Genomic DNA, 57,671 nt, shown 5'->3' on the forward strand with positions numbered 1-57,671 from the left:
ATATTTGTCTAAAATCATGATATCGAACAGGCACGCCAAATGGACGATTGAATTGATAATTTCGTTTTTTAATCTGACCTAATATATCACTCATATAGAAAAAACCACCACGTTCAATATCTCTATCTACTTTTTTTCCTATCAAATCGTTTAAACGATTTGGTTGCAGACCTTGTCCAGGGCTTTTAATTTCAACCATATCTCGAGTGATGATCTCACCTGGTTTAATATGTCTTATTGCAACTAAACTTTTCGCCAAATTTTCACGATTCATTAGTTCACCCTGAGTAATCTCCCTCGGTGTTTTGTCACAACCCAGCCCTTCTTCAACTTGACGTATTTGTTTAACCATTTCCTTGAGTTCATTTGGAAGCAAACTTACTTTGTGGTCAGTACCTTCTAATGTAGTATCAATCGTTAGGTGTTTCTCAATAACCGTTGCACCAAGTGCAATAGAGGCTATTGGAACGCATATTCCACGTTCATGTCCAGAGTAACCAACAAGGGCGCCAGTTATTTCTTTTAATCTTGTTATGTATTTTAGATTTACATCTTTAAATGGGGTTGGGTAGGTTGAGTTACAGTGAAGCAGTACAAAATTCGCACCTAGCTCACCTAAAAATGCTACCGTCTCTTTGATTTCGGTTTCACTTGACATACCTGTAGAACAGAAAAAAGGCTTACCTGTTTTAGCGATTGCTTCTAACAGTTCGAAATTTGTAAAGTCAGCAGAAGCGACTTTATAAGCTGCCATACCATAGCTTTCAAGTGTTTTTAAAGACTCAAGATCCCAAGGGGTACATAAAGGTAAAATACCTTTTGATTTAGCGTAGTCAAATACTTCGATTAGTTCATCATTAGACAATTGGAATTTGGATAACAAATCTAATGTGTATTGAGCGCCTAAATCCGCAGATATATCGTTTTTACCAGAGTCTTTATAAAGGTTTTTCATATTTCGCATTTGAAACTTAACGCAGTCTACTCCAGCAGATATAGCATGATCAACTAACTCTTTCGCCAAATTGATATCACCTTGGTGATTATTGCCTATCTCTGCAATAATGAAACTAGCTGACGCTTCAGAAATTTCTCTATCTTTTACAAAGAACCCACTCTTTTTTTGAAAAGCTAGTTGAACTAAGTGTCCAGCGTCATCAATTAATGGAACACAATCAACTCCATTATCAAAGGTTTTATCGATTATCGCCTTATCAGTACCTACATTAAACTTTTGAACGCTTTCGTTCATGACTGTTTTAGCAAATACATTTAAGTCAAGCTCTTTAGTTTCGGTTAGCCAACGTCGAACATCGCCATCCGAAATACTTCCTAGTAGCTTTCCATGCTCTGAAACAACAAAAATAACGCGGGCTTTATTCTCATTAATTTTCTTTAAAACATCTATGAGATTAGATTCTGAAAAACAAATGTATTGTTGAATTTTTTTAGTTAGTAACATTTTTTACTCTATATTATTTTTTAATTTAAAGATTTCTTCGCACACTTTAAAGTCGACTAAACTATCAATTTCATAACTTTCATCTTCCGGTACTTCAAACATTCCAACCTTCCCGACGAGCCGATTTTTTGATTGTCTTAGTAACTTAGTCTTAGTAATGTAAAAAGAGCCTGTTTCCAAATATTCTTGATCTTCTTCTTTTATATCTTGGCGACGAGGACGATTCATATAATCATATGACGCAGAAGGACTTAACGAATTTTTCCATGTAAAACGATGTGAACGAGAAACCGTTAACAAACTATCATAATTACTTTTTTTAAAAGCTAAGATCGCATTATCAAATTGATTTTCAGACCGAAGAGGGGAAGTTGCTTGCACAAGTATAAATAGCTCAGGTAATTCATTTCTTTCTTCTAAATAATCGCAACAATGCAGCATTGCAGACTCTGTAGTTGCTTTATCTCCTGATATTGAATCTGGCCTTAAAAAAGGCACCTCAGCACCGTACGCTTGAGCCACCTTTGCAATTTCGGGGCAATCAGTAGAAACAACGACACGATCAATCAGCTTTGAAGCTAAAGCCTGTTCAATACTCCACGCGATTAATGGTTTACCAGCTAATAACTTGATGTTTTTTTGAGGCACACCTTTGGACCCCCCCCTAGCAGGGATGAAAGCAATTATTGACATTAGCCAATCCTTAATTTGATTAAACACTCATTAATAATGTGCATATATTAGGTTTGAACATAGTATCTGATAGGTTCATTATAATGACTGCACATATCTTAAACTACGTTCAACACAATCTTTTGAATTTTCATAACTATCAGCCTCGACATAACAACGTAGTTCTGGCGCATTACCTGATGGTCGTAAATGAACAATACGTTGATCTGATAATGTAATTCTTAAACCATCGGTTTCATCAACACTTTTAATTTCAACATTATCAAAGCCTAATAGCGTTAATAAATTTGCAAGATCGCTTTTGCCTTCTGCGATCATCATTTGGCTTTTTTCAGTGGCAAAACTTTGAATACGATCACTGTGCGTAAAACGTTGTGGCAGCGCTTTCACTAATGTAGAGATAACCCCCTCACCTGCCGCTGCGAGTAGCATAATAGCAGGAAGTACGCACTTTGGCGTTGGTCAACAATGGCTTTGAAGTGTTCTTTGAAATTGTCGATGTGCATACTGGACTCCCTTAAAAGATAGTATAAAATCACAGGTAATGAGATCGTCGAATTGATCTTGTTTTATCCAAAAAAAGTTCACGATCTCACCCTGGCCTTTAGACTCACCTCTTGCAGTTATAAGAGCTATATTTATGATTACTCATATTTTTGAAGAATAAAATTAATAATGGATTAACTTTAAACTTTAAACTCCCTGAACCAAATTTCCAAAGCCATCAGAGCTCTGATTTCTCGTGTATTATTGGCACTACCATTGCAATGGTCAGCGTACAAAGTTGATACATATTCTTTATTAAATAGCTCTCGAGCCATGGTTTTTTCAGATAACAACAAATCAAGCACCATCTCTTTCATGTCATGTTTGAGCCATTCAGAAATAGGTACTGTAAACATCTGCTTCTTACGATAAGTTAAATCTGTGCCAATTAGATCTGCGACGGCTTTTTTATAAATATACTTAGTTTCACCTTGCTGTAATTTCAATTCACCCGGCATAGAAAATGCGAGTTCAACCATTCGATAATCTAAAAATGGCGCTCTATTTTCTATCGACACAGCCATTCCCATACGATCGGGTTTGACTAAATTATTTCCCGGTAATAGCAACATAGTATCTATGTAAAGCGCTTGATTTAAGCGATCCATATGTTGGCTTTTGACGAATAAAGGCGCGACATAAGAAGCAGCATTATCTTTCGCAACGTGCTGCTTTAAGTTTTCACTATAAAGTGCCGATTTAGCATCGGGTTTAAATAAAGAAATATTATCTAGATAACGCGTTCTAAACTCACTCTCACTCATGCTTTGCGCATAATCATCTGCAAAAAATGATTTATATTTATCATAACCAGCAAAAAGTTCATCAGCTCCATCACCGGTTAAAACCATTTTTACTTTACGAGAAGCAAGTTCAGCGACACGATACATGGGTAAAAACGAAACATCACCATGGGGTTGATCGCAGTGATAGGTAGCTTTAGGCCATAAGTCAAGTAAATTAGCCTCGACTTTTTCAACCACATGTTCAGTGCCAAAACGAGTTGCCGCGAGTGCCGCAAAAGGCGATTCATCGAATTTTTCATCATGAAAACCGATGGTAAATGTTTTAACTGGTTGACTCATATGTTTACTCATCAAGCCAACAACAGAGCTAGAATCTACACCTCCAGATAAAAAGGCGCCGAACGGAACATCGGCTCTTAAGCGAATGCGCACTGCATCGTCTAATATGTCGTTAAACTCATTAATCCACTGTGTTTCTGTTTTTTGCTGTAATTCAATACTTGCTAGATCCCACCAGCGTACTTCTTCAATGCCTTGGGCTGTTGCTTTAATATAGGTACCAGGCATAACATGTTTAACACCACTGAATAAGGTTGACGGTGGCACGACATAATTAAAGCTCAGAAAAGAGTCTAAAGCATTATGATCTAACTTTTTATCGATGCCTGCGGCCAATATTGATTTGATTTCTGAGCCAAATGTCAGACGCTCATCAACATAATGATAATGTAATGGTTTTTCGCCGACTCGATCGCGAATTAAATAAAGTGCTTTTTGATTGTTATCCCATATCGCAATTGCAAACATTCCATTTAATTTAGAAACAAAATCAATACCGTGTTGTTGATATAAACGCAATAAGACTTCGGTATCACAATGCGTTTGACACTCAAATCTACTGCCTTTAAGCTCATCCGCTAGCTCAACATGATTAAATATTTCACCATTTTGTACCACTACAATTTGTTTGTCGTCAGATACGAATGGTTGCTGACCATGCTCAACGTCTAAAATCGCCAGGCGTTGATTACCTAAAGCAAGTCCAGGTTCGGAAAATACACCTTGGCCATCAGGACCACGGTAATTAATCACATCGCCCATGGTTTGTAATTGTGCAGACGTCAAACTGCGACCTTGTTGGTCAAAATAGCCAAAAATACCACACATAACTAGTTACCGCCTTTTACTACGACTTGCTTTATTGTCATAAAAATAATTTTCAAATCAAACATAACATTATGCTTATCCACATATTCCAAATCTAACGAGTCTCGCTCTTCTACTGTCGCAGCAGAACGTTTTGTCGCTTGAGCTAAACCGGTAATGCCCGGTTTGACCGTATTTCGTTTGTACCACATTTCAGGCGTATAGAGTTCTTGTTGCTGTGCGACATTAGGCCTAGGTCCAACGACACTCATCGAACCTAACAATACATTAAGTAACTGTGGTAGTTCATCAATACTCGTTCGTCTCAACCATCTACCAGCACGGGTGATTCGAGGATCGTTGGTAGAAGTAAAGTAAGGTCCAATTTTATCCGCATCAACGCGCATACTACGAAATTTATACATCGCAAACTCTTTGCCATTTAAGCCAATACGCTTTTGGGTATAAAAAACAGGCCCGAAGTTATCAAAGGCGATAATGATTGCAACAATCAAAAACAGTGGCAAAACACACAGCAGTACAACTAGGGAGGATAATATATCAAAAAGTCTTTTCATTATGCTTTACTCATTACTATGCGATTAATTATATCAACAACTTTAGTCTTATCTGCTAACTGTTCAGTGGCATTTCGCTGTAATAATTGAGTGCGAGTATCGAGAATTTTTTTCACCTCAGTCTCTAGGTTCATCACGCTTTTTAACGCTATTAATGATTCACTTTTGCGGTGAAAAGCGCGCGATAAAATAACACAAGAAGAACCTAAGCGAACATGCTCGGCTAAAATCAATTCTGCAGGTAAATCCCCTTCGCCAATTCGAGCCAAGCCACCAAAACCAAACGGTAAACAGGCTTGTTTCACGATGGTAATCAAGGACTCAAGTAAACCATTTGCTAACGGTTCAAACATGAAGTTAAGCTTTAAATCTAAGTGCAGATCATTTAAACCAATATAAATTTCACTAACCCCTTCAACTTTGACCACCTCAGCTAAACAGGAAGCCGCCGCTGCAGTTTCCACTAACGGTATACATTTTGCGCGACCAGCGATCAAACGACAAAAGGTATTTACTTCATCCGCAGAGTTAAACATCGGCAACATAAGTAAATCTGCACCCGCGCTAATCGCCTGTTCAACCTCAAGCGCAGAGCCGTCATATAAAGGGTTTAAACGGATCAATAACTCATTATCCGCGATGACATTACGGATATTACGCGCGTCTTGCATAGAATGCTTACTGATCAAGGTATCTAAATGGCCTTGTCGTTCAAACTTACCGTTCACTTCTAAATCAACAAATATTCTTGATACGCCCGCATCCACGGCGTGTTTAGCTAAATCTATATCATTTGTAATTAGCATTAAATTAAACATTTACTACCCTTTTTTAAACTTAATTAATTGTCGAATATCTTTACTCATCAAGACACACACAACTAAAAATACAATACAAGAAATACTTGCTATCAACATATCTAACCATACGCTTTGGTGGTCTAATGTAAGTTGAGAGAGTAACAAGTAATAAATCATCGCCGCCGCAACCAACTTAATAAAGTCAGCAATAAACCATCGATTACATAGGTTAACTCTATGTTTAATTATAATGATCAAAAATAATGATAAGCTAAGTAATCCATACGTTAATACCATTAAATCAAATAACTCATCGATATTGCTAACAACACCATAACCCACAGTGAAAAATAAGATCGCCAAGCAAGTTGAACAAAGTAATGCACTTAAGGTATCTTTCCTTGACGCTAACACAGCAATTAATAATGCATTTACACCTTGAAAAGGTAACGTTCGAATAGCACTATAAAAATAAGCAGATATCTTATCAAGTTGCTCAAGACTCAACTGATTCCAGTCATAAATAAGCGTTACAACGGAAGAAGAAAAATGCTGTAAAGGTACAAATACAGCAAAAGAAATAGCAATAACAGAGAGTATTACACGCTTAAGTGTGGTTAAAAAATCACGTTCATTGCCTTCTGCGAATAATCCAGAAAAACGAGGAAAAAACACGATTGCAAACACAGTTAAAACCACGCCCAACGGAAATTCAACCAGCTTAATCGCATAGTTAACCAACGATAATTCCCCTGGCCCACCTTCAGAAGCAATCGCACGAGTAACTACCGGCATTAGAAAAATAATACCGCCGGTTAGCACACCATAAACATAGCGTCTCAGTAAAGTGCCTGAAACTAAGTTATCGTTAAAAATATTGAAACTAAAAGGCATAACCCGAGAATTGATGACTTGACTACCCCATCGTACTAACGCTGCGACACAAACCCCAATAGAAATAACGAACAATATATATTCTGCATCAAACAAGCTCGTTAAATATAAGCTAGCGATTAACACTAAATTAAAGATTAAAGTACCTAATGCTGGGATCAGAAATTTACCATTATAGTGTAAAAATGCGGTAGTGATCCCTGCGGATACGGTCAAAGGGACAGCTATAAAAGTAACAGCAAAGGCGCTACTATATTGTTGGATTGTCGTATTACTTAATCCTGGTGCAAATCCATTCAAAATATCACTTGCAAAGAAATAAGCACATATACTGAATAAGCAAAAAATACCGAGCAATAACATCATCACCTGTTGATAAAGTACTTTAGCAGCGCCTTTATCTAAGCGTTTGAACTCTGGTATTAACGCCATACCAAGCGCACCACCAACCAATAAATTAACTAATATATCAGGGGTTGACAGAAACACGATGATCAAATCTGTTTGCTCGGACGCGCCAAAGTTAGAAGCAATAAAGGTTTCTCGTACAAAACCAGACAAGCGACCAATAAAAAGCCCGACAGAAACAAATAAACTAGATACTAATAAATTACGCATAACACTATTCTTTTCATTATATTATTAAGGGTTTTATTTTTGATTTTCTAACCAAACCAAATCGCATATACCATCTTTAGGCTTAAAACCCGTAGGTGCCGAAAGCAGTACGCCACGAATAGCTTGATTATCGAAATCAAAGCAAGCCGCTTCCAATTTAGCTAATACCACTTCTATTTCAGACCACGAGAGGCATTCTTCGTGGGCGGTCATGATCCGCTGATGACTCGTTTTAGCGACATTATCGCCAATCAATAATTCTTCATACAATTTTTCACCAGGTCGTAGACCTGTCACCGTAATTTCGATATCGCCGTGTTTATTGTTATCATCTTTAATCGAATAACCACTTAGGTGAATCATTTTAGTGGCAAGATCATATATTTTAATTGGCTCGCCCATATCCAGTACAAATACATCGCCACCTTGACCCATCGACCCCGCCTGAATAACTAACTGTGCAGCCTCAGGTATGGTCATAAAATAACGAATAATGTCTTTGTCTGTTAATGTGATAGGACCACCCGCTTGAATTTGTTTTTTGAATAAAGGTACCACAGATCCAGAAGATCCAAGTACATTACCAAATCTAACCATACAAAAACGGGTGTTACTTTGCTCTTTAGCCAGCGCTTGTAATACGAGCTCAGCCATACGTTTACTTGCCCCCATAACATTTGTCGGGCGGACCGCTTTATCGGTCGAAATCAATACAAAATCACTCACTCCAGCACGAATAGCGGCTCGCGCTGTATTTAAAGTCCCAAACACGTTATTACAAACACCTTCACTGACGTTATATTCAACTAGTGGGACATGCTTATATGCAGCGGCATGATAAATTGTCTCTACTCTGAATGCTTGCATAATCGAAACTAATCGTGATTCAAGTTGGACAGACCCCAGTAAAGGATAAAGTTCGACCTCTAAGTTAGCCCGTAATATCGTCTCTCGAAGCTCCTTTTCAATGGAATATAAATTAAATTCAGAGGCATCAAAAACGATTAATTTTGCAGGTTTTTGTAATAGAATTTGGCGGCAAAGCTCAGAACCAATCGAACCACCGGCGCCAGTAACCATTACCACTTTATCTTTAATATTTTCACTCATTAGTGCAGGATCGGCTTGCACGGAATCTCGACCAAGTAAATCAGCTATATCAACTTGTTTTATCTGATCAATCTGATATTCACCATTAACAAGGTCAGCCATGCCAGGCACTGTTAATACTTTAATCTCAAATTTTTCTAGTGCTGTTAATACTTTTTGGCGTTCACCCGATGTCGCACTCGGTATCGCTAATAATATTTTTTCAACATCATAATTATCAATTAACTCATTTAACTCTGATAGCGCGAATACATTTAAACCATTCACCGTTTTTCCATGCAGTTGTTGATTATCATCAATAAAAGCCACAGGTCTAAATTCTTTACTGTATGCGAGAGCCGAGTGCAATTGTCGGCCGGCCCCGCCAACGCCATAAATAATGATCGGAACACCACGTTTAAACGTGGTCAGATCATTAAATAAGTTACGGTATAATAGGCGAGAACCACCGATAATAAGCATTGAATAAGCGATATAAATAAATGGTAGTGAACGTGGTAACATCAAGCCATTAATGTAAAAACCTAACACAAGGAATAACGCAGCGGCCAAGATAGCTTGTACTATAGTGCGGATAAAACCACCACCAATATAGCGAAAAACCACCTTATACATACCAACGCGGACAAAATAACATAATGAGCATAGTGCAATGCCCGTGACCCACAGCCAATATATGGGATCATAAAATTCAGCACTGGCATCAGTACGGGTAAAAAAAGCGGCCCAAAAGCAAAATAATAAACAGCAGAAATCAAATGTTAATTTAATGCTAATTTTTATCGGTTTTGATAAGTCAAATATCCGTAATATACGCTGCACTTGCATGAATTTCCTAGTGAAAATAGGGTCTATGAATGATAATGAATTTGTTAATAACAAATAAATGAATCCTATCAATTAAGCCCTAGTCTAAAACGGGTAATAATAGCATTTTATCTTTAAAAATAGCGGAATAAGTTACCATTATAGTGTTATTTTCTCAACACTCATCAGTAAATATCTCTCAATACGTAGCATAACCAATGCCAACTAGGTTATTTTTTAGCATATATCTAAAGCTGGCTTTTTTCAGTTGTGTGGAATGATGATTGCGACACCTTCAACCATATAGCGTAATGTCTCAGCCAACACAGCTTTAGCAACATAACCACCAGTCGGACTGTATTGCTGAATATCACGACCAGGGGTACCTTACGCTTGATAACCGACAAAAATAACGTCGGCTTTGGCATCGGGTAAAAATTCAGATGGTCTTGATGACTGTCGAGGGTATAAAGCTGATCAAAATTAAATGGGTGGCGGCCGTCCTTGAGTTTGCCTAACGCTTCTTTATCCCAAAGTCCCTTAGAGTCACGGTATTTATTGGTGAAATTAGCGGCCATCGGCGAATCGACGATAATTTCGTGTCTTTCCATAACGTTTGGCTACGTTGGTTGCGGTGTTCATGCCTTTTATCGCCATAGGTGCTTTCTATAATTAAGGTATATGCACGGTAGGGTGAGCGTTTTCACAGTGCGGACATTAGATTCAATGGAGAGTTGGTCTTTATTGTTGTGACCCGCGGCTTCAGTACCTTGGAATAACCCGCAATCAATTAATACTGAGTTATAGTCGTCCATGTACAGTTGATGGCAAGAGCCAGTCACACCATTAACCGCGCCGTGATGTAAAATACGCATTGTTTCCGTCCTTAGAAAGCAAATTAAGCGTTAATTTTAAAGTGATGTTCCAAGGAAGGTAATAGGTCAATTTGCTTATTTAAGTAGGAATTCGCAGACTGCATAACACAGTGCAATGTCACCATCTCGAATAAGCTGTGACCTTGGCCAACGCATATCGAATAAGTTATTGTGGCACTGAATTTCAGTGCCGTATTTTTCAATAAGTTGATGAATCGAAATGCCTTTTTGAAACTGTATTTTATTTCTAGCCATGACCTAAACCTCATCACTACACTTATTTAAGTATAGTTTACGAGGGCTGAGCATTAGTGGTAATCAGCAAAATAAAAGACAACAGTACATGTATGTATGAGTTTTATTCGTTCTTGCTATTGTCTATTCTTATACGTCATTTTTATTGGTGTCAGTTTAATTTCGGACAGACCAAACTTTTCCTTCTGAGTATCAAAAATAAATTTGTAATACGAAAATCTGTTTGGCCTCTTTACGAAATATGTAGAATACTCGGGAGATATAGATACTTTTTCACTAGTACGTTCATCCATCAACTGCCACTCTAATCCATCATAACTTCCATATAGTGACCAAGAAAAACTATTACTGCCAACAAAGTCTCGGTAGGCTATCGAAGAAAAGCTATATGAAGCAATAGGCGTGTCATCAGAACTATATTTTCCATAGTTTTCATCATTTATTAAAATTTCATTCACTATAGAAGGATCAAAAATATTGGTTGAGCTCAATCTATCGTCAGTCAAATAGTTTGATACTCGACCATTAATCAGCACCTTTGTTCCATAAGTCACATCAGGATAACTCAATTGACCTATATATATTTTATATTGAGGTTCTTCTACTTTAGAGGTTATTGATATATTAAGACCAGATAATAACCGTTCATTATTAATAGATAACGATGCTGTAGCATCTTTATTAAAACTAAAAAATTTAGAGATATTAAATACTTCATCATCGGCATATATACCTTTTACATTTACGTCGTACTCAGATTTAGCTGGAAAATAAATTTGGATTGTATCTAATCTAGATATTTCACCATTAAAATCAGCGACAATGCTTGTAGTTAAGGTCCCTTTATTTTTAATCACATTATGGTCTACAACCGCAAGTTCCTCTAAAGGCTTTAAAATTTCAAATTCACCATATCTAATAAATGCAACTACAGACTGGAAGTTGTGTAGAACATAAGCTCTATTAGAAACATTAAAACTCGGCTCTGTTCGATACCCTTTCGAATAAGCAAAGCCGAATTTATCCCTAACGTCGTCATACTCAGAATCATATTTCTTATCCCAGACCAACCAATAGTTACCTTTTTTGTCTATTTGATTGACACCGTCTAATTTTGTTATATCCACTCTTTGCACATTAAAAACAGCCACATAAAAATTCAACAACTGCACGATACGAGGAGAATTCACATAAACGACTTCAACATTATCCTCTTGGTTCGGATTATTATATAAATATCTAAAGAAGAATTCAGTTGCGGGCATTAAATAGCTAGCACTTGTAAGTAATGACCACAGCACAGAGATAAAAATAATAACTAAATATATATATTTTTTGATAATTTTCACATTAACGCCATTTTTTTTCATTATGATATAAATCATACATCGTAATTAAAACTAGAATCATACTAAACATAATTGTCATATTTCTTTCTTGAGGAAAGAAAAAACCAGTAATAAAGAAATACGTGAGAGTTGAAAGTAAATAAACACTTTTTATATTAAAAAATCTTCTCCTACAGACCAAGATGAATAAAATGAACAGAGGCGCCAAATAAAAAAATAGAAAAAGAGAACCACCTAATATGCCTGTAGCTAAAAAAACATCTACAAAAATAGAATGAGATGAATATGTTTCCAATTCTCCACCTAAGTTATTCCCATTCAATTCAACCTTTACACCGCCCATGCCTTGGCCGAGAAAAACATTATCATCTAAACCACTTACAATGGAGCTTAATAGTTCCATTCTTGCAGAATTAGACTCTGCCATTTCTTCTATGCCGACTGCTTCAGTCTTAACTGCACCTTGGTTATTTTTTTCATAGAAAATACTTAAAGAAAACACCAGCATTGATATTAAAAGAACTACGACTTCAAATTTAAATTTAAACTTTTCATCTTTATGTTTAATCCCATCGAACATAATAAGAAAAAAAGCCAAGAATGAAGAACAAGTCATAGCTAAACTAATAGCTCTAGTACTATTAAGATAAAGAGCTAATAATACAACTACAGGGATCAACCAACCATAAACATTTGAAATAGATCTAAAATTATACAGTGTTATAAAAAAACCTAATCCAATAAACATAGATGCAGATGCATGATAAAAATAAGTCCCTTTCACTCTATAGAAATATTCACTATAGTTAACACTCTCTTTTATATATGAATAATCACCAAAGAAATGTTGTGCACAAATAATTATTGATTGTGTTAAAACTGAAAGTGTTATTACTTTCAATATGAAATGGTCACCAAAACCTCTAAGTAAAATAATTAAACAACATAAAAATAAATTCAAATAAACAAGCCAACGGGATACACCATCAAAGATATCAATGTATACATCATCAGAAATCATTGAACCAAATAAAAGCTTGCTGACTAAGATAAAAGTAAACAAGATAAAACCAGAAATAAAAAACTTAAATTTACGATCCGCTAATTTTATAACTATAGATACTAATAATATAAATTGAATTAGCAATATCGTCACCAAGACAACACTCGGTATCAATTCAAAAGAAATACCATTTATGTTAAAAAAAGCAAACGCTAATTGTTTTGGATGGACAAAAAAAACGTATAAAGTATTAATTAAAACAAATAAAAGTAATATGACTTGAGTTGCATTAACTACTTTTAGATGTGAGTTCACACGACTAAATATACAAAAGTTTTGATTAACAATCATTAGACTTAGAAAGAAAATACATGATGTCCAAATAGGAACCATAGGCAATAATGTAAAACCAAATAAAATAAAAAGGAACAGTCTATTTGGAGAGCCTTTATTTAAATAATTATTTAATGTCATCTACACTTCCCATTTTCAAAATCAAATCCACAATTTTATTAGTCGCCATTCCAGCAGTAGGAAGATTTTTTCTTTTAGTCTTCATTTTATTTTTTAACTTATTATCATATATAAAGCTTACTATCGCTTTTTCAATATCTTGCTTATCATTTAGCTTCATAGCTCCAATATCTTCACTGTAGTCAACGAGATGAGAATAAGCTGACATTTCTAAAATAAGTACATCCTTATCTAAAAGAAGGCCTTCCATTGCAACTGTAGAAGTCAATGTGATGATTAGATCTGAAGCTGATATTACACTTTGTAAACTTTCAGAAAAATCACTATTTAATGCGTAGTCAGGCAATTTTTCTTTTGTTATATCAGTGCTTGACGGGTGCAATCTAATAATAAAAGTGATGCCTAAATTTTCACATATTCTACTTAGCAACGCTCTAATTTCTCGAGGTAGATTAGGATTTCCCGGTTCTGGCTGCTCAGCCCAAAAAACAACAAACTCATCTTCAGAGATTTCTTTATTTTTTCTATATTCTTTCCCATTCAAATGAATAAGTGGATCAGCCAAAACATCAAAAGCTGGATTACCCGTTACAAAAACGGAGCTAGATAAACGACCTGCAGATACTAACCTATTTTTAACAGGCTCACTAAATACAGCCAAAACATCACCATTATTATGGTTTTTAAGCCACTCTACCTCCATCAGAGCAAAGAGGTCTACCATACATATACTAGGTATTCCTTTTTTATAGGCAGCCTGAAGCGCTGCTTTTTCCATTCGAGGTGAAGAAGTAGTTACAACAATATCTGGACGTTCAATATCTATTACTCTCTCCATAAATTGGACGGCATTGAATGCATTTAAACCTTTTTTTTCATATTCTTCTAATGCGGCATCTTCCCCAACACTTTTAACCAATTCATTTAAAGATGTTCCTAGATACGCAATCGAGTCTTCAATTGTAATTCCCTTGCCATCTGTATGATGCTTACTGGAGAGGAATTCACCATAGCGTAATATTTTTGGACAACGCATATTCACATAATCGATGACCTTATTATATGATATGCCTTCCCGTTCGAAGTTTCTAATTGATGTAGTTAAAGCTAAAGAAGATACATCAATGCCTTTTTCTAAGAGTTTTTTTACAACTGGGATAACCATTGTGGCATGACCACCACCATAACATACTGTTAAAACTTTCATGTTTTACCTAAAATATACTTGTCATTGTTTGCTTAGCATTCACCCAACTAATAATAGAGAGTTTATCCTGCCTAATCCTAATACTTATTGGGTCATATAATTGCATATCACCAATGCCAAAATCTAATTTTGACTCTATATATTTAAATTTTTGATCAAACTTAAAAACACTTCCTTTCTGTTTATCAATAATATATAAAAAGTCATCACAAACGCATATATCATTTGAAATAATAACTGGACTAGTATTAAAATATTCTATTTTCATTGTATCAAGATTTAGCCGACCTCCTTTATAAGGCTTCGACCAATCAAAAAAATAAATATAACAACCAAAAACTCGAGCTTTATTCAAACTACTTTCAGAAAGATCTAATATTAATAACGAAACTTCCCCGTTATTGAGTAAAAACAACCGACCTTTACTGTCTAGAGCATATGTTTGTTGTTGGTACGTAAATACGATAAGAATTGGCTCATCATGATCTATATGAATAATCTTACATCCTGTATATAAAAAACTGCCTTTAGAATAATATGAGCCAATACTAACTTTCCCATCACTTAACAAATCTAGTTGAGTTGATAAGCCTTTATCATACCTTTTGGTATTTTCTTTATTTTTTATTTCGAGTCCATTGAAACCAGAAAATATAGTCAGTGATTCATTATTTACTTCAATTGAATCCCAAGGACAGCATCCATCTAATAGTTCATCGCTACCTTTAACATCAGTATTGTAATGCTCAAAAACCAAATGATTTGACAGTATATCTCGAATGAAATAATTCAGCCTTTGCAATCTCATTCTAAAACTTCTGGTGTTTTCACCTTTGTTTAGCAGAGATGAATAAATCTCTGAGGCTTTTTCAGCAACACTATGAAGCAAGCTATCATTAATTAATTCATTTTTTAAATTAAGTAAGCACACGAGAATATAATCAATATTATAAAATTCAATTTCCTCTACCGAGGATTTCAAAAATTCATTTAGAGCTAAATTAAAATCAATATCATTAAATATAAAGTCATATTTTTTTTCAAAACTACTAGGTAATATATTGTAATATGAGTGTGGATTCTCATTAGTGTCTAAAAAATCATTTACATTAAAATTGCTGCTTGTTGTCATAAATATATATTGCCTTACAATTAATCAATTAACATCTAATATATTATGTCACGTTTATATGATATTCAATTTTTTAACATCATATCCACCAAATCGACCTGATGATGCAACACCAATAGATTTTATTGCTTTTAAAGGCAGAGTGTTTGAATCAAATGTATAGGTATATTCTTTCCCTGGGATTTGTACATCAAAGTTATCATGATAATATTTACCGTCATGTGTTCTTATGGCTAAGAAAGGCTGAGGGCCAAATAATTGACCACTTTCGACTCTGACCTTTAGCTTATTCAATTCGAGTTCTATTGCTAGAGTCAAGCTCGACACATCGCCAGAATCAGAGATAATATTATTGTGTTCAATTGCAGCAGCCTCAGCCCCTGAAAATTTAATGCAAACATCAGGAAAGTTGCCCCTAATATCTTCAACTAAACTTCTTACATAGTCCACATTTGGTCTGATATCACGATAATCATGATCCGCGAATGCAAGAATAGCAGATCCATTTTCACTCGCTTCCGAAAATGCTGATTCTACATGGTGTTTTTTTAACTCATTAAAGCGTGTACCTACATTTAAGCATCGATAGATAGATCGACGACAATTTCCAGGCACTTGGTAATCATCATGACTAGGATTATAACCAATCCAAGATGAAGATGCTCTTCTCCAATCTCCAAAACGCCCAGCTACCAGATCCAGTTGACCATCGTCTATATCATAATTTTGGTTAGCATAATCAAATGGGATCCATTGTTCTAAAAACATATGAATATCTTGACGTTCAGTATGAAAACCTGGACGGTTTGTTGTCGGAAACCAGTTTTCATCTATAATACGTCTGCACAAAATCTCGAGTAATACGTCAAACGAATTTACATAATTTGTTGCACACTGAAGTGGATTTCGACTGAAGGATAACGGGTGATAATGCCAATTGATTTCATCATTATGATTACCAAGCTCTTTAAGCTTCTGCTTATAAAAACGAAAAATATTACCAAATCCAATATCTTTCCGTCTTGGGTTATCGGTATACCCAATATGGTCCATACAGTGCCAACTATATGTCCAACCATTACCAAAATCATCTACTGTAGATTTTCTGAATGACGTCGATAGAGCATCATCAAGCATATTATTAATTTGCTCCCAGTTATTATTATATTCTAATAACTTAGGAGCTAGCATCTTACTAACACTGCTCTCATAACCACCTAAATCAAATTCTTTATCTTGTAGTTTTTTTAAATTTTCTTTGGTTGCTTCAATATCACTTACAGCCTTACCATAAACATCATTCACACGCTGAAATGTATCGATCAAATCTTCTGTTAAAGGGCCTTCTGTATCAATACAGTGAACAATATGAAGAATTTTGTTCTTCTCATTATATTTCATACTTACTCTCAATTTAAAATTATTATATTCTATGATCACTAAAACAGCCCTTCCATTTAAATTTGGGCTGTTTTATGGTAAGTAATTCGGTTTTATATTAAGTTATTATCTTGTGTTTTCAAAAAACATACTTACCTTAATAAAAAACAAAATACTATTTTATATGCTGTCTACTTTTCAATTTAGATATCAATAAACGCTCTAAACTATAATTCAACGGCCATAAGAGCGCGTATATCACTGGTATTATTTTACTTATTACGACAATGAGATTTATATAAATCTTTTACATATTCATTATTGAATAAACCGCGTTGTGTTGAGCCTTCACTAAATAGAAGGTCTGAAACCATATCCTTCAATTTGTCTTTTAACCAATTTCCGATTGGAACAGTAAACATCTGTTTAATTTTTAATGTAAACAACAAACACATAAATAACAGTCCATAGAACATTACAACTGCTAATAAACACTCTATTAGACATAAAAACCATTGACCTATTAATTACATCAACCTAATATACCTCAAGTAAAAAATCGATTTATTTTTTATTGAGGTATATTATAAATTACAACCTATTTATTAATGCCCATATAATACAGGTTTAAACCACTAAAAGTATGTCTATTTTGACAAAGATATACATTAAACGCTAAATCTCACGACATCAAAAAATAATATCCTTACCATTAAGAACTTATCAATTACAAGCTAAATCCATCGTCTACAATTATGTTCTGCCCTGTCACGTAACGCGACTGTTCGGACAATAAGAATAAAACTGAACCTACCACATCTTCAACGTCCAACATCCCGGCGCCGTGAGTATTATTTTTATATGCGTCTAAAAACACATCCGGTTGACCATCAAAAATCCCTCCAGGGCTCACACAGTTAATACGAAATCGACTGTCATTCACATAAGCCACTGCATACTTGTTTAAATGCAAAATTGCAGATTTAATTGCCGCATACTCAACAGGCATCGTCATTGGAGTATTGTCATAAACATCAAATTTGGGAGCTATAACACCATAAATAGATGAGATATTCACTAACGAGAATGGCTGTAACTTATCTTGAAAATATGCAGCGCATTGTTGAGTAAATAAAAACGCACTCCCTAAGTGAAGAGATAAATTTTCGTTGAAGCTGTCTAATGAAACATCAAAAAAATGAGCTCCGTAACTTTTATTTCTTGGGTAGGTAGAATTTACAGCACCATCAATATTCGAGCACATCGAAAATAATGCATTAACACTCTCTTTACTCGTCACATCAAGTGTCGTTAAGATTAAATGTTCATCATTGGTATTTACACCTAAGGAACTTAATCGTTCTTCCATTGCTTCTACATTAATGTCTGCAGCAATAACATAACCGCCCTGAGCAAGAATTGCAGGCACTAAACGAGTACCCAATAAACCACCAGCACCAGCAATGAGGATCGTTTTTTTTTCTAATAATCTATCCATTATTCCTCCCCCTGTAAAATTGCTTCAGCCATTCTAAAATCATAAATATCATCAATGTCCACAGCTCGTGCTTTAGGTACTTCAATACTTGTCACTTTTCCTGAGAACAGGCCGTAATTATTGAGTATAAACTGTGGTGTTGAGGCATAAACGACGGTGGTTATATCGAAAACTTCTGGAGCATCTTGACGGCGAGTAACCTCTGATTCAGGTTTAATCACCAATTCAATCAAATCATCTGATGTGTGCTTAACCATATTAAAATATGGACTGCGACTAGCAGGTGTTACCGATATACAGATATCAGCATTTGCGTCCTTTCGTTGTTTAATTGCAGCTTCAACATCAATAATACCTCGAAGTGGGCTTGTGGCGGGTAAGCTAACAAAACCATCAAATTGACCGTAATTCGATTCAGCCCATTCAATCGCATGACGCCAAGAAAGCCATTCAGGACTTAAATCTGTAGCAAGCTCAGCAGGTCTTTCGATCAAGACGGCACCAGATTCGATCGCAACTCTAGCAATATCGTCATCATCCGTTGATACAAATACGTATTCAATAGACGGTGATGCGATCGCAGTATCAATCGAATATTGTAATAACGGTTTCCCCGCTAAAGGCTTTATGTTTTTACCCGGTAGCCCTTTTGAGCCTCCACGGGCAAAAATGAATGCAAAGTTCTTCATTATATTTCTCTATTCTTGCAAGCTTGTTGTTTAATTTTATCAATTAAAGCTACGGTTAGTGTCGCTTCTATAACGTTAGTACAACGATGAGACTGACCTTTAATCATTTGAATAAAGTCTGTGAGCATCGCTAGGTACATTTGGTTCTTATCCCACAGAGGTTCGCTATAAAGAACTGACGTATTTGTTGCTGTTGTAAGCGTCAGTTGGTTCTGAATTAAATCCCAATCTATACGCCCTTCCTTGCCAATGAAACTGCATTTTCGGTGAGCTTGACGCTGTAAAAAATCCAAATGTATGGCAGCCACTGCACCCGATTCTGTGAGAGTGAATATATCGGCGATGTCTTCGACATCAAGATCCAATTCATCTGATGAACGTAAAATTGCATATTGTAGGTCTAAAGGCCCTAATAACCATTGGGCGTAATCTAACTCATGACTAAGCTCAAATAAGGCTCCACCACCAAGATTTTCATTTGCAGAGACGCTGTCTCTGTAATCTTTACTTGGACGCCAATCAGGAAGATATTGACCGATCTCAATATGCACATTATATAAAGTACCAATTTTACCTTCATCTAGTAGTATTTTCAGTCTTTGAGCAGAAGGTAAATATCGTAAACAATAGCCGATGGCAACAGGAGTACCATACAACTCGATTGCTCTTTGAATGGCATTTGCATCTTCGTTCGTCGTTGTGACTGGTTTTTCGATCAAAGTTGGAATACCAGCTTCAATGAAAGGGATCGAATGCTGCGCATGAAAAGGCGCAGGAGATGCAACAATCACTAATTCCACTTCCGCGTCAATGAGTGCTTCAATGCTAGTAACAACACCATCACTATCGCTGATCTTTTCATTAAGTGTACGTCCACTCGCAGACATAACCAGTAATTCAACGTTTGGAAATAAAAACTTTATATTACGACGATGACGCGTAGCAATATTACCTAAACCAATGACAGCAACTTTATTCATAATTAATCGAGCCCTAGCATATGTATGTCTGCTTGTGCACGATTAAAATCATCCATACGGCCAATGTCCAACCAATATTCATGAATAGGAAACATCAAAAGGTTATCACGCTCATTCATGTGCTGCTCAAGCAATGTCGGCATATCAATATGATGATTTACAGGGACTGATTGAATCACTCGAGGGGATACGACATAAATACCAGCATTAACAAAAAAACGTTGAATTGGCTTCTCAACCATACTGGTTATTTTATTTCCTTTGCCATTAATTACGCCATAAGGGATTTGATAGTCGTATTCACGAACACACATTGTCGCATCTGCTTTGTTTTCTATATGAAAATCTAATAGGCGTTCAAAATCAACTTTAGTAAGAACATCACCATTCATCATAATTAGTGGTAAATCTTTTGGTAAATCAGCAGGCAGTAAACCTAGAGCCCCACCGGTGCCTAACGGAGAGTTCTCATGAACATAGTTAATCTTCACACCTAACTCAGACCCATCTCCAAAGTGTTGCTGAATTTGCTCTGCCATATAGTGAGTAGATATATAAAAATTCACAAAACCCGCTTTAATAAAGCTACGAATAACGGTTTCTAAAATTGGTTTATTACCAATTTTAAGCATAGGTTTGGGACAAGTATCCGTTAAAGGACGTAAGCGAGTACCAAATCCTCCAGCCATCAAAAACACCGGGTTTTGGTGAATTATTTTTTCAAACAAATGATGTAATGTTTCAAGCCCAACCACCTTACCATTATCGAGTAACGGGATAGACAAAATTTCTGTTCTTTCCATTAGTTCAATTAAATCTTCACGTGGCGTATTAACATCTGCGGTTATTGGATTGGTATTCATGACTTCAGTTATATCAGCCGTCAATGCAAGATTACTCAACAAACCACGACGAATATCACCATCAGTAACAATACCTTGCAAACATTCCTTATCATCAACGACTAGCGCAACTCGGAGTGCTTCTTGATTAATAATTTCTAATGCATCCCATACTGTACTGGTTGATTTAATAAATACGTTCTTCCAAGAATCACTCATGATTAACCTTATTATATTTTAAACTATATAGCATTTTTGATTACAGCTCTGCTTGGATAACAGATTTGTCCCGAAGATATATTTTGGGTCACTATAGCACCAGCGGCTACAATTGAATGTTGCTCAAGCATAATATTTTGAATAATCGTGGCACTAGCGCCGATATACACATCATTTAGTGTCGTCACCTGCCCGCATAAAGTCGCTCTAGGGGCAATATGGTTATATTGGCCAACCCGACAATCATGCTCAACAATGACGCCACTATTGATAATGCTATGTGCTTCAATCACAGTCCCGGCCTGGATAATAGCCCCCGGAAAAACCTGAACCCCTTGCTCTAGGACTGCAAATGGAGAGACTTGAGCAACATCAGAGACTATCGTTTCAAATTGATATCCAAGAGATAAGAAATAGTCATTTAACTTACGCTTTAAACCCGATCTGGGTAACATTCCAATCCCATTAACAAGTCTTACTCGTTCTGTTGAAAACATTAATACATCATCATCATTTTTAAGATGCGAAATATCATAAAAAACACCGCGCTGGCTAATGTCTTCAGGGCTAACAATAGCCAATATCTCACGTTGTTGTAAGCGTAATATATCAACTAATACGCCAGCATGCCCTCCACCACCAATAACAACAAGAGGCAGTAACTCTTGGTTACTCAACAATCAAATCCCCTACTTGGTAGCTTTTACTCGCAAATGTATTCAGTAGCGTCCAGTAATGATATGGTGACATGCCTGAACCTGGACGTTTAATCGTTAGATTATCTTCGGTGATAAGGTCACCTTCTTTAATTACTCTAGACGCAACTAAACTCTTACGAGCCACAGCTTTATTCTTAATTTCTGATACTGTAGGGCTTTTCACTCCCCCCCCTAAAGCAACTTCCACCTGACGGATTGCCTCCACCATAGCAGCGAGCTCTTGAGGTTCTAAAGACGCTTTATGATCCGGTCCGTCCATGTTTTTGTCTAACGTGAAGTGCTTTTCAATTAACACTGCACCACGCGCTACGGCTGCTATTGGAATTATGATCCCCTCACTATGATCAGAATAGCCCGCTGGTAATTTAAATGCATGGCCAAGGGTCTCCATTGCTTTCAGATTTATTTCAGCCATTGGGGCCGGATATTCCGTTGTGCAATGCAATATCGTGACTTTTTGTTTTAGTGTTTTTTGACCAAGCTCTGATGCATACGCTTGTTGGAATGCGAATTCACTTGGCGCTGCATTCTTATCCGCAATATAACCAAATGCAATAACACCTAATACCGCTTCAACGTCTGAGAGTGTCGCCATTCCAGTCGAAACAATTAAATCACAGCCAGTGCGAGCATGTTCCAATACTAATGGTGCATTAGTGATTTCACCTGAAGGGATTTTTAAACGCGTTAATCCTAAATCATTAACTAAAAAATCCAAGCTCTCGAAATCAAAAGCCGTTGATAAGAATTCAATGCCCAATAATTCACAATGCTTAACAAGTTGATGATGGGCATCATAAGAAAGTTCTAGTCTGCTTAACATCGCTAGTTGTGATTCTTTTTTTTGTGTATTTGTTACTTGATAATCAGCTTGTTTAGCATCAGCAGTTACCAAATTTTTAGCTTTAAAAGTTTGAAATTTAACAATGTCTGCGCCAGCTTGGTGGGCAGCATCAACAAGTTTAAAAGCTAATTGTTCATCACCATTATGGTTAACACCTGCTTCAGCAATAATTAAAGTCATTATCTTCTCACTCAATATCATCAAAATTTATATCGTAAAAGGCTTTTCTTGGGTTAAACGTCAATGATTTAATCATCTCCATTACTTTACTGCTCGAATCACCCTGTCCATATGGATTGAATATTTTTTCATCAACTTGTTTATAGGTTCGATTAACGGCAACCAGTATTGCATCAGAGATCGATTGCTGATTAGATTCTACGTTTAATACGCTTTTTGCAGCCAAGCGACCTTTTTGTCTCGAACCTATGTTCACCGTTGGCACATCAAACGCTGGAACTTCAATTATACCACTCGAAGAGTTACCAATGACAGCCGCCGCATGCATGACTGAACTTAGGTAGCGAACTTGGCCTAATGAAGGAATAGCCAATACTCGAATTGGATTTTTACGTGCGTATTCTTCAAGTATTGGGATTAGGCGCCGTCCACCATCATCCGCATTTGGATAAGTAATAATTATTTGATAATCAGGGTATTCATCCAAAGCCCTTAATAATGATTCGAAGCTAGCTTTTGGCGCTTCATCGCCCAAAGTAACAGGATGATAAGTAACAACAAAAAAAGGTTTATTTAATGTGAAATTTAATGACTCTGATAACTCAGGAACACTCATGAAATTAGCTCGCTGGAGATGGTCTAAACCAATAGCACCTACGTTCTTTACTCTTTCAGGTTCCTCACCTAGCTGTATTACTCGCTGGCGATATTCTTCAGTAGAAGTGCAATGCAAATAACTTAATTTAGTAATAGCATGCCTAATTGCATCATCATAAGCACCTTCAGTTAATTCACCGCCATGTAAATGAACGACAGGAATACGCAAGATCATCGCAGTCTGAGCCGCAGCGAGCGCTTCAAAGCGATCTCCGAGAATAACCAATACATCGGGTTGTAAACGACTAAGGGCATCAGCAAACCCCAGCACACCTAGCCCCATACTCTTAGCGACTCCCACAGCACTATCTGATGATAATAATATTTCAATTTTTTCATCAATAACAAAACCATCTTGCTCGATCTGCTGATAAGTGTGCCCAAACTCTGGTGATAAGTGCATACCAGATACAAGTAACTGTAATACGAACTCAGGATCTGCCTGGATGTCTTTCAAAAGCCAATACAGCAAACCATACTCAGCTCTTGTACCGGTAAATACAGCAACATTTTTTTTCATATTAAACACTTACTCCAACTGGGCTACTCGGTAAATTAATCAGGTGTGCTTCTACCCATTCAGAGACACTCAAATCTCCGCGTAAGGCATCTTTGAACATAGGTAAGCGATGCATTAACTGCCAAATAGGTCGAGTCATCACACCGCTTGCGTTGGTTTTTTCTAACATTAAGTTACGGCTAGCAACGTCCGGACAGATAATGGCATTTAACCAATAATTTGATTTCGCGTATTCAGGCTCTTGCACAAAGTGAAAATCACTATCGGCAAAGAATTCCGCGTAACGCGCTGCTAACCCACGTTTTTGTGCGAGAAAGGTCGGTAATACTTCCATCTGCGCACAGCCTAATGCCGCATTCAGATTTGGCATACGGTAATTAAATCCAGCCTCATCATGATAGAACTCATACGGGTGCGGCACTTTCGCTGTCGTTGTCACATGTTTAGTGTGTAAGCCAACATCGGGATCACGACACAACACCATACCGCCGCCACCGGTGGTAATGACTTTATTACCGTTGAAGCTAATCGCAGCAAATTCACCTAAGCTACCAGTGTGTTTACCTTTGTAAAATGAGCCAAGGCTTTCAGCGGCATCTTCGACCAAGACCAGATTCCAACGCAAACATTCTGCAATGAGTTCATCCATTTCGACGGGGTGACCAAAGGTATGCATCGGGATCACCGCACGAATACGCTGACCAGTCGTTTTGTGTATACATTCGCCTTGGGCATTCAACTTAGCAAACTGTTGTAAATATTTAGCCATCGCTTGCGGGCATAAACCCAGGCTGACTTTTGAGACATCAACAAAAATAGGTTGTGCGCCCATATGAAATAACGCATTACAGGTCGCAACGAACGTCAGCGCTTGCGTAATAACAAGATCACCAGCTTGTACGCCAGCCATATACAACGCCGTATGCAAAGCAGCTGTGCCATTAACAGTTGCGACGGCTTTACCAGCACCGGTATAGCGTTCGATATGTTGTTCAAAGTCATTCACATACTGACCCACACTCGATACAAACGTACTGTCGATAGTGTGATTCACATAGGCTTTTTCATTACCATTAAATGTCGGCACATGTAATGGTATAAAGTCATCTGTGGCATAAGTATCGCGGACAAACTTAATTAATTTGTTATGCATTTGTCTATTCCTACATTTTTCCGTCTAAGTATTTACCAGTTTCTTTATGGCCAAAATCTGGGATCATAGTAAAGAACAATTCAACGATTTGTTCTTTCGTCCAAGCACAATCCGTTTTCATTTCAGCGATGGTATTTTCAAATAAGGTGACTAATTCAGCATCAAATAATGCATCATTTTTAATGACTCCCAGATGATTAAAACGTTGCATATCTAATGTTTCATTGTCAGTAAAAAACTCTTCAAAGTCTTTTTCACCCGTGGTATCACTGTCAGTAAATAGACACGGCCATTTACCTTGCTCTGGCAGCGTATCAACCAATGCACGTGCTTCATCTTCGTCTTTACATAAATGCGGTTCATAACCTAATTGCTGTAGATATTTGACGGCGATATCGGCAAACGAGATCAAGTGTAATGATTCACTTAATTTAGGGAAAAAGATATCGCGGTTTTCACCAAAGATACATGACATTAAACATAACTCGCCCGACTCTTTTGGTGTTACAAAATAACGTTTAATATCTTGTGGAGCAACGATAGGCTGACGCTTTTGAATGCGCTGATTGAATCCGTGTAATAACGAACCATCAGAAAACGCGACATTCGCAAAGCGGGCTGTTGAAATAGTAATATCGGCACTGCGGCGCATTAAGAACATTTCCATAATACGCTTAGAAGCACCCATCATATTCACCGGATTAGCGGCTTTATCTGTCGATACGCAGAAATACTTTTTAACACCAGCAGCGGCGGCTTGTTGCATGGTTTTTTCAGTATTAAATACATTCACATCAATCATGCGCATTAAGGTATACGGGTCTTTTTCACTGCGTACATGTTTCAATGCTGATAAGTTTAAGACGTAATCATATTGACCATCGGCTTTAATAAACGCGTCATATTCTAATGAGCCAATATCTAATGCAAACGTTTGGAAATCACCATCGATATAACCAATCGAACTACGAATATCTCGCACCAGTTCAACCATATTATTTTCGCTAATATCCACAACATGGAGTTTTTTTGGCTGACGTTTGAAGATCTCTTTTGTCACCGCTTGACCAATAGATCCTGCACCGCCTAAAACTAAGAAACGAGATCCAGAGACAGCTTGTTGCAGTTGTATTTCGTGTTGCTGAATATCGGTTGTGAAAAGTGCGTTCTCACGACCGATAAGAGATAAGATCGATGCCATTATCAATTGATTCCTTAAGGTAACAATATAGTAGGGTGACTGAGCTGATTACATCATCATTCAGTGATGCCAGCAGTATATCAAAATATTACCGTATCTGTTAATTTCAGCAAAGAACCTTATTCATCGATAGGAGCGATACCTCATTAACGTCTCATATTCGCATCTATCACTCATGCATCGGGCCGTAATATCCGCGCATCTGGCACTAATTTCCCGAGTTTTTCAGCAAACACCGCCTTTGCGCCTTCATCACCATGGACAATGCGTATCTCGCGTGGTTTATGTTTGATGTGTTTAACAAAATTGATTAAATCTAGCTGATCAGCATGGGCTGAATAACCACTGATGGTATGAATACCGGCATTAATGGTGATGCGTTTACCGTTAAGATCCACATAACCCCCCTTAGGGCCATAGCGTTGGATTTCTCGACCGGGGGTACCTTGGGCTTGATAACCGACAAAGATAACATCCGCTTTGGCGTCCGGTAAAAATTGCGTCAGGTAATTGACGATACGACCACCACTGCACATGCCACTGGCAGCAATGACAATAGCCGGCTTATCACGTTGGGACAGGTACTTAACAACGGTCAGGTGATCTTGGTGGCTGTCGATAGTATACAGCTGGTCAAAATCCAGCGGATGGCGACCCTGTTTGAGTTTGCCTAACGCTTCTTTGTCCCACAGCGCTTTGAAGTCGCGGTATTTACTGGTGAAATTGGCGGCCATTGGCGAATCGACGATGATTTCGATATGCTTCCATAAGCTATTGTCTGGTGCTGTATGAATAAACTGTTCGATTTCGTAGAGTAATTCCTGAGTACGACCAATACTGAATGCTGGGATCAGTACCACCCCATTATCACTCACCGCGTGTTCAATCACCGCTTGTAACTTTTGGCTACGTTGATTGCGATGTTCGTGTCGTTTATCACCATAAGTACTTTCGATGATTAACGTATCGGCGCGATATGGCGATCGGGGTGAGGATAATAGCGGGCTGTACGAAGCACCCAAATCGCCTGAAAAAACGACACGGTGACGGCGAATGGGTTTATCGGTGGATAGTTCAATTTCGACATAGGCGGAACCAAGGATATGTCCTGCAGGACAAAACCGGATTTTCTGGCGTTGATAGCAGACTTCATCCGGTTTTATATCCTCTTTAGGGATTTTCAGTACCTCAATCGTTTGCCATTTTTGATAGGGTACGGAGATGAGTTGGTTTTGTAATAGGGAGAGGCAAGCTTGGATGAGTTTTTTATCGCGGGTGACACCAACTTTAAGGGCATCTTCAATAACAAGGGGAAGCAGTGCAGCAGTGGCTTCGGTCGCGTATATCGGACCTGTGAATCCTGCGGCTAATAAATACGGTATGCGACCGACATGGTCAATATGGCAGTGGGTGACGATGAGCGCTTTAATGGTGCGGATATTAAAGTCGATAGAGAGTTGGTTTTTATTATTCTTACCCGCGGCTTCTGAACCTTGAAATAAGCCACAATCAATCAGTACTGAATTGTAGTCATTCATATACAGCTGATGGCAAGATCCGGTCACGCCATTGACCGCACCGTGATGTAAAATACGCATTGTTTCCGTCCTTGGAAAGCAAGTTAAACGATAAATATAACGTTTAGTTTAAAATACTTAATCCAAGAAGGTAATAGGTCGTGATGCTGATTTAGGTATGACTTTAACTAAAAGCCAAGCTGAGCGATTTATATCGCCAAGCTTAACGACTTACGCTTTAATAACCATCAGGGTTATTTGATTGCCAGCGCCATGTATCAGCGGTCATATCACTAATACTACGCTCTGCTTTCCAGCCTAATTCGCGTTCGGCAAGTTCGGTGGCAGCATAACACTGCGCAATATCGCCTTCACGACGTGGCGATATTTGATAAGCCACCGTTTTACCCGATGCTTGCTCAAAGGCTTTAACCATCTCTAATACGCTGTAACCCTGACCTGTGCCTAAGTTATACGTCACCAAACCTGGATTGGTCATTAGCTTATCTAGCGCTTTTAAATGCCCTAAAGCTAGATCAACTACATGGATATAATCACGTACACCAGTACCATCAACCGTGGCATAATCATCACCAAACACGCTTAATTGCTTTAGTTTACCCACGGCTACTTGTGAGATATATGGCATGAGGTTGTTAGGGATGTCATTTGGATCTTCACCAATCAAGCCACTCTCGTGTGAACCCACTGGATTGAAATAACGTAAACGGGCAATGTTCCAGCTGCTATCAGACTTATACAGATCGGCAAGGATCTCTTCGACCATTAACTTAGAACGGCCATAAGGATTGGTTGCCGACGTTGGGAAGCTTTCATCAATTGGCACAGAAGCCGGATCGCCATACACAGTTGCCGACGAACTAAACACAAAGTTCTTCACATTGTGCGCGTCCATCACTTCTAAGATGTTAATTGTCGTCGCAATATTATTACGGTAATAGGTTAATGGGATCTGATTCGACTCCCCTACCGCTTTTAGACCAGCAAAGTGGATCACCGCGTTAATATCATGCTCAGTAAAAATACGGTTTAATAATTCACTATCCAGTACATCACCACAATAAAAGCTTACTGATTTACCTGTGATTGCTTTCACGCGCTTTAATGATTCTTCACTTGAATTACACAAGTTATCAATCACAACCACGTCTTGATTACTGTTTAATAACTCCAATACGGTATGACTGCCGATATAACCCGCGCCGCCTGTGACTAATATTGTCATGAAACTATTCCTGTTATTTGTATTGTATAAATGTATGTGTCTAAAAGTAATAATAACCCGTTGTTCATTCTAGCTAGCACGCCAAGCACGAAGCTTTGCGGTAATCACCCATACTTTCGATAGCAATAATTGATAAATAAAGAAACACACTAAGAACAGCGCCAGCATGATATATTCTGGAATGCCGACGATTTCAGCATAAATACCAAACGCAGCGTAGGCGATTGCGATAGAGCAGATAGCACATAAGTTTTGCGTGTTGTTTAATCCTAGACGCTGGAAGATATGATGCAAATGTTCACGATCGGGTTTAAACGGAGAGTCGCCACGGCGTATACGGCGGATCATAATAGCGGCCATATCCATTAACGGTACCGCTATTAACCACAGTGCCGTTACCGGACGTAATAGCGCGTCGCCTTTTTGTGATGATAGTAATAGGAACCAGATCACCGTAAAGCCAATCAACATACTGCCCGCGTCCCCCATAAATACTTTACGCTCACGGCCTAATAAACCTAAGTTGAACAGTACATAAGGCAGGATGATGACAATAAGAACAAGACATAAGTAAGCCAAGTTACTTTGTTTGTCAATGCTAAGCACAAAACCTAAGCCACCCAGGGTTACTATAGATAACCCCCCCAGTAGACCGTCAATACCATCGACCATATTAAAGGCATTAATCGCCCCGACAACCGCGATCACAGTCACAAGATAACCCACTACCCCTAGGTTAATATCACCAAAGCCAAGCATATTACCCAAGGTATGCAACTGGATATCGGCAACAAACATCATAACAACTGATAATCCGGCCTGTACAACAAAGCGAGTTTTAAAACTCAGATCGTATTTATCATCCAATGCCCCAACCAAGGTAAGGATAAAAATAGACAGCATGTACAGGCGGTAGTTCGGCAGCAGATCTGGATTATTGAATAAGAAATACATGAACGAAATACAGATAGTAATACCACCAACCAAGGGGATAGCACCATCATGGTGTTTACGTTCATTTGGTTTATCAACTAAACCAATTTCTTTGGCTATTTTACGCATGGTGAATAACGTAGTTAAAGAGAAAAAGAAAACAAAACCGAGTTCAATGAACATGCTTTTTATAACCTTGATTAGTTTGAATAATGGTAGGAATACGTAGTATGGTGTCGATCAGAATATTGATATGGATTTGGACTTTCATCCATTTAAAAATAAATAACTATACTCAAATTAATTCGAGAGAGTATATCAGAAATTAATGGGTATATCTGGACAACGTACCCTAATGCAAATGGTAGTACCACGCTCGCTGCACTCTTATTTAAGTTAACATTGCAACTATTCTGACACTGGGGGATTCAATCAGTGGCTTGTTTATATTGACATTGATTTAGTTGCAGGCAGAAAGCGCGTACCGTAACAGGCTGCAGGAAAGAGGCATTTTTCATAATGGAATTGGCCTAATATTGTTTATGTTAACCGTAGGGATCTTATTTTTTAGTTTTATCTTAGCGGATCTAATATCTCAAAAAACAGGAATAAAACAGAAAATTTTCTGTCTCATCACTGTCTCAAAATAATTTTCATGGAATATAACAAATTGAAATTAAGATGCTATTTAATAATCCCCCAATAAAACTGACTATTATGTATGAATCAATTTACGATTTAATGAATTGAATCTGCTGCAATGCTTGATTCACTAAATCCTGAGCTTGTTCTATTGAATTTGATTCCGCGTAGCAACGTAGTTCAGGTGCATTACCCGACGGACGGAAATGAATAATATCACCATTCATTAATGTCATACGCAAACCATCAGTCGTATCGATTCCAGCGACAACAAACTCAGAGAAACCTAATTGAGTTAAGAAATACTCAGGTTGTTCTTTAGCTACTTTTAAAATGGCTAAACTTTTTTCGGTTGCAAAATTTTGAATACGATCACTGTGAGTCATACGCTGCGGCAATGTGTTAACTAACGCTGAAATATTATTTTCACTTGCTGCGGCTAACAACATTAACGCAGGTAATACCGCATCACGCGTTGGTAATGCTTTAACGATTTTATTATTAACAACAACATCAGAACCTAATAAGAAACCACCATTAGCCTCAAAACCCGCGACTGAATCGTAATCTTTAGCTAATTGTTCAAATTCAGCGATGACATACGGTGAACCGATTTTAGTACGCGTAACATGGCTAAATAACTCACAGCTTTCAATCGCAGTATTACAACTCACTGGTACGGCTAATGCCTCAATCTTCATTGCATTCGCACACAATAAACCCAATACATCGCCACGTAGCCAATCACCATTTTCATCTGCAACTAACGGGCGATCACCATCACCATCGGTAGAGAAAATAAAATCAAGATCATATTGTGCAGACCAATTTTTCGCTTTTAGTTTATCTGCTTCCGATACTGCTTCAGTATCGATAGGGACAAACACATCGCTACGCTCTAGCGCAATCACATCTGCACCAAGCGCAATAAACATATCTGCATACAGATCACGACCAGCACTAGAATGCTCGTAAATACCAACACGTTTACCAGCAAGTAATGTGCTATCAAATAAAGAGGTATATCGCTCAACATAGGCTACAGCAGCTTTAGTATTTGTTACTAATTCAGGAAGGTCAGAAATAGCTTCAAATTCAGCAGTTGCATTTAAAATACCTTGTTCATCAGCTTTACTGATCTCACCGTCGGGACGATAAAATTTAAGGCCATTACGATCAAAAGGAATATGACTACCAGTGACCATGATACACGGTATGTTATCTTGCATTGAAATATAAGCTAAAGCGGGTGTTGGTACAACGCCATAATAGATAGCTTCAATACCAAGTTGCTCTAATGCTTTAATGCATGCTTGTGCCATCGCAGGACTGCTAGGACGATTATCAATCGCGATTGCTACTTGCTTAAATGTAAATTGCTTTTTTATACAGCTAATAAAAGCATGAGTAAATGCAGCGCAAGCATTATCTGTAAATTGAGTAACTAACCCACGCGCACCACTAGTACCAAATTGAATGCCTGATTTTATTATTTCGTTAGAACTAATTAACATTATACTCTCCCGTATTTGTCATCGAAACGCACAATATCATCTTCACCAAGGTAAGAACCTGTTTGCACTTCAATCAGTTCAAGAGGTAATACGCCAGGATTTTCTAATGCGTGAATTTGACCCAGAGGGATATATGTCGATTCATTTTCTGTTACTAAGAATGTTTTATCACCATTCGTTACTTTTGCAGTACCCGATACCACGATCCAGTGTTCTGCGCGGTGGTGATGCATTTGAATTGATAATTTCGCACCCGGTTTTACTGTAATACGTTTAACTTGATCGCGGTCACCAAAATCAAGTGAGTCATACTTCCCCCAAGGACGGTATACTTCTCGGTGTATCTTATGCTCTGTTCGTCCAGCTTGTTTGAGGTGATTAACAATTTTCTTTACATCTTGAACTCGGTCTTTATTGGCAACTAAAATCGCATCTTTTGTTTCAACAACAACAATATTATCAATACCCACAGTTGCTATAAGCTTATTCTCAGAGTAAAAGTAACCATTTGAAGAATCAATACTAATTACATCACCTTTGGTGACATTGTTATTTTCATCTTTTACAGAAACATCCCATAATGCAGACCATGAACCAACATCACTCCAACCGGCATCCATTGGTACAACCATTACATCAGCACTTTTCTCCATTACTGCATAATCAATCGAATCGTCAGGACATAATTCAAATGCAGCTTTATCAACACGAATAAAACCCATATCTGAATTAGTTTCAGACATTGCATTTACACACGCGGCAATAATTTCTGGATGATGAATTTTTAATTCTTCAATATAACGTGAGGCTTTAAACAAGAACATACCACTGTTCCAGTAATAATCACCACTATCAAGATAACGTTGTGCAGTTCCTAAATCTGGTTTTTCTACAAACTGATTTACACTAAATGCGGCACCTTTAGCTTCACCCGCATTGATATAACCATAGCCGGTTTCTGGTGAAGTAGGTACGATACCGAATGTAACTAATTTACCGTCTAGAGCAAAAGGTAATGCTTTTTCAACTGATGACTGAAATGCTGCAGTATCTTCAATTAAATGGTCTGCTGCGAGTACTAATAAAACAGGATCTTCGTCTTGTTTCGCAGTCTTTAATGCTTGTAATGCAGCCAAAGCAATAGCAGGTGCTGTATTACGGCCAACAGGCTCTAATATAATACCACTATGCTCAAAACCACCTAAACGCAATTGCTCTGCAGCAATAAAGCGGTGCTCTTCATTACAAATTAATAGTGGTGCTTGATGTTCAATACCAGAAAGACGTGCAACAGTTTGCTGCAACATAGATAATTCACCAGTCACAGTTAAAAACTGTTTAGGGTAAAGCTCTCGAGAAAGCGGCCATAAACGACTGCCAGTGCCGCCAGCCATAATTACAGGAATTAACATAGATTACCTTATTTTAATTTTTTAAATATATTCAACATTTTTTCGGCCATTAAATCTCGACTAAATTCTGAAGCAGATTTAATACTGTCATTTTTTAACTCTGTATATAGCCTTGATTCATTTTTCAACTTTAAAATACCGTTAACGATTTCATTTACATTCTCTGGTTGAACGGTTATTCCTGAGTTTGTGTTTTTAATAATAGCGGTTGCTTCACCTTCAGGAACACTCATAATTGTTGGAATTCCCATCCCCATACATTCAAATATCTTTGAGGGAATAACAGTTTTAAATAGATCACTATTTTTAAGTGGTACTAAAGATACATCGCATAACGACCATACTCTAGGCATCATATCTTTAGGTTGACGGTCTATAAGTACTACATTATTTAATTTTTTATTTTTAACTAGATCTACCACTTTTTGTCTTGCTGCACCGCCCCCAGCAAAAACAATACGAATATCGGATTCTGATTGTAATTTTTCCGCTACAGCTACAATATTTTCTAAGCCATGAGCCATACCGTGAGTACCGATATAACCAGCTACAAACTTACCCTCTAAGTCATATTTTTTAGCTAGTTTTTTATCTTTTTCTAGTGCTGGCTCATATTTAGACAAATCGACACCATTTAAAACAACATCTATTTTATTTCCATCAATACCACGCTCAATTAATTCTTTTTTAAAAGAATGAGTAACAGTGATAATAGAATCAGCACGGCGATATAAAAATAACTCGAGTTTTTCCAATAAGCGGATAACATTACTGTCTTTCATTGCGCCAACAGCAGTAATAGATGCCGGCCATATATCGCGCAACTCAAATACAAATGGCTTACGTCTTACTACCGATAGAACCCAACCGGCACAGGCACAGAAAAATTGTGGGGATGTTGCAACGATTACATCAGGTTTCGTTTGAAATAGTCCTGCAATAAACCCCATGACCATGAATGACATATAATCAAGAATTCGCTTAACAAACCCTTCATTTGCCGTAATATAAGTTTTGACTCGAATTACATTAATACCGTCTAAATCACTTTTTTGATATAACGTATTTTTATAACCGTCAAATACCCTACCTTCAGGAAAATTAGGTGCGCAGGTAATTACTGTAACCTTGTGCCCCGCTTGTACCCAACGAACTGCGTGTTCATAAGTACGCGTAGCAGGTGCATTTCCTTCTGGTGGAAAATTATCGGTTAAAAATAAAATATGCACTATTTCTTACTCCATATACATGATACTTGCATCAAATTATCCGTAAATTTGAAGCATAATTTTTTACTTGGAATCGAAATACCAAACTCAGGATGCCAAGTTGTATCAACAATTGAAACTTGGGCCTTTTCTACTGTAATATTAATGATGTAATTATTTGTTACTAAATAAATTGTACTATTAGTAATATTTAATACTGTAACATCTGGGTGTAGGTGTAAATAACTCTCAGCTTGTTCAAATGTACCTTCCAAATGATCAATAATATCAAGCGAATTATAAGTAACGGTCCACTTACGATTATGTATACAGTTAACACCTTGCTTTTTAAAGCCGTCATGCTCTGCTGAAAATGACACAGCATTACGATTAACCTCACCAACTACACGATTTCTCAATGTCGCTCGTTTAGCTACGCGAAAACCACTCCATACTTGTGAGGAGTTTAAGTCATCCACAGATACTGTATTATGAGCTTTTGTTTGACGCTGTCGTAAACGCTCTTCACTTAATCCATACCCAGATATACCTGAGTTAACGAAGATACGTTGGGTGCCAAGTGATAACTCAAAAGACAGGGTATCAGCATGTGCATGACCGGGGATATAATCTGGACCAATAGCAGCTAAGTCGGCTATTAATGACATATCCTTTGATTTAACAATTACGTAACCAGAATCTGTTAAATCAATTAATTTAATATTATTTACTTCATATTTTTGAGTTAATGTCTTAAAGCCTAATACACTTGCATAACCGTAAATAGTATTGTTGCTTGGTGCAATACCGAATACTGAATCATTAAAGAAACTAATTTCACCATCGTTATGACTCATCACTTTTAACCATTGCAGCATTTTTAAAATAGCTGAATGTGTGTTTTTGATAACTTGCTGGGATACTTTATTAGGATATGTCTTAAAAATATTAATTAAATCGAGTAAGTCAACAAGCATTATAGCGTGATACATAGGTGTTAATTCAAAATTACCACCATCATTTAATACTTGCTCTTTTAGCTCTCGATTGTAAATAGCTAAACCGGTATTTAACCATGATTTGGCATTGCCACAATCAAAATACAACCCTGAAAATATAAGTGCTTTTGCATTAACAAAAAGGTGATTACCTAAGATATGAGTTTCTAGATCTTGGGATAAAAAATCTGCTTGTTGCGCTAGGCTATCTAAAATATGTTGTTCTGGTGATATGTGCCCTAAAAAAGATTTTATCCAGTTAACAATACGTAATGATGTCGGATAAGGTTCCCAACCATTACCAACAGCAGGTGGGTTTTCATCGATCCAACGTTGAATAAATTTAAGCTGACTAGCAGTACGCTTATTACTATCCAATGCACATAAATCATCGAAGTAGTGCAAATTGTATAACCATAATTTAGCCTCATTATCGTTATTCCAACTTGCTTTGTCTTTAATATCAGCGCGATGATTTAAAAAAATAACTTGATCATAATCGAATATCTTTCGATTATACAGACCATAAGTAATCCACTGACCTGATATCTCAGTTAATGAACTTGTTATTGCATTAAACTTAGGATGAAGGATTTTTTTTAGGATGCGATTAATAATTTGTGTTGTTTTTAGGTGTTTTACGGTGTGAAAGTAAATTGCTATTTTCATATTTCCAAAAAAGATAGTTATCTATCCTAGTTCCTTATTGACAACTTGGTATCATACGATGTTATTTTATGAGTATATTTATTATTTCCGCACTCCTAAATAAATGTTTTTATTTGTCATTTTATTATATACAACGTTTTCGAAATATTTACTTATTATCATAGTCAATATCAATGTTAACACACTAGTTAATACTAGATAAAACAAAAACACCATTACATTGGACGTAGCACCAACTAAATACTTAGAAATTATATTACGTGATATCAAATAAGAATAGGGATGTAATAAATACAGAGCAAAACTGATATTACCAAAAAACACAAACTGTTTTAAAGATAAAAATCTACTAATCAAAGTTTTTGAAGACAACAATGTAACCATAAAAGAAAATAGTAACACAGGAATAAATAAGCCATACAAATTGTCAAAAGTTAACACCCAAGAGAACTTATTACCAGTTGACACAAAAAAAACCAAGAAAATCAATAATGATAATTGAACGAAATTCAATAAATAAAGATTAATACTTAACACTTTACTCTTTACTCTTTTATCACAAATGGATAAGGCCACGCCTAAAGCAAAGTACATAGAAATTGGATAAAATAATAAAAGGTATATTGAAATCGCCAAGCTAAACAAAAATAAAACATAATGTTTTTTGCTATTAAGGTAAGAAACAATAAAAAAGGTCACTATATAATACCAAACTTCAAATGTTAGAGACCATGCATTTGGTGTTAGAGACTTAGTACTCAAAAATAAATCTAAAAAAAGTAAATTTGATATAAGGTTCACATAACCTAGTTTATTTTCGTCGATTACAAATAACTCATTAGATATAAAATAAAACAAAGTAAACAGTAGGAATAATGGATAAATACGCCAAAATCTGTGCATAAAAAAACTCTTCACAGAACTTCTTAAAGAGGCTTTATAAATAACAAAACCACTAAGAAAAAAGAATATTTCCACACCAAAAACACCTATGTTAGATAAAACTTTAGACCACGCCCCCCCTATGCCACTATCGACATGTATTACATAACCATTAATAATATGCGTAAAGAAAACCATCAAAGATGCGATGCCTCTCATACCATGAAATGACAAAATGAAATTATTTATATTCTTCATAAATAAAGGTAAATATTACCTATGACTCCAAATATATTCAGCCTGAGAAAAAAAACTATTCTGAGAATAATTTTTATGAAAAAAATTAAAACCTTCTGTCGATATCTTTAAAATTTCATCTTCACTGCTTAACAATGTTCTAATATGCTCTTCCATACCTCCAATACTTGCTGATACAAGTGCTGATTTCCCATGAGAAACATTTATCCCTTCAACTCCAACACTCGTAGTAACTAGAGCTGATTTATTTCTCAAAGCAACTAAGCTTTTAATTTTTATTCCAGCCCCCTCTTCCTGAGGATTGATAAAAATACGTCCTTTATTAAATAACTGACTCTCATTATCAATAAAGCCCAATGCAATAACACCATTCTTTTTATCGTCAAATATTTCAGTTCCTTTACCTGCAATAAAAAATTGGGAGTTAGGGAATTCTTCAAATATCTTTGGCCATACAGTATAAATAAACTTTCTAAGTGAGGCTCCCTTCCTCATATCGGATGTTCCAATATGAATTAAATTTTTGGAGTTTACAGTTTCAACCGTATCTTCAACCGGTTCGAAATAGACGCTTAAGACTGAATTAACATGAACATTAATTTGATTGTAATACTCTTTATCATCATCTGAAATGGCAATAAAGTAATCCGATTTTTTTGCAATACATTGTTCAAATTTTTTAATTTTAATTAATTCAAACGTCCAAGCAAGCCTAGATATTATATTTCCTTTATGTTTCATTCCAAAAAAGCCTTTATAAACGGCATTGTGACTTCTAACAATATGATAAGAGTTATTAAAAGCAGACTTGAATTCATTTAGAAAATAAGCAGCAGGAATATCTTCGTAAAAAAAATCACATCCATTCACACCTAGTTCATCTAAGATAGTTCTAACATCACCCACGCTTCGCTTGAATCTCATACAGATCGCAGGATATTTAGAAAATAGTGACTCTAAAAACCGTAGCGCTTTACTACTCCTAAAGAAGTCGACAGCTATAAACTCAACACTTAAAAAATTATTTCTAAACTCTGCGTCAAAAGTCTCATCTTCAGGCCCTAAATAAACAACTCGTTTATATTTTGAGACTATAAATGATAAAGTTGAATTACAGGCGATTTCATAACCTTTTTTATTTCCAGGCCAACAACCTGAAATTACAACACATGTTTGATTGTGTTCATTTTTCATTCTAAAACTCTTTATTTAATAATTAATATGAAGTTGATTTTATCTTTCTGTTTATTTCAAAGATGGCTGGTATAAACCTTAACTCAATATATTTATATGATATAACTGCGAAAACATAACAAAAAATAACACTTAAGATAGATGTTAAATAAAACTCATCAAAATCTAAAATTACTATGATTTTTATAAAAAAAGGCAATGTAAAAACATGCGATAGATACAATGAATATGATGAATTCCCAAGTAAGCAAAATAACTTAGATCTAAAAATACGACTATCATCTAAAATCAAAAAAGATATAATCAGAAGTGTTGATGGAATACCATAAAATAAGAAACGGTAGTAATCATTTGAATCAAAATATGAAAAGACAATTCCTATTACAATTGACATTGAAAATAAAATAACACCTACTTTCCAATTAACACTCCTAATTAAATATACATATTTTGCAATCAAAATCCCCATGATAAATTCAAGTAACATTGGATTAAAAATAACATCTCTAGTCTGAATGAATCCATCTAAATCATAAAACATTGCGAATAAAACAATCGGAGTAACCAAAGCTGAGATGTATAATTTCAGTGACCCCCCAAATGCTTTCATTGCAAATACATAGGTAATATAAAAATAAATTTCGTAACTCAATGTCCAAGCAACATAAAGAATAGGTGCATATAAGCCATCTGCATTCTTAGCAGGGAATAGAAATAGAGATGAAATAAAATGAAATGTATCAAAATTATATTTTGATAAGGATGTGGCAGCTGAAATTACGATGTAAATCAAAGTAAATATAAGATATAAAGGCATTATTCTTTTTAATCTGGACCGAAGAAATGAAACTATACCTATATTTTTTTTCTTCATTGAGCTTGTGTATATAACAAAGCCACTTATGATGAAAAATATATCAACTCCAATTGACCCAAGCTTCTCCAGACTAACCCCTAGAATAGAAAGATCAAATTCCGCGTCGAAATGATTACTATATTGTATACTAAAATGAAGGAATACAACTAATGATGCAGCAACGGCCCGTAAAAAATTTACTGAATAAAACATAAAAACAACTCACAAAGAACCATTTCCTTCAGAAATGACTAACATAGACAAAAAGAATCCAACTAAATATCAATTTTCATTTAAATATCAATTTTCATTTAAATATCAATTTTCATTTAAATATTAGATGTCATTTAAAATTATACAAATCAAATCTTAGATCTTCGCTCATATATAAAATCAACATTATCATCATTTTGAGACAAATATCCTAACCAAAAAAAAGTCATCGCAATATTATCAAGAGAAAGGAGTCCCATAAAGTATACTGATTGAAATATAACCACGCCAAAAAGTAATTTAATGCTACCTTTATTATATGTAATTTTCGTGCACATAATATAAACATAATAAAAAAACAATGATAGTCCAACAAAACCATAAACAAAAAGAAAAAATATAATCAAACTTTCAGTAACTATGGGGACAGTACCTACACCAAGAAAAAAATTATCTAAGATATTTGGCCAAAAATAATCAGACCATAATTTAAATCTAATAATTGAAGATGAAACGGATGTAAAATCAATGTTAACGACATAATTCATATACAAAGGCAGTATAATTGTAATCAACAACGACATAATAACACTAAAAAATAGAAGTAACGATTGCCTATTCCTAAGAACAATTAAGGCCATGAAAATAAATAAGCTACTTCGAGTTCCTGTTAATAATATCCCGATACCACTAATTATAAAAAACAATATCAATTCAACACTTGAGCGCCCCCTAAAACAATAAAATATAACTATATTAAATAAAAGTATAGCACTCATATCTTGAGGGTTACTATATATACCACTATGCCTCATTCCAGAATTAAAATAAAAATCAACTATAAGGTAAATTAAGGAAATTATAGTGAACAACCATATGCACTTTCGAATAAAGGTTGAGTTAATCACATTAACTGAAGCACCTAAAAGCAAGCCTAGCGGTATAAAAATAATCATCCTCATCATGTAGCTAAAATTCAATCCCACATTACCTACATTAAAAAAATTTTTGGCTAAGTCTCCATCCGTAGAAATAGCAAAAAATGGTTGCATAATAAGATTACTGTTACCATCTTGAAAAGATGTAAGCATCCCATAAGCCAAAACGAATACAGCCCAAAATATAAAAGGTAAAATATAGTAAAAACTTCTATTCAATCTAACTTTATTATTTAAAATAAGTATAAAAAACAAAAAAAACAATACACCATTGAGAATATATTGAATTTTTATATTAAAAAAAACATCTCTTACAAATAGAGGGTAAATAACCGATATAAATAAAATAGATAATTTTGATAGATTAAAAAAAGTTATTTCGTTATTGTGTATGCTCATAAAGATATTGACTTATTTTTCGTGTTTCTGACAATAAAAAAAAGAAATGGTAAAGTACGGGAAAATAAAGTAGCAACTAGAATACCAAGACTAAATCCGATTAACCCATCCCAGTTCCAGCCCAAAATAGAAAGCATTATATGAAGAATGGCTTCAATCAATGTAAAAAAGACTTGTTTATTAACAATGTTTTCACTTCTCAATAAATAATCAAAATAATCAGATAGTAATCTAAAATAAGTGAACATCGCAATAAAAATCACAGATTTATAGGGTATTGTAAGTACAATACCTACCCAAATAGAAATTATATTAGGCAATAGTAAACAAAATATAAATAATGTTAAACCAGAACCGAAAACAATAGCAAACGATAACCGTCCTCTAAATATCAAATACTTAGAATAATCACTTTGGTACAAACTTGATAATAAAGGCAAGCTTGGATAAATTAACAACATAAAAACAGTATGAATATATATATATATTCTTAGGACTAAAGAAAACTCAGTAAGTTCTTCATTATCAATCCCCAGACTTGAAAGTAATACTATATCAGCGCCATTAATGAGCATTAATGACAGTCCAAGCAATAAAAACTTAACCGTATCTGGCATTAATTTTTTAATTACATCAATATCAAAAAGCTGTAATCTAAATTGCAAACCTTTATCTTTATAAAGATATAGTATCGACAATCCATTACCAATCAATAATACTCCATGTTGGATCATGATTGCCTCAATAAAATCATCCACGCCAAGAAGTACGGAATAGATTATTGAAGTACATATACAAGCAATCATTAATAAAGAATGCTTATATGTCTCATGGTATGCAGTAAAAACTTCTCTTGATATTTTCAATGGCATGATTAATGTGGATATGAATAATACCATCCATAATTCATAATCATATCCGTTTATAGTTTCAGGGTCCGATAAAAAGATCAATACGTAAAACAATGTTATTGTAATTACTGATGATAACGTGGTTATTATCAAACCATTAAAAATAACTTTATCATGCGGATAGTCTTTAGACATTAATAAATTTTTTTTTACTGCTTCGCTAGCACCAGTATCGATCATAACTAGTTGACCAAAAGACAGAATTACTACAAATATAGCATAATCATTTTTACCAAATGAGGATATCAAAATATGAGTAAGAATTAGTGTTGATAAAATCTGTATACCTTTGAAACCAGCTAAACTAATTATATTAATTTTATATTTTAAAAAATCATTCATTGATAAACTCAATAAGTTTATCCGCTAACTGATTAGAGACTGCTTTATATGAATAGCAAGTAATGGCCCTTTGATATGCTTTTGTTTTCATTTCATAAAGTAGAGATTCATCCTGCTTCAGCATTTTTAAAACATCTCTTAGTTCTTTACTTGAGGAGTGTTCAACTAAAAAACCAGCATTATTGACTACATTACCAATACCACCAATATTAGAACCTATAACACAAAGACCTGAAGCCATAGCTTCAATAAGTACTCTACCGAACTGCTCTAGATATCCGTTACATGGTATAGATGGTAAGACCAATACATCAGACTTCTTCATCAGTTCAAGAGCTTTTGAATATTCCAAGTATCCATGGAATTCAATACTTTCTGAACTTATACTTTTTAAATAATGCAATTGCGAGCCATCACCAACTATATCTAAAGATACGCCCTCTAACTTATTTACTGATTCAATTAGAAACTTAACACCTTTATACTCCTCTAAAAGCCCAACATAAATGACTTTTAATATACCATTACTTTTTTTTATTTTCGCATTAAAAAACTTATCATTTACACCAAATGTATTTTGAATGAAGACTTTATGATTATATTCTCTTTCCTTTATCACCTTATCTACTTTATGATCTAACGCATTTATTGCGACACTGCCATTAAAAGTATAATTAATACACCATGGGTACAGGTATCTTCTGATATCAACCAATGGTAAATCAGAATAGTTCCTATTCTGATTTAAGGCTGACCAAAATATAACAGGTGATTTAATTTTCTTAGCTAAATATGCGATTTGAACAGAAACTATTGAATTAGGTTCTTCCATACAATATATTAAGCTGGGTTTGATATTCTTAAGTACTTTAGCTATACCTAAATAAAAGTGAGCATGTTGCCTACCACTTTTTCCGAACATAGTTTTAATTTTTATATGATTAAAACTTGCCCCCTTCATAGTTACGGCGTGCGTAATTACCTTTTCTTTATAAACTTCAGGCGTTATTAATGTTAATTCAATTGACTTATTTTTAAGTTTATTTGATAATTCCTGAATTAATTCTTGATATGATTCGACAACAAGATGATGGCCAATAACAACTATCTGTTTATGCATTAATAACTTCCTCATAGAAAAAAATCATTTCACTTCCAATTTTTTTATAATCTAAGTCATTATTACTACTGAGCTTAAATTCTGTATTTAATGCAGCTCTAATAGCTTTAGAAATACTGTTCACATCTGTCGGATCGATAAACCATGTGTTTTTATCAAAGTAATCTTTCACACCACCGTTTTTAGTGACTACTAGATTGCACCCATATGAAATAGCTTCGAGTCCAGAAATACCAACACCTTCCATTTGAGACGGGAGACAAAATACTTTAGACTCTCTCATTAACCTAATTTTATCTTCCTCACTTACTTTCCCTAGATATTGAACATTACTCTTATCCTTAATAGCTCTTAAAACGTCCTCTCCATATTTACCGCTAGATCGAATACCAGCTAAAACCAATTTCACTTGTATATCATCACATGCTCGAATCAGATTTATAACATTTTTTCGACTATTACCGATGTCACCTAAAAATAAAACCTGACTTTTAGCTTTAGCTACAATGCCAGATTCAAATTTAAATGGAATTTTGACTATTTTTGTTGGTTTTTTAATTCTATATGCATTTTCAATTCTTCTTTTTTCTTCTAGACTTCGAACTAAAATCCCATCAGCTAAGTTGCATATATCGAAACTTCTTACCAAGTTACTATACATTGATGGAACCTTTTTCATACAGGCTAAAGATACTCTCAATAGGAGGTTGCTTTCAACCCTATCTATAATAGGACTAACAACAAGAGGCTTTTTTTCTTTTAATTTTAAGGATAATCCGTAACTCCCTTCATTAGCCATAAAAAGATGGCACAAATCAATATTGTCCCAATCTGGAGAAACACCTAACTCTAAGTATTCAACATCAACGCCTACTTCACCTAATGCTTTTTCTCTAGCTTTCATTTCGTTAAAAACACCACCAGATTTACTATCGAGATTAATATATGGGGGCGCTACAAATAGAATTTTCAATTTTACATCTCAACATTGGACATTGTGGAAAGAGGGGATGATATGTATATAAGTTACTACACCATAGTATTAGGAACTATTTTTTTAGTTCCAAATACCTTTGGTATCAATTAAAACACCTGATTTAGGCTTCTTTGTCTTAAACTCGTTATGATCTACAAGTAAAATGTGAATATCAGCTTCAGCAGAAGCTATATCAAAACATACCAATTGAACATTCGATAATTCGCTTGGTAACATATTAATATTGGGTTCAATAGATATTACTTGACCGCAATGCATTTTCGCTATATTTTTTGTGATATCAAGAGCTGGGCTTTCACGTAAATCATCAATATCAGGCTTAAATGCTAAACCATAACAAGCAATTGTCACATCTTTAGCTGTCTTTTCAGGGTTCTCCTGTAAAAAATCCGCTATAGCTATTTTAACCTTATTAATAACCCAACCAGGTTTACTATCATTGACTTTACGAGCTGTATGAATCATTCGAGCTTCTTCAGGCGTTTTAGATACAATAAACCACGGGTCAACAGCAATACAGTGACCACCTACACCTGGACCTGGCTGAAGGATATTAATACGCGGATGACGATTAGCTAAAGAAATCAGTTCCCATACATCAATGTCTAACTTATCGCAAATCATTGATAATTCATTTGCAAACGCAATTTGTACATCTCGGCAACTGTTTTCTGTTAATTTAGCCATTTCCGCTGTGCGAGCATTGGTAATAACACAATCACCTTGTACAAATATTTTGTAAAGCTCAACAGAACGCTCAGAACAACGTTTTGACATACCACCAATAACGCGGTCATTTTCCACTAATTCACGTACAACATGACCAGGTAAAACACGTTCAGGACAATGAGCGACATTCACATCCGCATTTTCACCGCTTTGTTGTGGAAATGATAAGTCTGGGCGGATCTCAGCAAGCCATTCGGCCATTTGTTCCGTTGCACCAACTGGTGACGTCGATTCAAGAATAACCAAATCACCTTTTTTCAACACTAGGGCAATAGCTTTACTTGCCGCTTCAATATAGCGTAAATCAGGTTCAGGGATCTCACCTTCAGCGCAAACCTTAAATGGTGTAGGTACTGCGATTAAAAATGCATCTGCAGGTTCTGGTGATGTAACCGCTTTTAGGTAACCTTCTGTTACTGTAGCATGAACAATCATATCTAGCTCAGGTTCTACAATGTGAATCTCACCGCGATTAATTGTATCAACAGCGTGTTGATTTACATCAACGCCAATCACTTGTTTTTTACGTGATGCAAACATGGCTGCGGTTGGTAAGCCAATATAACCAAGCCCTACGACTGAAATTGTTTCAAAAGACATTATATAACCTTATTTATTTGCTAATTCATTTAAAATACGTTCGCATGCTTTTCCGTCACCATAAGGGTTATGGGCATAGCTCATCGCTTTATAAGCTTCGTCATTTGTCAGTAGTTCATTTAAATTTGAAACTAATGCATCAACTTCAGTACCGACTAATTTAACAGTACCCGCTTCAACGGCCTCTGGACGCTCTGTTGTATCTCGCATAACCAGTACAGGTTTACCTAGCGAAGGCGCTTCTTCTTGAATACCACCAGAATCAGTTAGAATGATATTTGCACGACCCATTAAATAAATAAATGGTAAATACTGCTGCGGTTCAATCAAGAAGATATTATCAATGCCTGCAAGGATGCGGTTAACCGGTTCGCGTACATTAGGGTTTAGATGCATTGGATATACAATCTGCGTTTCAGGATGTGCTTTTGCTGTTATCGCTAACGCTTCGCAAATACGCTCAAAACCGCCACCAAAGCTTTCACGACGATGGCCTGTCACTAGGATCAACTTTTTATTTTCATCTAAAAATGGGAACGATGCTGACAAGGTAAGATTCAAATCAGAATCATTATCGACCTTATCTTTCATCATTAACAATGCATCGATAACGGTATTACCTGTCACTGAAATATTATCAGGGTTGAAATTTTCTTTAAGTAAGTTTTCTTTCGACGTTTCAGTAGGGGCAAAGTGATACTTAGTCAAAGCACCCGTTAACTTACGGTTACCTTCTTCAGGCCAAGGCGAATAAATATTGCCGGTACGCAAACCGGCTTCAACATGACCAACATCGATTTGTTCATAATAGGCTGCTAAACTTGCTGCGAATGTTGTCGCTGTATCACCATGCACTAATACCACATCTGGCTTAAATTCTTGCAGAATTGGTTTTAGCTCAAGTAAAATACGTGCAGTCACATCATTAAGCGTTTGTCCCGCTTTCATGATGTTTAAATCATAGTCTGGTGTAATTTCAAATAGCTCAAGTACTTGGTCTAACATTTCACGATGCTGGGCTGTCACACAACATTTCGCTTCAAATCGCTCATCCGCAGCGAGCGCATGCACAAGCGGCGCCATTTTAATCGCTTCAGGACGCGTACCGAAGACGGTCAAGACTTTCTTTTTTGACATGATAGACCTACGTTTATTTAAAAGTTAATAGCTAAGATTTAATAACTAAGAATGGAAATACTTCAACAATAAAGCTCAGCAATATAAGCATCACTGAGCCAGTTTATATTCATAATGAGACACATAGCGATGATTAACTATCTGTAATTGCTTGATTTGTTATGTTTTACACAACGGCCCCAATAGGTTATGCCTTATCACTCTCATAGCTATAGTTATAATACCCATAAGATGCACTCGCTTTCTTCTCAACCGCATTTAGAATAAAGCCTTTCACTTCAATCCCAGCCATTTCAAAACGATGACGTGCAACTTCAATTTCTTTCACAGTGTTTTGGCCAAAGCGGCCGACCATTAATGTTGTACCTGCTAATGCGCCTACGATGCTTGGGTCTGTTACCGCAAGTACTGGTGGTGTATCAATTAGTACTAAGTCATATTCGCTTGATGCCCATGTGATAAAATCAGCAAAGCGTGGATGCATTAACAGTTCAGACGGGTTTGGTGGAATTTGACCACGAGTAATAATATCGAGGTTTTCAATACCCGAAGCTTTAATTACGTCTTTGGTTTCTAATTTACCCGACAGCATTTCTGATAAACCGTTATCCCAGGCTAGGTTGAAGTGGCGCTGTAGGTAACCTTTACGCATGTCACCATCGACAAGCAGTACTTTTTGCCCTGTTTTGGCAATCACAGCTGCAAAGTTAACGGATACAAACGATTTACCAATGCCCGGCGCCGGCCCCGAGATCATCACTACGTTGTTCTTCGCTTCCATCATGGCAAAATGCATGCTGGTACGTAGGCCACGTAATGCTTCAATCGCAAGATCCGCGGGGTTTGATTCTGCTAACAAGGTTTCATGTAATTCAAAATTCTTTTTACGCTTATTGTGCTTAACCTTAACGTCCATCTCTGCTTGCCAATCTGACATCGGGATACTGGCATAAACTGGTAACCCTAATGCTTCAATTTCATCCGGGTTTTCTACCCCTTTATGCAGTGCAGCGCGAACGAGCACAACAGCTACAGCTAACATGCCACCCAGTAACGTCGCTAATACTACAATCAGCGATTTCTTCGGTTTAACCGCTTTGCTATAAGCTTGCGCTGTATCGAGGATACGTACATTACCTACCGTACCGGCTTTCAAAATGTTCAGCTCTTGCACCTTGTTTAATAACTGAATATAAATCTGTTGATTGACTTCAACATCACGCTTCATGCGTAATACGTCACGCTGAGTTTTTGGTAATTGTTGAACTTGTGCATTCAACTCATCTTGCTTGGCTAATAACACTTGGCGTTTATCTAATAGCGATTTATAAGCCGGATGGTCCTTGGTAAAACGTTGGCTTATTTCACTTTCTTTAAAGGTTAATTCATTTAACTGCGATTCTAACGCCACCATTACTTTTAACGTTGATTCCGCTTCCAAGCCTAAATCGATTGAGTCATTGGCTTGACGAAAACGATTAAGCCTATCTTCAGCAGCGGTTAATTCGATTTTAATGTTTGGTAAATGGCCTTGTAAAAACGCCAAGCTTTTTTCAGCTTCTGCCGAGTTACGTTTAACATTTTGTAAGAAGTAATTTTGGCTGACGTCATTAAGAATGTCTTCAATTAGAGCTTTATCTTCATCACTGAATGTTAACTGTAAAATACCGGTTTGTTTACCACGTTCACTCACCGATAAGTTCTGTTGTAACCACTGAATAGCATCGAGTTGTGATTGTTTAGCGACCGAAAACTCATCTGTATTGTTACCCACTAATGCTTGCACAAATAAACGATAGTCATTGCTTTGTGCTAATACACCCACAACACCGGATAAAACCTTGCGCTCATTACCGTCATACAATGAATAAGCGCCTTTACTGGCATCATCAATAATCAAACTAAATGCTGGTGAAGCATAACTTGGAATTTCAAAACGGCTAATGACGATGTCATTCTGTTGACCGCTAATACGTGCGAACCCTCTACCGACAACAGGCAGGTATTTAGGCGCAGCAAGCGTGGTTAAATTTAGTTTTTCAACGGTTTGGCTTAAGATCATACGTGACTTAATGATCTCAACTTCGGTAGTCGCAGAAGACTCACTGGAAAACAAATCACCCATGTCACCAACAAGGGCAGACATACCACTACTTTTTTGTTCAACTTGGATCAAGGCATCGGCTTTATAAACCGGTGTCGCTAATAACGCATAAGCGATACCAAACACAGCAAAGATAATGGTAACCGCAATAATGCTCCAACGTGCATCGAGTAATATCCCGAATAACTTACCTAAATCGATTTCGTCCGCATCACCGTTTGGTGACGACTGCGGTTTGTTGCTCTGATTGAGAGTATTACTGCTCATAATTATAATCTAATTCCAATGTTTAAATTTAAGCGCTAAAAAGCGAGATTGTTGAGCAATCTCGCTTTACTAACATATCTTGTATTAATCTAATTGCTTTTAACCTAGCTGCTATTAACCTAACTACTCTTAGCCTAGTTTGAGAGCCCAAGCTTTAGCCGAGGCTTCAATTAGCTTGTAAGCATGGTCAAACGCTTCTTTACGCTGACGGTACGGATCCGGGATATCTTGCTTTTGCAGCCACTGACTAAACAACATGGTTTTACCACGCGCTTCTGGGGCAATGTTGGTTACCGCGTTGATATGACCTTGTTCCATCACTAAGATCAAATCAAATTCACGACACAATGCCGAGGTTAACTGACGGCCTTGATGACCCGCTAAACTAATACCGTGTTCCTCTGCAACCTGGCAAGCAAGTTTATCTGCCGATTTCCCCACCAGAGCGCCAACACCGGCAGATTCCACATTTTTATTCGGTAATAACGACTTAAGTAAATACTCGCCTGATGGTGAGCGGCAAATATTACCCACGCACACCACTAAAATATTATTAAACATAACCACAACCTTTCGATTAATTCTTCAATTCAGGATCCATAAATTACCAAGTTCGAACACGGTTAATGCCTTCAGTCAGGTTATTAAACCCTGAGATAGTTGGTAATATCTGACCAATCACACGGTTCCAACGGGTAATGGGTGCCGCAGTCACATAAACAATGTCATAAGGCTGTAATTCAAATTCAGTACCGATAACCAGCGCAGCCGCATTACTGATGTCTAATTGATAAATGTCGGCAATGGTATTCTTTTTAACCTGACCAGTTTCAGCGCTGTCTGTTGCTACAGTCGCTGTTTCAGCAGTACGGTTAGCACGGACCACAAAGATACCAGTCGCATCCGCAGCCAGTTGATTAATACCACCTACGCTACTTAATGCTTCGGTAAGACTCATGCCCGCACGGTCAATTTTTAATAATTTAGGCTCGTTCACTTCACCCATTACAAACACTTTTTGGCCATCGTTACGTGGCACATGCACAATATCACCCGGGACTAACAAACGGTTTTGAGTTAAATCACCACGTTGCATCAAGGCATGTAAAGACAATTTTTGTTCAACACCTTGACGGGTTAAGGTAACATTACGCCAGTCTGCATCTTCTGCTAAGCCACCGGCATTGTTGACCGCATCAAGTAATGTTAATGGCACATTAGTAATAAATTGCTGACCAGGCTTATTGATTTCACCGGTGATGTAGGTTTTTTTCGAGCGGAATGCAGCAACGTTAACGTCAACCTGAGGGGTTTCAATATACTTGGCTAATTTTGTCGTTAATATCGCACGAATTTCAACGACTGTTTTACCTGCTACTGGCACAAAACCAATATAGGGATAGAAAATAGTACCGTCTGCATGTACCCAGTTACCCGATTCACTGGCACTACGGTAAGACCCTGCTGGAATAGTTAATTCAGGGTGGTCCCAAATTGTCACATTTAAAATATCACCCGCACCAACCCGGTATTCATAAGCAGCTAATTTGGCATCTAATTCAGGATTAATCCGCGCACTTAAACGTGGGGTTTTATAACTTGCCATCTTGTCGGCCGTTAATGGATATACATTAACCCGTTCTAAAATATCCACCGTTTCAGTATTATTTGCAGAATCATTCGTATCGTCTAAATTTAAGTAAGCGCCTGGAACTGTACAGCCAGCCAAGATTACCGGTAAGGCAACCGCCACCAGCAATTTTTTATAATGCTTCATATGATCCATTTTTAATTTTTTAAATTTTAAAATTTGCGGGATTATACCGCGATGATGAGAAAATAACTAAAGTGAGTAAAGTAACGAGACACTTGTCACATTTATAGGTATCTATTTCTACTTTTGTTTTATTCTGTTCTAATTAGATATGTTACGTTAGCCACATGCATATTTACGTATATGCATTAACGGCCTCAAGCTTACACTTAAACTTATATAGTTAAGCATAAAAACTACAATAATGAGGTACTCAACAATGTTACAACAACACAGAACAGGGAATGTTTATGTTCAGACGTTATGCCATTTTCACTAACAACTACCCTATGCTGCATAATATAAATTTAATGATAGTGATATTAATCATGCTGGTTAGTGTTTATCAATTAGTTGAAAATGAACAGCTAGCCTATGCGAACGGTATCGCCTTCGCGTTATTATCGGTGGCCATGTTTGCGCGTGCATCTGATTATAAGCGTAAATTTTTAACTAAGAATAAATAGATTATTGTTACAAAATGCACGCTACCGCCCTAGGGTTGCAGTACCCCAAGACCGATATTTTTCGCCAACTATTCATTCTAAGCCAATGTAAAAAAGTATTAGATAGTGTAAATTTCTATCTAATACTTTTTTTGAGTGCAACTTATAAAGTTCGCGCAATACTCGCACAAATAATAGGGTTGAGCAAGCCATAACCATACTCATTATTAGTTACCCCTCACAACTATAAAATATAATATATAAAATTGAAAATAAATATCAAACCACAGATTTAATTACAATTTAATTACAATTCAATTTAACTTATGCGTAAAAAACAGCTATCACTTATATTATAAGATCGTCAACATTAAACATGTAAGCACTTGTAAGTAATACAAATATAGCCACTTCATAGTTTGGCTCTCATTTTCATAAATTAGCCAACAATTGCCATGAGGTTTGACCACTCGCCCAATATTTACGTTCAAACGGTGTTGTGGCTTCTGCTGCCGTATAAGTCTGTAGCTCACTATCAACCTTAGCTAATTCCAAGGCACGTTGAAACTCTTGCAAGTATAACGGCCAGTTACTCCGTAGCTCTAATTCACCACCCAGCGCTAAGATAGACGGAAATACTGCTGCGCCATGCCAGCGACGTTGTAAATGTTTGGCTTTTGGCCAAGGGTTTGGATACAAGATATAGTGCTTGTGTAACTGCCAGCCGGCATCAACCGCTAAACGCCATAAATCGTTAAGATCGACCTGGAATAAATGATAAACCTGACCATCGACTTGGTGTGCATGACGGTGTTGATCATTACGATCTAATCGGTCTGCCGACTTATCCATACCAAACACCAAACAGTCAGGGTGCAGCTGCGCGATCTTCGCGGTACTTTCACCCACGCCGCAGCAAGAATCAAAGATGATTGGACGCGGATCGGCCGCAACAATCGCTTGCATCTGCTTAAATGCTTCAACTGTATGTTGACGGTAAGGTTTACGGAATTTGTGCTTCAGATGTTTTAATACCACTTCATCCAAATGCTCGTTCAAGCCTGTTTGGTTGGTGGTGATCTCGCGAGAATTGCCTGCGGCTTCGTCTTGTGTTGCTTGTTGTTCAGTGTTCATTTTTATTACCGATTTTAAATATTAGTGATGACCCCCTCCCAGCCTCCCCCTTAAAAAAGGGGGAGGAGCTAAGAGCAAGTCTTCTTTGTCAATTGAGCCGTCATGACAGCTCTTAACTTCTTAAACCCACACCTTTGCTGATCAAGCGGTATACCAATGCATAAAGCACAGCGATAAAACCAATGATGACAGTAAATGAATAGAATAATGGAATGTTTTCGATACCTAAGAAACCATTACGGAATGCACTAACCATATAGATGATTGGATTGGCGTGTGAAATAGTTTCCCATACCGGTGGTAATAATGACGTTGAATAAAACACCCCACCTAAATAGGTTAATGGCGTTAATACAAACGTGGGGATAATCGAAATATCATCAAAGCTTTTGGCAAAGATAGCATTTAATAAACCTGCTAATGAAAATAAGATCGACGTAAGCAATAACGTAGTCACGATCACTAATATGCTATGAATTTGTAAAGGGACAAAAAACAATGATACACAAGTAACGATAAAACCGACCAGTAAGCCACGGGTAACACCACCACCGACATAACCGGCAATAATGATATAAGTCGGTACCGGTGATACCAATAACTCTTCAATATTGCCCTGGAACTTGGCGCTGTAAAACGACGAGGCGACATTCGAATACGAGTTAGTGATCACCGACATCATGATCAGGCCAGGAACAATAAACGCCATATAGCTAAAGCCTTCCATCTGCCCGACGCGAGAACCGATCAGGTTACCGAAAATGACAAAATATAACGACATGGTGATCGCTGGCGGTACTAAGGTCTGTACCCAGATACGGGTAAAACGGGTGATCTCTTTATTCAGAATACTGTTAAACGCAATTAAATAATTTTGTTTCATTTTAACTAACCTACTCAAATATGGTGCAAACGGCGATACAAATTAGTGGATAGTTAAATAAAGAAAGACAACTGTTGTTGGCATGGATGCCAACGCAAGCCCCCATGGATGGGTTTACGGCGCGTTGACGTCTTTACTTAACTCGGAACATGCGATTAACCAGCTTGCTCCAGTCTTCCCTGCTCCACTATATCCATAAACAGCGCTTCTAAACGATTCTCTTTATTACGAATACCTTGAACTTGAATATTCATCGTTGCTAATTGCGCAAATAACGAATTCAAACCACGACTCTTAGTCACATCCACTTCTAAAGTATGATCATCCAATAATCGACAGCTGTACCCGTCTAACTCAGGTTTAACTAATTGGCTGTTGATATCTAACAGGTAGGTCTCACTATTTAGCTTAGATAATAGCGTTTTCATTGAGGTATTCTCAATCAACAGCCCTTTATCTATAATACCAATATTACGGCACAGCATTTCTGCTTCTTCTAGATAATGGGTGGTCAGAATAATAGTAATACCCTGCTCATTTTTACGTTTCAAGAATTCCCACATGGTACGACGTAACTCAATATCAACACCCGCAGTCGGTTCATCTAGAATAAGCAGTTGTGGGTTATGTACCAACGCCCGCGCGATCATTAATCGACGTTTCATGCCACCAGACAAATTACGTGCTACTTCATGGCGTTTATCCCATAATTCCAGTTGTTTCAATAATGCTTCACAACGAATTAAGGCTTCTTTACGTGGTACACCGTAATAACCCGCTTGATTGACGATAATATTCTCAATCTTTTCAAACGGATTAAAATTAAACTCTTGTGGTACTAAACCAATATGGCTCTTTGCCGCTTCAAGGTCTGTATCAATATCATACCCGAAGATCTTTACTTGCCCGGCGGTTTTATTGACCAGTGAGCTCATCACCCCGATAGTCGTCGACTTACCCGCACCGTTAGGCCCTAATAGCGCATAAAAATCGCCTTTAGCTACAGTCAGATCTATACGTTTAACGGCTTCAACACCGCCTTTATAGACTTTACGTAAACCTTTTATTTCAAGTGCTAACGTCATGTGATGAATAAATCCAGTGAAGAATGGGAGATGAATTATACTGGAATGGTGTAGAAATGCTATACATACCCCCTCCCAGCCTCCCCCTTGCTCTTTATCGTAAAATAAGGTGGAGGAGCAAGAGCAAGGCTTCGCTGCCGATTTAGCTTGGCGCTATTTTAGTTCCCTCCCTTTACTTTAAGGGGAGGGCTAGGGAGGGGTCTATCTTTAACCGACTCGACCAACAAGTACCAGGCTGGTCTTAGAATTAGAACTTAACCTTCTAACGGTACTACTTTACCTACGTAAGGTAAGTTACGGTATTTTTGACCGTAATCGATACCATAACCAACCACGAATTCATCTGGGATCTCAAAACCAACCCAATCAACTGGTACATTTACTTCACGACGAGACGGTTTGTCTAATAATGTCGTAATAGTGATTGATTTAGGATCGCGCAGTTCAAGCATTGTTTTAATCTTGCTTAACGTGAAACCAGTATCAATGATGTCTTCAACGATAAGTACATCTTTACCTTTAATGTCGCTATCTAAGTCTTTTAAGATACGCACATCACGGTTACTTTCCATTGAGTTACCATAGCTTGATGCAGTCATGAAATCTAATTCAACCGGTAAGTTAATGTGACGACACAGATCCGACATATAAATAACCGAACCACGTAATAAACAAACAATGATTAGCGTCTCAGTATCTTTATAATGCGTTTCAATTTGCTTTGCTAACTCTTTTACTTTTGCTTGAATGTCAGCTTCAGTGATCATCACTTCAACAGTGTGTTTCATGTTAATTTCTCCAAACGATTTCAGTACCACCAGCATATATAACCGGGAAAATACTAATCTCTAAAAATGTATGCCTAAAAATAGTCCACCAAAAAGAATGTTCTCTTTAAAGTCGATATTTAAAAACTGTAATCATAGTGCTATTTATTGCGCATAGTTTAACAGCCAAATAGCGATAGCCGAAATAGTTTCATTAAAAACCACTGAATTTGTAGTGATTCGCACTCTCAACGCTGCACCTTAAAAAGGTGATTAGTTTCACATTACAGTTGAACTTAGTGTCAGCCTAATGATAACCTTAACAATAAATTAACATTTAACTTTTTTATTAATCGTTTATTATTAATCATTTATTATTTTTGGATGCACATATGGAAATGCCTGCAGTAATCAGACGGCGTACCCGTCTCACTCCCGAAGCACGTCGTGAACAATTAATGCAGTGCGCAATCGAAGTATTTTCTAAACGTGGCCTCGGCCGTGCAGGTCATGCTGAAATAGCAGAATTAGCGCAAGTCTCAGTCGCCACGGTATTTAACTACTTCAGCAGCAGAGAACAACTGGTTGATCATGTATTAATACAGATTGAAGACTTCTTCAGCCACATGGTGCGTAAGAACTTTATTGATATTACCGGGCAAGAAAACAACAGTGCTCATCAAGCCATTCATGATTACTTAGCCGATTTTGTTGATGCTGCGATCAACAACCCACAATTTACCTATATCTGGTTGGAGTGGAGTTCGTCTATTCGTGAGGATACTTGGCCACGTTATCTGACTTTACTCGATAGCAACATTGCAATTATCAGTAACAAGATCGCACCAGCGATCGCATCCGGTGAAATAAATACTTATTTAACCACCACGGAGTTTGCCCGTAGTCTATGCAATCAAGGTTACATGATCTTGCAGCTAGTCAATCAGCCACAAGCGATGGACAGAGAAAGCATTATTGCGTTTTTAGAGAAGTACGTGACGTCGGCGTTGGCTAAAGCTTAAGGATAGAGAGGAGAAGACCCCACCCTAGCCAAAGAACGACCCCCTCCCAACCTCCCCCTAACTTTTTATTGTAGAAAGTAGGGGAGGAGAAAGAGAAAGGCTTCGCTGCCAATTTAGCTTGGTGCTATTTTAGTCCCCTCCCTTTATTTCAAGGGGAGGGCTAGGGTGGGGTTCAACGCCCCCACCCGGCATAAATCGATTGTTCTACATCTAAGTGGTCAAGAATACGGGCGACCATCAAATCAATTAAATCATCCAGCGTTTTCGGCTTACGGTAAAAACCCGGTGCAGCCGGCATGATAGTTACCCCTAACCGCGATAACTTCAGCATGTTTTCTAAATGGATCGGCGACAGTGGTGTTTCCCGCGGGATCAAGACTAACTGCCCACGCTCTTTTAATACCACGTCAGCAGCGCGTTGTAATAAGTTGGTCGACATACCTTGCGCTACGGCGGCTACCGTCCCCATACTGCATGGGCAGATCACCATCTGTTTTGGCGCACCAGAACCCGAAGCCACGGGCGAGAACCAATCTTTACTGCTAGGGACAAATAACTGCCCTGCTTTCGCTTGGTATCTATCGGTTAAAAACAGTTGCAGTGATTTATTGTCTGCAGGCCACTTTTCATCGGTTTCAGTCGCCATGACGACCTTGGCTGCATCCGACATCAACAAATGTACTTGTACATCCGCCGCTAATAATAGTTCTAATAAACGTATCGCATATTGTGAGCCTGACGCGCCACTGATACCTAAGGTAATACGTTTACTAAATTCGTGCGCTTTAGTTTGCATGGACATCATGATCCTTGTTCTTATAATTCATCATTATCTAATTATCTAATTATCTAATTATC

At 36.8% G+C, this 57,671-nt stretch carries 49 protein-coding genes and 2 pseudogenes; 2 read left to right on the top strand and 49 right to left on the bottom strand.

Going from position 1 to position 57,671, the window contains the following annotated elements; all coding sequences use genetic code 11:
* The 44 genes and pseudogenes from PE36_RS00005 to PE36_RS00225 all read right to left on the bottom strand — a co-directional run.
* A partial coding sequence (locus tag PE36_RS00005) for an N-acetylneuraminate synthase family protein (RefSeq protein WP_006029878.1) occupies positions 1-1,462 on the bottom strand: 1,462 nt, incomplete at its 3' end.
* A 3-nt stretch (positions 1,463-1,465) separates the two neighbouring features.
* Complete coding sequence (locus tag PE36_RS00010) at positions 1,466-2,155, bottom strand: cytidylyltransferase domain-containing protein (RefSeq protein ID WP_043993510.1); 690 nt, start codon at positions 2,153-2,155, stop codon at positions 1,466-1,468.
* A 78-nt stretch (positions 2,156-2,233) separates the two neighbouring features.
* Positions 2,234-2,587: a phosphomannomutase gene (locus tag PE36_RS00015; RefSeq protein WP_006029880.1), complete on the bottom strand. Its 354-nt coding sequence runs from the start codon at positions 2,585-2,587 to the stop codon at positions 2,234-2,236.
* Between the two features lie 254 nt (positions 2,588-2,841).
* Positions 2,842-4,614, bottom strand: a complete 1,773-nt coding sequence (asnB, locus tag PE36_RS00020; protein WP_006029881.1) for an asparagine synthase (glutamine-hydrolyzing) — start codon at positions 4,612-4,614, stop codon at positions 2,842-2,844.
* Positions 4,615-4,616: 2 nt separating this feature from the next.
* A complete protein-coding gene (locus PE36_RS00025) occupies positions 4,617-5,171 on the bottom strand; it encodes a sugar transferase (protein ID WP_006029882.1) in 555 nt (184 codons plus the stop codon).
* A complete protein-coding gene (locus PE36_RS00030; RefSeq protein ID WP_006029883.1) occupies positions 5,171-5,989 on the bottom strand; it encodes an aldolase/citrate lyase family protein in 819 nt (272 codons plus the stop codon). Before PE36_RS00030 ends, PE36_RS00025 begins: the two co-directional genes overlap by 1 nt.
* Before the next feature lie 3 nt (positions 5,990-5,992).
* Entirely contained in the window at positions 5,993-7,483 is a 1,491-nt protein-coding gene (locus tag PE36_RS00035) for a lipid II flippase MurJ (RefSeq protein ID WP_006029884.1), read from the bottom strand.
* A 33-nt stretch (positions 7,484-7,516) separates the two neighbouring features.
* Complete coding sequence (locus PE36_RS00040; protein WP_006029885.1) at positions 7,517-9,421, bottom strand: nucleoside-diphosphate sugar epimerase/dehydratase; 1,905 nt, start codon at positions 9,419-9,421, stop codon at positions 7,517-7,519.
* A 369-nt stretch (positions 9,422-9,790) separates the two neighbouring features.
* Positions 9,791-10,275 (bottom strand): annotated as a pseudogene (locus PE36_RS23865) (integrator complex subunit 9); the annotation flags it as partial.
* 144 nt (positions 10,276-10,419) lie between these two features.
* Positions 10,420-10,530 (bottom strand): annotated as a pseudogene (locus tag PE36_RS24315) (IS1595 family transposase); the annotation flags it as partial.
* A 116-nt stretch (positions 10,531-10,646) separates the two neighbouring features.
* Complete coding sequence (locus tag PE36_RS00060) at positions 10,647-11,879, bottom strand: hypothetical protein (RefSeq protein ID WP_157517726.1); 1,233 nt, start codon at positions 11,877-11,879, stop codon at positions 10,647-10,649.
* Position 11,880: 1 nt separating this feature from the next.
* A complete protein-coding gene (locus tag PE36_RS00065; protein WP_006029890.1) occupies positions 11,881-13,356 on the bottom strand; it encodes an O-antigen ligase in 1,476 nt (491 codons plus the stop codon).
* Entirely contained in the window at positions 13,343-14,563 is a 1,221-nt protein-coding gene (locus PE36_RS00070) for a UDP-N-acetylglucosamine 2-epimerase (RefSeq protein WP_006029891.1), read from the bottom strand. Before PE36_RS00070 ends, PE36_RS00065 begins: the two co-directional genes overlap by 14 nt.
* 7 nt (positions 14,564-14,570) lie before the next feature.
* On the bottom strand, positions 14,571-15,695 hold the full coding sequence (locus tag PE36_RS00075) for a hypothetical protein (protein WP_006029892.1): 1,125 nt from the start codon (positions 15,693-15,695) through the stop codon (positions 14,571-14,573).
* A gap of 54 nt (positions 15,696-15,749) precedes the next feature.
* The gene (locus PE36_RS00080; RefSeq protein WP_006029893.1) at positions 15,750-17,096 is read right to left on the bottom strand and encodes a hypothetical protein; all 1,347 of its coding nucleotides are present in this window, start codon (positions 17,094-17,096) and stop codon (positions 15,750-15,752) included.
* A gap of 251 nt (positions 17,097-17,347) precedes the next feature.
* Entirely contained in the window at positions 17,348-17,551 is a 204-nt protein-coding gene (locus tag PE36_RS24940; protein WP_006029894.1) for an asparagine synthase-related protein, read from the bottom strand.
* Positions 17,552-17,802: 251 nt separating this feature from the next.
* Positions 17,803-18,573 carry an oxidoreductase gene (locus PE36_RS00090; RefSeq protein ID WP_006029895.1) on the bottom strand — a complete coding sequence of 257 codons (771 nt, stop codon included), beginning with the start codon at positions 18,571-18,573 and terminating at the stop codon, positions 17,803-17,805.
* Entirely contained in the window at positions 18,573-19,262 is a 690-nt protein-coding gene (locus PE36_RS00095; protein WP_006029896.1) for a cytidylyltransferase domain-containing protein, read from the bottom strand. The genes PE36_RS00090 and PE36_RS00095 overlap by 1 nt, the downstream gene beginning before the upstream one ends.
* On the bottom strand, positions 19,262-20,242 hold the full coding sequence (locus PE36_RS00100) for a Gfo/Idh/MocA family protein (RefSeq protein WP_006029897.1): 981 nt from the start codon (positions 20,240-20,242) through the stop codon (positions 19,262-19,264). The genes PE36_RS00095 and PE36_RS00100 overlap by 1 nt, the downstream gene beginning before the upstream one ends.
* Before the next feature lie 2 nt (positions 20,243-20,244).
* Entirely contained in the window at positions 20,245-21,303 is a 1,059-nt protein-coding gene (locus PE36_RS00105) for a nucleotidyltransferase family protein (protein WP_006029898.1), read from the bottom strand.
* Between the two features lie 23 nt (positions 21,304-21,326).
* Positions 21,327-21,980 (bottom strand): acetyltransferase, encoded by a 654-nt coding sequence (locus PE36_RS00110; protein WP_006029899.1) that lies wholly within the window; start codon positions 21,978-21,980, stop codon positions 21,327-21,329.
* Positions 21,973-23,046, bottom strand: a complete 1,074-nt coding sequence (gene neuB / locus PE36_RS00115; protein ID WP_006029900.1) for an N-acetylneuraminate synthase — start codon at positions 23,044-23,046, stop codon at positions 21,973-21,975. Before neuB ends, PE36_RS00110 begins: the two co-directional genes overlap by 8 nt.
* Positions 23,047-23,053: 7 nt before the next feature.
* Entirely contained in the window at positions 23,054-24,223 is a 1,170-nt protein-coding gene (neuC, locus tag PE36_RS00120; protein WP_006029901.1) for a UDP-N-acetylglucosamine 2-epimerase, read from the bottom strand.
* Between the two features lies 1 nt (position 24,224).
* Positions 24,225-25,376 carry a LegC family aminotransferase gene (locus PE36_RS00125; RefSeq protein ID WP_006029902.1) on the bottom strand — a complete coding sequence of 384 codons (1,152 nt, stop codon included), beginning with the start codon at positions 25,374-25,376 and terminating at the stop codon, positions 24,225-24,227.
* 10 nt (positions 25,377-25,386) lie between these two features.
* The gene (locus tag PE36_RS00130; RefSeq protein ID WP_006029903.1) at positions 25,387-26,577 is read right to left on the bottom strand and encodes a UDP-N-acetylglucosamine 4,6-dehydratase; all 1,191 of its coding nucleotides are present in this window, start codon (positions 26,575-26,577) and stop codon (positions 25,387-25,389) included.
* Positions 26,578-26,750: 173 nt separating this feature from the next.
* On the bottom strand, positions 26,751-28,175 hold the full coding sequence (locus PE36_RS00135; protein WP_006029904.1) for an MBL fold metallo-hydrolase RNA specificity domain-containing protein: 1,425 nt from the start codon (positions 28,173-28,175) through the stop codon (positions 26,751-26,753).
* A gap of 157 nt (positions 28,176-28,332) precedes the next feature.
* The gene (gene galE / locus PE36_RS00140; protein ID WP_006029905.1) at positions 28,333-29,340 is read right to left on the bottom strand and encodes a UDP-glucose 4-epimerase GalE; all 1,008 of its coding nucleotides are present in this window, start codon (positions 29,338-29,340) and stop codon (positions 28,333-28,335) included.
* Between the two features lie 69 nt (positions 29,341-29,409).
* Positions 29,410-30,456 (bottom strand): UDP-N-acetylglucosamine--undecaprenyl-phosphate N-acetylglucosaminephosphotransferase, encoded by a 1,047-nt coding sequence (gene wecA, locus PE36_RS00145; RefSeq protein WP_006029906.1) that lies wholly within the window; start codon positions 30,454-30,456, stop codon positions 29,410-29,412.
* 548 nt (positions 30,457-31,004) lie between these two features.
* A complete protein-coding gene (locus tag PE36_RS00150; protein ID WP_006029907.1) occupies positions 31,005-32,429 on the bottom strand; it encodes a phosphomannomutase in 1,425 nt (474 codons plus the stop codon).
* Positions 32,429-33,841 (bottom strand): mannose-1-phosphate guanylyltransferase/mannose-6-phosphate isomerase, encoded by a 1,413-nt coding sequence (locus PE36_RS00155; RefSeq protein WP_006029908.1) that lies wholly within the window; start codon positions 33,839-33,841, stop codon positions 32,429-32,431. Before PE36_RS00155 ends, PE36_RS00150 begins: the two co-directional genes overlap by 1 nt.
* Positions 33,842-33,849: 8 nt before the next feature.
* Complete coding sequence (locus PE36_RS00160) at positions 33,850-35,070, bottom strand: glycosyltransferase family 4 protein (RefSeq protein WP_006029909.1); 1,221 nt, start codon at positions 35,068-35,070, stop codon at positions 33,850-33,852.
* Positions 35,070-36,716: a heparinase II/III family protein gene (locus PE36_RS00165; protein ID WP_006029910.1), complete on the bottom strand. Its 1,647-nt coding sequence runs from the start codon at positions 36,714-36,716 to the stop codon at positions 35,070-35,072. Before PE36_RS00165 ends, PE36_RS00160 begins: the two co-directional genes overlap by 1 nt.
* A gap of 81 nt (positions 36,717-36,797) precedes the next feature.
* Entirely contained in the window at positions 36,798-37,856 is a 1,059-nt protein-coding gene (locus PE36_RS00170) for an acyltransferase (protein WP_083797957.1), read from the bottom strand.
* 15 nt (positions 37,857-37,871) lie between these two features.
* Positions 37,872-39,050 carry a glycosyltransferase family 4 protein gene (locus tag PE36_RS00175; RefSeq protein WP_006029912.1) on the bottom strand — a complete coding sequence of 393 codons (1,179 nt, stop codon included), beginning with the start codon at positions 39,048-39,050 and terminating at the stop codon, positions 37,872-37,874.
* Between the two features lie 22 nt (positions 39,051-39,072).
* Positions 39,073-40,119, bottom strand: coding sequence for an acyltransferase (locus PE36_RS00180; RefSeq protein ID WP_006029913.1), 1,047 nt, complete (start codon positions 40,117-40,119; stop codon positions 39,073-39,075).
* 149 nt (positions 40,120-40,268) lie between these two features.
* Positions 40,269-41,456, bottom strand: coding sequence for a hypothetical protein (locus PE36_RS00185; protein WP_006029914.1), 1,188 nt, complete (start codon positions 41,454-41,456; stop codon positions 40,269-40,271).
* The gene (locus tag PE36_RS00190; RefSeq protein WP_006029915.1) at positions 41,453-42,709 is read right to left on the bottom strand and encodes a lipopolysaccharide biosynthesis protein; all 1,257 of its coding nucleotides are present in this window, start codon (positions 42,707-42,709) and stop codon (positions 41,453-41,455) included. The genes PE36_RS00185 and PE36_RS00190 overlap by 4 nt, the downstream gene beginning before the upstream one ends.
* Positions 42,702-43,829: a glycosyltransferase family 4 protein gene (locus tag PE36_RS00195; RefSeq protein ID WP_157517728.1), complete on the bottom strand. Its 1,128-nt coding sequence runs from the start codon at positions 43,827-43,829 to the stop codon at positions 42,702-42,704. The genes PE36_RS00190 and PE36_RS00195 overlap by 8 nt, the downstream gene beginning before the upstream one ends.
* Positions 43,822-44,802: a glycosyltransferase family 4 protein gene (locus PE36_RS00200; RefSeq protein WP_006029917.1), complete on the bottom strand. Its 981-nt coding sequence runs from the start codon at positions 44,800-44,802 to the stop codon at positions 43,822-43,824. Before PE36_RS00200 ends, PE36_RS00195 begins: the two co-directional genes overlap by 8 nt.
* 84 nt (positions 44,803-44,886) lie before the next feature.
* Complete coding sequence (gene wecC / locus PE36_RS00205) at positions 44,887-46,155, bottom strand: UDP-N-acetyl-D-mannosamine dehydrogenase (protein WP_006029918.1); 1,269 nt, start codon at positions 46,153-46,155, stop codon at positions 44,887-44,889.
* Positions 46,156-46,164: 9 nt separating this feature from the next.
* Entirely contained in the window at positions 46,165-47,292 is a 1,128-nt protein-coding gene (wecB, locus tag PE36_RS00210) for a non-hydrolyzing UDP-N-acetylglucosamine 2-epimerase (RefSeq protein WP_006029919.1), read from the bottom strand.
* Between the two features lie 187 nt (positions 47,293-47,479).
* Positions 47,480-49,663 carry a polysaccharide biosynthesis tyrosine autokinase gene (locus PE36_RS00215; RefSeq protein ID WP_006029920.1) on the bottom strand — a complete coding sequence of 728 codons (2,184 nt, stop codon included), beginning with the start codon at positions 49,661-49,663 and terminating at the stop codon, positions 47,480-47,482.
* Between the two features lie 129 nt (positions 49,664-49,792).
* Positions 49,793-50,224 (bottom strand): phosphotyrosine protein phosphatase, encoded by a 432-nt coding sequence (locus PE36_RS00220; RefSeq protein WP_006029921.1) that lies wholly within the window; start codon positions 50,222-50,224, stop codon positions 49,793-49,795.
* 43 nt (positions 50,225-50,267) lie between these two features.
* A complete protein-coding gene (locus tag PE36_RS00225) occupies positions 50,268-51,440 on the bottom strand; it encodes a polysaccharide export protein (protein ID WP_043993525.1) in 1,173 nt (390 codons plus the stop codon).
* Positions 51,441-51,727: 287 nt separating this feature from the next.
* Between PE36_RS00225 and PE36_RS00230 the strand changes: the two genes are divergently transcribed.
* Positions 51,728-51,943 carry a hypothetical protein gene (locus PE36_RS00230; protein ID WP_043993527.1) on the top strand — a complete coding sequence of 72 codons (216 nt, stop codon included), beginning with the start codon at positions 51,728-51,730 and terminating at the stop codon, positions 51,941-51,943.
* A 411-nt stretch (positions 51,944-52,354) separates the two neighbouring features.
* On the opposite strand, the gene PE36_RS00235 is transcribed toward PE36_RS00230, so the two are convergent.
* From PE36_RS00235 to hpt, 4 genes are all read right to left on the bottom strand, one after another.
* Positions 52,355-53,056, bottom strand: a complete 702-nt coding sequence (locus PE36_RS00235; protein ID WP_006029925.1) for a tRNA (guanosine(46)-N(7))-methyltransferase TrmB — start codon at positions 53,054-53,056, stop codon at positions 52,355-52,357.
* A 112-nt stretch (positions 53,057-53,168) separates the two neighbouring features.
* The gene (locus PE36_RS00240) at positions 53,169-53,939 is read right to left on the bottom strand and encodes an ABC transporter permease (protein ID WP_006029926.1); all 771 of its coding nucleotides are present in this window, start codon (positions 53,937-53,939) and stop codon (positions 53,169-53,171) included.
* A gap of 155 nt (positions 53,940-54,094) precedes the next feature.
* Positions 54,095-55,024, bottom strand: coding sequence for an ABC transporter ATP-binding protein (locus PE36_RS00245; protein ID WP_006029927.1), 930 nt, complete (start codon positions 55,022-55,024; stop codon positions 54,095-54,097).
* Positions 55,025-55,278: 254 nt separating this feature from the next.
* Complete coding sequence (gene hpt, locus PE36_RS00250) at positions 55,279-55,812, bottom strand: hypoxanthine phosphoribosyltransferase (protein WP_006029928.1); 534 nt, start codon at positions 55,810-55,812, stop codon at positions 55,279-55,281.
* 371 nt (positions 55,813-56,183) lie between these two features.
* Between hpt and PE36_RS00255 the strand changes: the two genes are divergently transcribed.
* Positions 56,184-56,813, top strand: coding sequence for a TetR/AcrR family transcriptional regulator (locus PE36_RS00255; protein WP_006029929.1), 630 nt, complete (start codon positions 56,184-56,186; stop codon positions 56,811-56,813).
* Positions 56,814-56,985: 172 nt separating this feature from the next.
* Here PE36_RS00255 and PE36_RS00260 read toward each other — a convergent pair whose 3' ends face one another.
* Positions 56,986-57,609 (bottom strand): flavin prenyltransferase UbiX, encoded by a 624-nt coding sequence (locus PE36_RS00260; protein ID WP_006029930.1) that lies wholly within the window; start codon positions 57,607-57,609, stop codon positions 56,986-56,988.
* Positions 57,610-57,671 lie beyond the last annotated feature (62 nt).

Origin of the sequence: Moritella sp. PE36 (assembly GCF_000170855.1) — a bacterium.
Taxonomy (GTDB): Bacteria; Pseudomonadota; Gammaproteobacteria; order Enterobacterales; family Moritellaceae; genus Moritella.

What these genes read in the sequence shown, in the direction of transcription:
- PE36_RS00010 (WP_043993510.1), bottom strand. Translation starts at nt 2,155, where the DNA reads ATGTCAATAATTGCTTTCATCCCTGCTAGGGGGGGGTCCAAAGGTGTG.
- PE36_RS00015 (WP_006029880.1), bottom strand. Translation starts at nt 2,587, where the DNA reads ATGCTACTCGCAGCGGCAGGTGAGGGGGTTATCTCTACATTAGTGAAA.
- asnB (WP_006029881.1), bottom strand. Translation starts at nt 4,614, where the DNA reads ATGTGTGGTATTTTTGGCTATTTTGACCAACAAGGTCGCAGTTTGACG.
- PE36_RS00025 (WP_006029882.1), bottom strand. Translation starts at nt 5,171, where the DNA reads ATGAAAAGACTTTTTGATATATTATCCTCCCTAGTTGTACTGCTGTGT.
- PE36_RS00030 (WP_006029883.1), bottom strand. Translation starts at nt 5,989, where the DNA reads ATGTTTAATTTAATGCTAATTACAAATGATATAGATTTAGCTAAACAC.
- PE36_RS00035 (WP_006029884.1), bottom strand. Translation starts at nt 7,483, where the DNA reads ATGCGTAATTTATTAGTATCTAGTTTATTTGTTTCTGTCGGGCTTTTT.
- PE36_RS00040 (WP_006029885.1), bottom strand. Translation starts at nt 9,421, where the DNA reads ATGCAAGTGCAGCGTATATTACGGATATTTGACTTATCAAAACCGATA.
- PE36_RS00065 (WP_006029890.1), bottom strand. Translation starts at nt 13,356, where the DNA reads ATGACATTAAATAATTATTTAAATAAAGGCTCTCCAAATAGACTGTTC.
- PE36_RS00070 (WP_006029891.1), bottom strand. Translation starts at nt 14,563, where the DNA reads ATGAAAGTTTTAACAGTATGTTATGGTGGTGGTCATGCCACAATGGTT.
- PE36_RS00075 (WP_006029892.1), bottom strand. Translation starts at nt 15,695, where the DNA reads ATGACAACAAGCAGCAATTTTAATGTAAATGATTTTTTAGACACTAAT.
- PE36_RS00080 (WP_006029893.1), bottom strand. Translation starts at nt 17,096, where the DNA reads ATGAAATATAATGAGAAGAACAAAATTCTTCATATTGTTCACTGTATT.
- PE36_RS24940 (WP_006029894.1), bottom strand. Translation starts at nt 17,551, where the DNA reads ATGTTCTATGGACTGTTATTTATGTGTTTGTTGTTTACATTAAAAATT.
- PE36_RS00090 (WP_006029895.1), bottom strand. Translation starts at nt 18,573, where the DNA reads ATGGATAGATTATTAGAAAAAAAAACGATCCTCATTGCTGGTGCTGGT.
- PE36_RS00095 (WP_006029896.1), bottom strand. Translation starts at nt 19,262, where the DNA reads ATGAAGAACTTTGCATTCATTTTTGCCCGTGGAGGCTCAAAAGGGCTA.
- PE36_RS00100 (WP_006029897.1), bottom strand. Translation starts at nt 20,242, where the DNA reads ATGAATAAAGTTGCTGTCATTGGTTTAGGTAATATTGCTACGCGTCAT.
- PE36_RS00105 (WP_006029898.1), bottom strand. Translation starts at nt 21,303, where the DNA reads ATGAGTGATTCTTGGAAGAACGTATTTATTAAATCAACCAGTACAGTA.
- neuB (WP_006029900.1), bottom strand. Translation starts at nt 23,046, where the DNA reads ATGACTTTAATTATTGCTGAAGCAGGTGTTAACCATAATGGTGATGAA.
- neuC (WP_006029901.1), bottom strand. Translation starts at nt 24,223, where the DNA reads ATGAAAAAAAATGTTGCTGTATTTACCGGTACAAGAGCTGAGTATGGT.
- PE36_RS00125 (WP_006029902.1), bottom strand. Translation starts at nt 25,376, where the DNA reads ATGCATAACAAATTAATTAAGTTTGTCCGCGATACTTATGCCACAGAT.
- PE36_RS00130 (WP_006029903.1), bottom strand. Translation starts at nt 26,577, where the DNA reads ATGGCATCGATCTTATCTCTTATCGGTCGTGAGAACGCACTTTTCACA.
- PE36_RS00135 (WP_006029904.1), bottom strand. Translation starts at nt 28,175, where the DNA reads ATGCGTATTTTACATCACGGTGCGGTCAATGGCGTGACCGGATCTTGC.
- galE (WP_006029905.1), bottom strand. Translation starts at nt 29,340, where the DNA reads ATGACAATATTAGTCACAGGCGGCGCGGGTTATATCGGCAGTCATACC.
- wecA (WP_006029906.1), bottom strand. Translation starts at nt 30,456, where the DNA reads ATGTTCATTGAACTCGGTTTTGTTTTCTTTTTCTCTTTAACTACGTTA.
- PE36_RS00150 (WP_006029907.1), bottom strand. Translation starts at nt 32,429, where the DNA reads ATGTTAATTAGTTCTAACGAAATAATAAAATCAGGCATTCAATTTGGT.
- PE36_RS00155 (WP_006029908.1), bottom strand. Translation starts at nt 33,841, where the DNA reads ATGTTAATTCCTGTAATTATGGCTGGCGGCACTGGCAGTCGTTTATGG.
- PE36_RS00165 (WP_006029910.1), bottom strand. Translation starts at nt 36,716, where the DNA reads ATGAAAATAGCAATTTACTTTCACACCGTAAAACACCTAAAAACAACA.
- PE36_RS00170 (WP_083797957.1), bottom strand. Translation starts at nt 37,856, where the DNA reads ATGAAGAATATAAATAATTTCATTTTGTCATTTCATGGTATGAGAGGC.
- PE36_RS00175 (WP_006029912.1), bottom strand. Translation starts at nt 39,050, where the DNA reads ATGAAAAATGAACACAATCAAACATGTGTTGTAATTTCAGGTTGTTGG.
- PE36_RS00180 (WP_006029913.1), bottom strand. Translation starts at nt 40,119, where the DNA reads ATGTTTTATTCAGTAAATTTTTTACGGGCCGTTGCTGCATCATTAGTT.
- PE36_RS00185 (WP_006029914.1), bottom strand. Translation starts at nt 41,456, where the DNA reads ATGAGCATACACAATAACGAAATAACTTTTTTTAATCTATCAAAATTA.
- PE36_RS00190 (WP_006029915.1), bottom strand. Translation starts at nt 42,709, where the DNA reads ATGAATGATTTTTTAAAATATAAAATTAATATAATTAGTTTAGCTGGT.
- PE36_RS00195 (WP_157517728.1), bottom strand. Translation starts at nt 43,829, where the DNA reads ATGCATAAACAGATAGTTGTTATTGGCCATCATCTTGTTGTCGAATCA.
- wecC (WP_006029918.1), bottom strand. Translation starts at nt 46,155, where the DNA reads ATGTCTTTTGAAACAATTTCAGTCGTAGGGCTTGGTTATATTGGCTTA.
- wecB (WP_006029919.1), bottom strand. Translation starts at nt 47,292, where the DNA reads ATGTCAAAAAAGAAAGTCTTGACCGTCTTCGGTACGCGTCCTGAAGCG.
- PE36_RS00215 (WP_006029920.1), bottom strand. Translation starts at nt 49,663, where the DNA reads ATGAGCAGTAATACTCTCAATCAGAGCAACAAACCGCAGTCGTCACCA.
- PE36_RS00220 (WP_006029921.1), bottom strand. Translation starts at nt 50,224, where the DNA reads ATGTTTAATAATATTTTAGTGGTGTGCGTGGGTAATATTTGCCGCTCA.
- PE36_RS00225 (WP_043993525.1), bottom strand. Translation starts at nt 51,440, where the DNA reads ATGAAGCATTATAAAAAATTGCTGGTGGCGGTTGCCTTACCGGTAATC.
- PE36_RS00230 (WP_043993527.1), top strand. Translation starts at nt 51,728, where the DNA reads ATGTTCAGACGTTATGCCATTTTCACTAACAACTACCCTATGCTGCAT.
- PE36_RS00235 (WP_006029925.1), bottom strand. Translation starts at nt 53,056, where the DNA reads ATGAACACTGAACAACAAGCAACACAAGACGAAGCCGCAGGCAATTCT.
- PE36_RS00240 (WP_006029926.1), bottom strand. Translation starts at nt 53,939, where the DNA reads ATGAAACAAAATTATTTAATTGCGTTTAACAGTATTCTGAATAAAGAG.
- PE36_RS00245 (WP_006029927.1), bottom strand. Translation starts at nt 55,024, where the DNA reads ATGACGTTAGCACTTGAAATAAAAGGTTTACGTAAAGTCTATAAAGGC.
- hpt (WP_006029928.1), bottom strand. Translation starts at nt 55,812, where the DNA reads ATGAAACACACTGTTGAAGTGATGATCACTGAAGCTGACATTCAAGCA.
- PE36_RS00255 (WP_006029929.1), top strand. Translation starts at nt 56,184, where the DNA reads ATGGAAATGCCTGCAGTAATCAGACGGCGTACCCGTCTCACTCCCGAA.
- PE36_RS00260 (WP_006029930.1), bottom strand. Translation starts at nt 57,609, where the DNA reads ATGCAAACTAAAGCGCACGAATTTAGTAAACGTATTACCTTAGGTATC.